This is a genomic window from Streptomyces sp. 8N706, assembly GCF_052245415.1.
Classification (GTDB): domain Bacteria; phylum Actinomycetota; class Actinomycetes; order Streptomycetales; family Streptomycetaceae; genus Streptomyces.
Genome location: NZ_JBQQBW010000034.1, coordinates 1 through 57,671, shown reverse-complemented (window position 1 = coordinate 57,671; position 57,671 = coordinate 1). Strand labels below are relative to the sequence as shown.

At 67.7% G+C, this 57,671-nt stretch carries 49 protein-coding genes, 3 pseudogenes and 1 CRISPR repeat array (1 of these 53 running past the window's edge); of the genes and pseudogenes, 14 read left to right on the top strand and 38 right to left on the bottom strand.

Going from position 1 to position 57,671, the window contains the following annotated elements:
• Nucleotides 1–2,382: the 5' portion of a CRISPR-associated helicase Cas3' gene (cas3, locus tag ACTWQE_RS15460; protein ID WP_443329509.1), read on the bottom strand. 459 nt of this gene lie to the left of the window's left edge; the window shows 2,382 of its 2,841 coding nt (coding positions 1–2,382); the start codon lies at nt 2,380–2,382; the stop codon falls past the left edge of the window.
• Between the two features lie 174 nt (nt 2,383–2,556).
• Nucleotides 2,557–3,868: direct repeats of the CRISPR family, unit length 29 nt; unit sequence GTCCTCCCCGCCGACGCGGGGGTGTTCCG.
• Nucleotides 3,869–3,917: 49 nt separating this feature from the next.
• On the opposite strand from cas3, the gene ACTWQE_RS15455 reads away from it, so the two are divergent.
• Nucleotides 3,918–4,940: a hypothetical protein gene (locus ACTWQE_RS15455; RefSeq protein WP_443329508.1), complete on the top strand. Its 1,023-nt coding sequence runs from the start codon at nt 3,918–3,920 to the stop codon at nt 4,938–4,940.
• A gap of 1,820 nt (nt 4,941–6,760) precedes the next feature.
• Here ACTWQE_RS15455 and ACTWQE_RS15450 read toward each other — a convergent pair.
• Entirely contained in the window at nt 6,761–7,780 is a 1,020-nt protein-coding gene (locus ACTWQE_RS15450) for a helix-turn-helix domain-containing protein (protein ID WP_443329507.1), read from the bottom strand.
• Nucleotides 7,774–8,178 (bottom strand): hypothetical protein, encoded by a 405-nt coding sequence (locus ACTWQE_RS15445; RefSeq protein WP_443329506.1) that lies wholly within the window; start codon nt 8,176–8,178, stop codon nt 7,774–7,776. The genes ACTWQE_RS15450 and ACTWQE_RS15445 overlap by 7 nt, the downstream gene beginning before the upstream one ends.
• A gap of 389 nt (nt 8,179–8,567) precedes the next feature.
• Between ACTWQE_RS15445 and ACTWQE_RS15440 the strand changes: the two genes are divergently transcribed.
• The 4 genes from ACTWQE_RS15440 (at nt 8,568) to ACTWQE_RS15425 (ending at nt 12,174) form a co-directional block, all read left to right on the top strand.
• The gene (locus ACTWQE_RS15440) at nt 8,568–9,083 is read left to right on the top strand and encodes a Secondary metabolite protein (protein WP_443329505.1); all 516 of its coding nucleotides are present in this window, start codon (nt 8,568–8,570) and stop codon (nt 9,081–9,083) included.
• Between the two features lie 171 nt (nt 9,084–9,254).
• The gene (locus ACTWQE_RS15435) at nt 9,255–9,782 is read left to right on the top strand and encodes a regulator component (protein ID WP_443329504.1); all 528 of its coding nucleotides are present in this window, start codon (nt 9,255–9,257) and stop codon (nt 9,780–9,782) included.
• A complete protein-coding gene (locus tag ACTWQE_RS15430; protein ID WP_443329503.1) occupies nt 9,779–11,002 on the top strand; it encodes an MAB_1171c family putative transporter in 1,224 nt (407 codons plus the stop codon). The genes ACTWQE_RS15435 and ACTWQE_RS15430 overlap by 4 nt, the downstream gene beginning before the upstream one ends.
• On the top strand, nt 10,999–12,174 hold the full coding sequence (locus ACTWQE_RS15425) for a cytochrome P450 family protein (protein ID WP_443329502.1): 1,176 nt from the start codon (nt 10,999–11,001) through the stop codon (nt 12,172–12,174). The genes ACTWQE_RS15430 and ACTWQE_RS15425 overlap by 4 nt, the downstream gene beginning before the upstream one ends.
• A gap of 686 nt (nt 12,175–12,860) precedes the next feature.
• Here the strand turns inward: ACTWQE_RS15425 and ACTWQE_RS15420 are convergent.
• Both ACTWQE_RS15420 and ACTWQE_RS15415 read right to left on the bottom strand, forming a co-directional pair.
• Nucleotides 12,861–14,225, bottom strand: a complete 1,365-nt coding sequence (locus tag ACTWQE_RS15420) for an amidase (RefSeq protein ID WP_443329501.1) — start codon at nt 14,223–14,225, stop codon at nt 12,861–12,863.
• A 12-nt stretch (nt 14,226–14,237) separates the two neighbouring features.
• Complete coding sequence (locus ACTWQE_RS15415; protein WP_443329500.1) at nt 14,238–15,677, bottom strand: MFS transporter; 1,440 nt, start codon at nt 15,675–15,677, stop codon at nt 14,238–14,240.
• An 80-nt stretch (nt 15,678–15,757) separates the two neighbouring features.
• On the opposite strand from ACTWQE_RS15415, the gene ACTWQE_RS15410 reads away from it, so the two are divergent.
• Nucleotides 15,758–16,174, top strand: coding sequence for a MarR family winged helix-turn-helix transcriptional regulator (locus ACTWQE_RS15410; RefSeq protein WP_443329499.1), 417 nt, complete (start codon nt 15,758–15,760; stop codon nt 16,172–16,174).
• Between the two features lie 95 nt (nt 16,175–16,269).
• Here ACTWQE_RS15410 and ACTWQE_RS15405 read toward each other — a convergent pair whose 3' ends face one another.
• The 5 genes from ACTWQE_RS15405 to ACTWQE_RS15385 are packed head-to-tail and all read right to left on the bottom strand — an operon-like array spanning nt 16,270 to nt 20,738.
• Nucleotides 16,270–17,316 (bottom strand): TauD/TfdA family dioxygenase, encoded by a 1,047-nt coding sequence (locus ACTWQE_RS15405; RefSeq protein ID WP_443329498.1) that lies wholly within the window; start codon nt 17,314–17,316, stop codon nt 16,270–16,272.
• Complete coding sequence (locus ACTWQE_RS15400) at nt 17,313–18,311, bottom strand: ThiF family adenylyltransferase (protein ID WP_443329497.1); 999 nt, start codon at nt 18,309–18,311, stop codon at nt 17,313–17,315. The genes ACTWQE_RS15405 and ACTWQE_RS15400 overlap by 4 nt, the downstream gene beginning before the upstream one ends.
• Nucleotides 18,308–19,180, bottom strand: coding sequence for a hypothetical protein (locus ACTWQE_RS15395; protein ID WP_443329496.1), 873 nt, complete (start codon nt 19,178–19,180; stop codon nt 18,308–18,310). The genes ACTWQE_RS15400 and ACTWQE_RS15395 overlap by 4 nt, the downstream gene beginning before the upstream one ends.
• Nucleotides 19,177–20,388, bottom strand: coding sequence for an acyl-CoA dehydrogenase family protein (locus ACTWQE_RS15390; protein WP_443329495.1), 1,212 nt, complete (start codon nt 20,386–20,388; stop codon nt 19,177–19,179). Before ACTWQE_RS15390 ends, ACTWQE_RS15395 begins: the two co-directional genes overlap by 4 nt.
• Before the next feature lie 29 nt (nt 20,389–20,417).
• The gene (locus tag ACTWQE_RS15385) at nt 20,418–20,738 is read right to left on the bottom strand and encodes a hypothetical protein (RefSeq protein ID WP_443329494.1); all 321 of its coding nucleotides are present in this window, start codon (nt 20,736–20,738) and stop codon (nt 20,418–20,420) included.
• 135 nt (nt 20,739–20,873) lie between these two features.
• Here ACTWQE_RS15385 and ACTWQE_RS15380 point away from each other — a divergent pair, with 135 nt between their 5' ends.
• The 6 genes from ACTWQE_RS15380 (at nt 20,874) to ACTWQE_RS15355 (ending at nt 25,647) form a co-directional block, all read left to right on the top strand.
• Nucleotides 20,874–21,251 (top strand): winged helix-turn-helix transcriptional regulator, encoded by a 378-nt coding sequence (locus tag ACTWQE_RS15380; RefSeq protein WP_443329493.1) that lies wholly within the window; start codon nt 20,874–20,876, stop codon nt 21,249–21,251.
• 419 nt (nt 21,252–21,670) lie between these two features.
• Nucleotides 21,671–22,093, top strand: coding sequence for a hypothetical protein (locus ACTWQE_RS15375; protein WP_443329492.1), 423 nt, complete (start codon nt 21,671–21,673; stop codon nt 22,091–22,093).
• A 359-nt stretch (nt 22,094–22,452) separates the two neighbouring features.
• The gene (locus ACTWQE_RS15370) at nt 22,453–23,046 is read left to right on the top strand and encodes an NADAR family protein (RefSeq protein ID WP_443329491.1); all 594 of its coding nucleotides are present in this window, start codon (nt 22,453–22,455) and stop codon (nt 23,044–23,046) included.
• A gap of 274 nt (nt 23,047–23,320) precedes the next feature.
• Nucleotides 23,321–23,929 carry a hypothetical protein gene (locus tag ACTWQE_RS15365; RefSeq protein ID WP_443329490.1) on the top strand — a complete coding sequence of 203 codons (609 nt, stop codon included), beginning with the start codon at nt 23,321–23,323 and terminating at the stop codon, nt 23,927–23,929.
• Between the two features lie 805 nt (nt 23,930–24,734).
• Entirely contained in the window at nt 24,735–24,935 is a 201-nt protein-coding gene (locus ACTWQE_RS15360; RefSeq protein WP_443329489.1) for a hypothetical protein, read from the top strand.
• Complete coding sequence (locus tag ACTWQE_RS15355; RefSeq protein ID WP_443329488.1) at nt 24,910–25,647, top strand: hypothetical protein; 738 nt, start codon at nt 24,910–24,912, stop codon at nt 25,645–25,647. Before ACTWQE_RS15360 ends, ACTWQE_RS15355 begins: the two co-directional genes overlap by 26 nt.
• Nucleotides 25,648–26,298: 651 nt before the next feature.
• Here the strand turns inward: ACTWQE_RS15355 and ACTWQE_RS15350 are convergent.
• The 19 genes and pseudogenes from ACTWQE_RS15350 to ACTWQE_RS15260 all read right to left on the bottom strand — a co-directional run bounded on the left by ACTWQE_RS15350 (nt 26,299) and on the right by ACTWQE_RS15260 (nt 43,554).
• Nucleotides 26,299–26,502, bottom strand: a complete 204-nt coding sequence (locus ACTWQE_RS15350) for a hypothetical protein (RefSeq protein WP_443329487.1) — start codon at nt 26,500–26,502, stop codon at nt 26,299–26,301.
• Nucleotides 26,471–26,707 carry a hypothetical protein gene (locus ACTWQE_RS15345; protein ID WP_443329486.1) on the bottom strand — a complete coding sequence of 79 codons (237 nt, stop codon included), beginning with the start codon at nt 26,705–26,707 and terminating at the stop codon, nt 26,471–26,473. The genes ACTWQE_RS15350 and ACTWQE_RS15345 overlap by 32 nt, the downstream gene beginning before the upstream one ends.
• A 234-nt stretch (nt 26,708–26,941) precedes the next feature.
• Nucleotides 26,942–27,364, bottom strand: a complete 423-nt coding sequence (locus ACTWQE_RS15340; RefSeq protein WP_443329485.1) for a hypothetical protein — start codon at nt 27,362–27,364, stop codon at nt 26,942–26,944.
• Between the two features lie 147 nt (nt 27,365–27,511).
• Nucleotides 27,512–28,126: pseudogene (locus tag ACTWQE_RS15335) on the bottom strand (serine hydrolase); the annotation flags it as partial.
• A gap of 294 nt (nt 28,127–28,420) precedes the next feature.
• Nucleotides 28,421–29,635, bottom strand: coding sequence for a glycosyltransferase (locus ACTWQE_RS15330; protein ID WP_443329484.1), 1,215 nt, complete (start codon nt 29,633–29,635; stop codon nt 28,421–28,423).
• A 684-nt stretch (nt 29,636–30,319) separates the two neighbouring features.
• Nucleotides 30,320–34,045 (bottom strand): LysM peptidoglycan-binding domain-containing protein, encoded by a 3,726-nt coding sequence (locus tag ACTWQE_RS15325; protein WP_443329483.1) that lies wholly within the window; start codon nt 34,043–34,045, stop codon nt 30,320–30,322.
• 8 nt (nt 34,046–34,053) lie between these two features.
• Nucleotides 34,054–34,443 (bottom strand): pilus assembly protein TadG-related protein, encoded by a 390-nt coding sequence (locus tag ACTWQE_RS15320; RefSeq protein ID WP_443329482.1) that lies wholly within the window; start codon nt 34,441–34,443, stop codon nt 34,054–34,056.
• Nucleotides 34,444–34,514: 71 nt separating this feature from the next.
• Nucleotides 34,515–34,973, bottom strand: coding sequence for a TadE/TadG family type IV pilus assembly protein (locus ACTWQE_RS15315; protein WP_443329481.1), 459 nt, complete (start codon nt 34,971–34,973; stop codon nt 34,515–34,517).
• On the bottom strand, nt 34,970–35,314 hold the full coding sequence (locus tag ACTWQE_RS15310; protein ID WP_443329480.1) for a TadE/TadG family type IV pilus assembly protein: 345 nt from the start codon (nt 35,312–35,314) through the stop codon (nt 34,970–34,972). Before ACTWQE_RS15310 ends, ACTWQE_RS15315 begins: the two co-directional genes overlap by 4 nt.
• A 113-nt stretch (nt 35,315–35,427) precedes the next feature.
• Entirely contained in the window at nt 35,428–35,616 is a 189-nt protein-coding gene (locus ACTWQE_RS15305) for a hypothetical protein (protein WP_443329479.1), read from the bottom strand.
• Between the two features lie 16 nt (nt 35,617–35,632).
• Nucleotides 35,633–36,529 (bottom strand): type II secretion system F family protein, encoded by an 897-nt coding sequence (locus tag ACTWQE_RS15300; protein ID WP_443329478.1) that lies wholly within the window; start codon nt 36,527–36,529, stop codon nt 35,633–35,635.
• Entirely contained in the window at nt 36,526–37,449 is a 924-nt protein-coding gene (locus ACTWQE_RS15295) for a type II secretion system F family protein (RefSeq protein ID WP_443329477.1), read from the bottom strand. Before ACTWQE_RS15295 ends, ACTWQE_RS15300 begins: the two co-directional genes overlap by 4 nt.
• On the bottom strand, nt 37,446–39,011 hold the full coding sequence (locus ACTWQE_RS15290; RefSeq protein ID WP_443329476.1) for a CpaF family protein: 1,566 nt from the start codon (nt 39,009–39,011) through the stop codon (nt 37,446–37,448). Before ACTWQE_RS15290 ends, ACTWQE_RS15295 begins: the two co-directional genes overlap by 4 nt.
• Nucleotides 39,004–39,873: a MinD/ParA family ATP-binding protein gene (locus ACTWQE_RS15285; RefSeq protein ID WP_443329475.1), complete on the bottom strand. Its 870-nt coding sequence runs from the start codon at nt 39,871–39,873 to the stop codon at nt 39,004–39,006. The genes ACTWQE_RS15290 and ACTWQE_RS15285 overlap by 8 nt, the downstream gene beginning before the upstream one ends.
• Nucleotides 39,874–39,875: 2 nt before the next feature.
• Nucleotides 39,876–40,565, bottom strand: a complete 690-nt coding sequence (locus ACTWQE_RS15280; RefSeq protein WP_443329474.1) for an SAF domain-containing protein — start codon at nt 40,563–40,565, stop codon at nt 39,876–39,878.
• Between the two features lie 36 nt (nt 40,566–40,601).
• Nucleotides 40,602–41,504, bottom strand: coding sequence for an ATP/GTP-binding protein (locus ACTWQE_RS15275; RefSeq protein WP_443329473.1), 903 nt, complete (start codon nt 41,502–41,504; stop codon nt 40,602–40,604).
• Nucleotides 41,498–42,019: a hypothetical protein gene (locus ACTWQE_RS15270; RefSeq protein ID WP_443329472.1), complete on the bottom strand. Its 522-nt coding sequence runs from the start codon at nt 42,017–42,019 to the stop codon at nt 41,498–41,500. Before ACTWQE_RS15270 ends, ACTWQE_RS15275 begins: the two co-directional genes overlap by 7 nt.
• A 630-nt stretch (nt 42,020–42,649) precedes the next feature.
• The gene (locus ACTWQE_RS15265; RefSeq protein WP_443329471.1) at nt 42,650–42,820 is read right to left on the bottom strand and encodes a hypothetical protein; all 171 of its coding nucleotides are present in this window, start codon (nt 42,818–42,820) and stop codon (nt 42,650–42,652) included.
• Between the two features lie 167 nt (nt 42,821–42,987).
• Complete coding sequence (locus ACTWQE_RS15260; protein WP_443329470.1) at nt 42,988–43,554, bottom strand: hypothetical protein; 567 nt, start codon at nt 43,552–43,554, stop codon at nt 42,988–42,990.
• 132 nt (nt 43,555–43,686) lie between these two features.
• Here ACTWQE_RS15260 and ACTWQE_RS15255 point away from each other — a divergent pair.
• Nucleotides 43,687–44,114: pseudogene (locus ACTWQE_RS15255) on the top strand (transposase); the annotation flags it as partial.
• Nucleotides 44,115–44,349: 235 nt separating this feature from the next.
• On the opposite strand, the gene ACTWQE_RS15250 reads toward ACTWQE_RS15255, so the two are convergent.
• The 6 genes from ACTWQE_RS15250 to ACTWQE_RS15225 form a co-directional block, all read right to left on the bottom strand.
• Entirely contained in the window at nt 44,350–44,874 is a 525-nt protein-coding gene (locus ACTWQE_RS15250; protein WP_443329469.1) for a hypothetical protein, read from the bottom strand.
• A 19-nt stretch (nt 44,875–44,893) separates the two neighbouring features.
• Nucleotides 44,894–46,144 carry a WXG100 family type VII secretion target gene (locus ACTWQE_RS15245; RefSeq protein WP_443329468.1) on the bottom strand — a complete coding sequence of 417 codons (1,251 nt, stop codon included), beginning with the start codon at nt 46,142–46,144 and terminating at the stop codon, nt 44,894–44,896.
• Nucleotides 46,144–46,449, bottom strand: coding sequence for a WXG100 family type VII secretion target (locus ACTWQE_RS15240; protein WP_443329467.1), 306 nt, complete (start codon nt 46,447–46,449; stop codon nt 46,144–46,146). Before ACTWQE_RS15240 ends, ACTWQE_RS15245 begins: the two co-directional genes overlap by 1 nt.
• Nucleotides 46,450–46,871: 422 nt before the next feature.
• Complete coding sequence (locus ACTWQE_RS15235; RefSeq protein WP_443329466.1) at nt 46,872–47,741, bottom strand: recombinase family protein; 870 nt, start codon at nt 47,739–47,741, stop codon at nt 46,872–46,874.
• A 715-nt stretch (nt 47,742–48,456) separates the two neighbouring features.
• Entirely contained in the window at nt 48,457–49,053 is a 597-nt protein-coding gene (locus ACTWQE_RS15230) for an RICIN domain-containing protein (RefSeq protein ID WP_443329465.1), read from the bottom strand.
• Complete coding sequence (locus ACTWQE_RS15225) at nt 49,050–49,541, bottom strand: RICIN domain-containing protein (protein ID WP_443329464.1); 492 nt, start codon at nt 49,539–49,541, stop codon at nt 49,050–49,052. The genes ACTWQE_RS15230 and ACTWQE_RS15225 overlap by 4 nt, the downstream gene beginning before the upstream one ends.
• A gap of 435 nt (nt 49,542–49,976) precedes the next feature.
• On the opposite strand from ACTWQE_RS15225, the gene ACTWQE_RS15220 reads away from it, so the two are divergent.
• Entirely contained in the window at nt 49,977–53,657 is a 3,681-nt protein-coding gene (locus ACTWQE_RS15220; RefSeq protein ID WP_443329463.1) for an nSTAND1 domain-containing NTPase, read from the top strand.
• Nucleotides 53,658–53,898: 241 nt separating this feature from the next.
• Here the strand turns inward: ACTWQE_RS15220 and ACTWQE_RS15215 are convergent, their stop codons facing one another.
• The 3 genes and pseudogenes from ACTWQE_RS15215 to ACTWQE_RS15205 all read right to left on the bottom strand — a co-directional run bounded on the left by ACTWQE_RS15215 (nt 53,899) and on the right by ACTWQE_RS15205 (nt 57,599).
• The gene (locus ACTWQE_RS15215) at nt 53,899–56,883 is read right to left on the bottom strand and encodes a Tn3 family transposase (protein WP_443329462.1); all 2,985 of its coding nucleotides are present in this window, start codon (nt 56,881–56,883) and stop codon (nt 53,899–53,901) included.
• A 363-nt stretch (nt 56,884–57,246) separates the two neighbouring features.
• Nucleotides 57,247–57,460 (bottom strand): annotated as a pseudogene (locus ACTWQE_RS15210) (ISL3 family transposase); the annotation flags it as partial.
• Nucleotides 57,461–57,476: 16 nt separating this feature from the next.
• Nucleotides 57,477–57,599 (bottom strand): hypothetical protein, encoded by a 123-nt coding sequence (locus ACTWQE_RS15205; protein ID WP_443329522.1) that lies wholly within the window; start codon nt 57,597–57,599, stop codon nt 57,477–57,479.
• Nucleotides 57,600–57,671: the final 72 nt, after the last annotated feature.

Sequence of the window (57,671 nt, the reverse complement as noted above, 5' to 3'; positions counted from 1 at the left end):
GTTACGGCCGTAGTAGCCCGTCCAGGCAGCCGACTTAGCAGGGTCATCCCAGTCGAACCGGTCCGCCCGGTCGCCATGCACCTCCTCCACCAACCCCTGCACATCAACCGGAACACCGATCGGCTTCTCCCCCTGCCGCGCCAGCACCTCCGACGTCAGCATGAGAAGGAACTCCGCGTACACCTCACCCCACTGCCCCGGCACACCACGGCCGCCGACCAATGGATCCAACACCACCAGCCGAGGCTCAGCAGCCCAGCCCGGACGACTCCGCCCGCCCGGACGGCCACGCTGTGCCCACCACTGCTCATGCCGCCAGCACCGGCCCGCCCGCTGCAGCAACAACGCCAACGGCGCCAGATCACTGATCACCACATCAGCGTCCAAATCCAGCGACTGCTCCACCACCTGCGTCGCGACCACAATCCTGCGACCCGGCCTCGGCCCCGAACGGCCCATCCCAGCAACGACGTCCCTGGTGCGCCGCTCCCGTACATCCGCCGGGAACCGAGCGTGCAGCAACTGAAGACCATCACCAGTCAACCCACGGACGCTCATCCGCTCGCGCAGCCTCAGGTACGTCTCCTGCGCCTCCCCGACCGTATTGCACACCACCAGCGCACACCCCCCGTCCTCGCCGAGGACCGGCTCCAGCAGCCGCTCAATCACCGCAAGCCGATTCCCCTCGCCACCGCCCTCCCCATGGACCACCGGCTCCACCTGCACCCTCAGATCCATGCGCCGCTCGGCCTCCTGCTCCTTGTGCCGCACCTCGGAAATCCGGCTGCACTCACCACTCTCGGCATCGACGTACAACCAACCCGGATACGGCGCACGGAACGAACGCTTCCTGAGCACACTGCGCCCGTGTCCCGCCCCCCTCAGGTACTCCTTAATCAATCGGTCACTGACCGAGGCCGGCAGCGTGGCCGACAGCAAAACCACCGGCACGCCGTACCAACCGAGCCAATTGAGCAGACGCCCCAGCAGAACCTGCATGTACGGGTCGTAGGCATGCGCCTCGTCCACGATGAACGTCTTCCCCGACAAGGCCATCAACCGCAGAGCGTTGTGCCGCACCGGCAAAACAGCCATCAACGCCTGGTCCACCGTGCCCACCGTGTACTGCGCCAAAAGCGGCCGCTTGGCGCCCCGCAGCCACCGCCGCGGACGCATATCCACCTCTCGGCGCGCCCCGCGGCCCGCGTCATCGCAGACCAACACCCGTGATCCAGCATCTAGCTCATCCTCGGCGTACGCGCTGTTGAGCCACGCCATGCTGTGCGTCAGGGTGAGTCCAGCCCCGCGCCCGGCCTGCCGGGTCAAGACCCCCGCCACCCGGCCGTACATCTGGTCGCTCGTCGCCATCGTCGGCAGCAAAAACGCGAAGCCACGCGTGCCGAACACCGCCGACAGCACCCGCTCCGCCTCCAGAGCAGCCTCACTCTTACCGTCCCCCGGCGCAGCGGTCACCAGCGCGATACCACCCCTGCCACCCTTCCCCACAGCGCCGGGCAACTCCTCGACGATCGACCGCTGCAACGGATTCGGCCGCCCATCGATGGCATACGCCTCCGCGAAGTCCTTGCGCCCCAGCTCCACCGGCAACAGACCGGCCTCACCAACCAGGCCCTCGGCGTCGGCACACGACTGTATGAAATGCCGCTCCAGGCAGACATCCAGACCGTGCTGTCGACGCTGCAGATAGCCCTCCTGGCTGACCAGCCAGTCCGCCAGGATCACCACCGCCGTGATCAGCACCGCAGCCGGCGCCTCGACATACTCGGGCGGCAACGGCGCACCCAACGCTTCAAACACCGCACCCGCGTGTACCTGCCGCTGCCGCGCCCACGCAGGACCGCCCAGCAGATCCTGGTTCTCGGGATGGAGAGGCACATATTCGTGGAACCGGCCGTGATGCCCGCCGATGATCTCCGCTACCCGGCGCACCGCCCCCTTCACCGAATCCCCGTCAGCCTCGAACCCGAGAGCCGCGAGCACCGCAGCCGCGGCGTGCATCCCCGCGACGTCGTGGCCCATCCGCTCCACCCCGATCCGCCCCGGATCACCGGTTAACGAATCGCTCAACAGCGCCCGCGCCCGCGCATCGCAGTACTGGAACCCGGAAAGCTTCCCGATGTCGTGAAGACCTGCACACAACGCCGTAAATGCCCGAGCCCGCGCCGGGACCTCCTCCCACCCCAGCCCGCGAGCTATACCGCGACGCTGGTTGTCCGAGAGGTAGCGGTCCCAGAGGAACAGAGCCACTGCCGCGGCATCCAGCAGATGCCGCACCAGCGGATACGGCGCAACCGCGGGATCCAGCCCGCGCGCCTTTCCCCACGCCGACTCATCAACCAGCTCAAACGGCATGCGCGTCATCCGGCACCCCCATCGTGCGGCCCACGTCGCAGACTGAACCACACGGCACTGACACCGGATTCCGGGCCCCAGGGGCGTATACGGTGCCCCCATGAAGTTCCTCAGCTGTGCTCGCACATCAGCAGCCATAGCAAAGAAACGGCAAAGGCTCCGCTAACCTGCAGGCCAGGAAGCGTCCTCCCCGCCGACGCGGGGGTGTTCCGTCACCGAACTCCAGGTCGCCGACGTTGACGATGTCCTCCCCGCCGACGCGGGGGTGTTCCGTCACGACGCGCTCTGTCTCGCCTGCGGACTGTGTCCTCCCCGCCGACGCGGGGGTGTTCCGAGCTGGCACAAGCCCCGGCGTCGCTACCCCGGGTCCTCCCCGCCGACGCGGGGGTGTTCCGTCCTTGTCATTGATGACGGATTGATTGATCACGTCCTCCCCGCCGACGCGGGGGTGTTCCGCGACCGGTGCGGTGATTCCGGCGATTCCCGGTGTCCTCCCCGCCGACGCGGGGGTGTTCCGTACCCCCACCTGCGGCTTCACCCGATCCTCGCGTCCTCCCCGCCGACGCGGGGGTGTTCCCTTGAGTGCGCCGCCCTCCACGTAGAGGACACCGTCCTCCCCGCCGACGCGGGGGTGTTCCGCCTCTGGTGACGAGGTGGCCGCGATCGCTGCCGTCCTCCCCGCCGACGCGGGGGTGTTCCGACAGAGAACACCCTTGCTGATGTCAGTACGGCGTCCTCCCCGCCGACGCGGGGGTGTTCCGGCCGGCGACCTCTACACCATCGAGTCCACCAGGTCCTCCCCGCCGACGCGGGGGTGTTCCGACTTCGATAGAGCGTCGGTCGCTTCATTACGTGTCCTCCCCGCCGACGCGGGGGTGTTCCGCTGCTCGGCAGGGAACCGGCTGCATGGCTGGCGTCCTCCCCGCCGACGCGGGGGTGTTCCGTTCCGTCCGGGCTCACGGAAGCTCGAGGCGCTGTCCTCCCCGCCGACGCGGGGGTGTTCCGTTCAACCGGAAGTCGACGCCCGTGTCCTCAAGGTCCTCCCCGCCGACGCGGGGGTGTTCCGATGATCCTGCGCATCGCCGAGGTACTGCGGGTGTCCTCCCCGCCGACGCGGGGGTGTTCCGGTCACATTGCAGCGGACCGATGGGCACTGGTTGTCCTCCCCGCCGACGCGGGGGTGTTCCGCGCCCTCATGGTCTTCGCAGTGTGCGAGGAGAGTCCTCCCCGCCGACGCGGGGGTGCTCCGCCTCCATGAGGGCTGTCTCAAACCAGCCGCAGGTCCTCCCCGCCGGCGCGGGGGTGCTCCGACGAAGTCGCCGGTGGTCGCTGGCGTGGTCGGGTCCTCCCCGCCTACGCGGGGGTGTTCCGATCTACGCCATCTTGACAACGACGCCCGGCCAGTCCTCCCTGCCGACGCGGGGGTGTTCCGGAAACGCGGTCTGGACGAAGGAGTACGGGGTCGCGTCCTCCCCGCCGACACGCGGATGTTCCGGTGCCCAGGCCGCGACCGATCGCAGCTTTTTCAGCCGCATGGCCAGCATGTGCTGGGCCGCGCGGTCGCGGGCAGCGTCAGCAGCCTCATCCGCGGCGGCGCGCTCGAGCGGCCCATCCTTGCCCCGCTGGTACCGGTGCTTGCGGCACTCAGCCGCGCGCGCCAGCTCCGCCTCGGCCTCGGCCTCGGGAGTGCGGGCCAGCATGGCCAGCGCGGTGCTGCCGTACTCGGCCGCGGCCTGCTCAACCGCGTACTTGGCATTGAACGCGAGAGCGGAGGCCACATGCTGCGGGTCGTCCCGCGTACCGGCCGGGTCCACCAGGTCCAGCAGCTGCTGGTGGGCGTCGGCAATGGCGCGCTCCAGCTCGGCACGGACGTGCACGGTGACCGCCGCGACATCGTCCGGGTCGTCGATATCAGCCGCCCAGGCCGCCGCGACCAGCGCCGTTTCCGTGATCAGTTCTCGGGTCTGGCGCCGGTAGCCACACGCCTCGCACAGCCCCGCCGACCGGGCCGCGCCGCAGTCCGCACACGGCTGCGCCTGCCGGGCCTCTGCGGTGGCCTGCGCAGCGGCGCGCTCGAGCTCCGCCCGGGCCTCCGCCTCCGCGCGGGCAACCTCCTGGCGCGCCTGTTCGGCCTGGGCCTGCTGACGGCGCCACACCAGGTCCTGCGCTTCCAGCGCGGCTTGCCGACGCAACCGCTCCTCGAGGACCGACCGGCGCGCAGCCTCGTCGGCGCCGGGCAGCTCCGCGTCGACCTCAGCAGCGATCCGGGCCCGCACTGCGCGGCGCAGGTGGATCACGTTGCCGCAGGTCGGACAGTCACCGCCTGTGTCGAGCCGGATCCCGTCGTCACACCGAACGTCCGAGCAAGCCCGCCGCCGCACCAGTCCGCGGCCCAGCAGCCAGCCCAGCGAATTCTTCACCCGGAGCTCGCCGCCGGTCTCCTGCAGCCGGTCCGACAGCCGCTCGGCAAGCAGCTGCGCAGCCGCCTCGGGCCGCCCCAGCAGGCCGACCAGCTGCACCAGTTCGGCCTTCGCAGCCTGCTCGACGCGCCTCTGCTGCCAGCGTGACATTTGCGACCACAGCCCCAACACCGGCGCCAACGCGATCCGCAGTTCGTCATTCGATGGCAGGAGCTCCCCCTGCCGCTGCGCCTTTCCGCCACCCACGATCGAGGGCTTAGAAGGAAGCGCAGCAACAGCGCCACGCCGTCCCCCCACCACGGCAGCGTCGGAATCTTTCGGGTTTTCCCCGCGCAGCGGGCCCGCCTCGCCACCGACTAGCGTCAGCTTGGCAACGCCGTCGTTGCCCTCGGCCTGGTCCTCGCGTCCGCACGCGCGTTCCGGGAGACGGCCCTTACCCCCACGGCCTTCGCCGGAAAAGCCACCACTACCCGCACTATCACCACCCTCCTTAGTCCCAGGAGAGTGATTAGAGTGAAGGGCTGCCGTAACGTCGGGCTCTGCCATCTCGGCCCCGTCAGCAGTCTGCACTGCGCTGACCTGAGCATCTGCGGTCGGCTCGGAGGTCTTACCTAGCCCTGCCGCAACATCGGGGTCTGTAAAAGCAGGGGCCGGGGACGCAGCACGCCGTTCCTTGGGACCGGCAGCGCGGGCGGGGCCGTGCGCTGCAGCGACCGCCGGCACCATCAGCCGGGTACGCTGCGCCAAACCGGAGGCCGTCCGCTGCCGGACCCGCTCTAAGACTTCGTAGTCCTCCAAGCGCTCCAGCACCCGCTCACCGCGCGAGACCGTGCAGCCCAGCAGCCGCGCCACAGTTGCCGCCGCGCGGCCGCGCTTCGAGTCGACCGTGCCGCCGCACATCCGCACCCGACCCGTCTCGGTCGCCTCCAGCACCAGCAGCAGCAGCACCAGACGATCCGTTGCAGCACCCCGCCCCCTACGCGCACCGAGCAGCCCAGCCGGAGTTACCGTCCCATCCCGGTGCGCCCAGCCCGGCGCCATCACCGCCTCCAGCAGCCGCAGCAGCGTCGCGAGCTCCGTTCTCCGCAGCGCCAGCGGATGGCCAAGCTGCCCCTGCGCCGCCCACATCGGCAGCACCCTGCACACCAGGCCGCGGTCCTCGCCGAACTCACCCTCTGCCGTCGAGACGTCCACCACGGCGGAGCGGCGCAGGCCCGGCACGACGGCAGAGGCGACGTAGGATCTCGACATCCCCAGCCACCGGCCCAGCTCACCGGACCGGATCTCCACCCGCCCGGTCGCCGACGGCGTCCGAGCGGCCAGCACGACCGCCGCTAGCCGCACCGCGTCCGTGGTCTTCTCCATTCCCGGATCGTCTAGCAGCGCACGCACGGCACCTCTCAGACGAGCACGGGCATCACGCCCCAAAGCCAGCGGATTCCCCGGACCTCGCACCGGCACAAGGCCCGCCTGCGTCGGCGTTATCTGTGCCGGAACCGGCCGCAGCCGCGGCTGCGGCCGCCGTTGCCCCGGAATGAACGGAGCGGCGGCTGCCACCGCCCGCATGTTCACGGACCCTCCTGGCGATGCATGTCCGTACGCGCCGTCACTGCGTCATGGCATGGCGTAGCGCAGCAAGGGCGGACTGATCGAAAGCTTGACAGGCATCTCGCCATCCGGGCATGCCTGAGCTGACAAAGGGCAACACTGTGCTGCATGATGAGCACGGCTCCGATCGCTTGACGATAGGCAGCACAAAGCCCCGCTTTTGTGGGGCTGGGTTCTGGAGAACCGAAATCGAACTGATCGCTACCGGCTGGCACCGGGACGATCAGAACCTCCGCGAGGCCCTGGCAGGCCATACGGAGAGCAGATGGGCGTTGGGCTCAGGTGACTGGCATCACCGAGGAGCCGAGCGCCCCGGGGCGGCAAGAAGACCGGCAAGCGCGGGCGCCGCCCCCGTAGGCCTACGTCATCCCAACTCCCTCCGCACCAGAGGCGCGCCTCATAGCGGGTACGGGAACAGCGGGAATAAACGCGAACACCCCGCCGACGGGCCAGCGCTCACGCATGCGTCGCTGACCCCACGGCGGGGTGCTGTGTGTATGGGGCGGGGTACGGGTACCCTGATCCACGTCGATCACCTTTCGGGTAGCAACAAAGGGTGGTCGGTAGGCCTTCGGACCCCTCCTACAAGGTCCTCCGGCCAGTGGCCCCCACTCGACTTGCCTAAGGTCGAGGTAATGGGGGCCATCGCTTTTATTGATCAATGTGGCAGACACGATACTCCCCCAGCGGGGCGCTCTGAGCCGCCAGAGGCGGCCGTGTCGCCGCTGGTTCAGCGACCGCTGACGGAACGCCAGGCCAAGCACTTTGCCGAGCATGGTGCGACTGCCTGGGATGAGCGCCTGCCAGTCGACACCGTAATCAGGGACAGGGCGGGACAGTCGAAAAGAACAGTTCTCGGTGACGCTCCTTGCGAAACCGAACGGATCTTCTGAAGCAGTGATCATGGCAGCTGTTGGAGCGGATAAGTCGGCAACCGCAGTTGCACCGATCCCCACCCCACCGCGCAGCAGCGCGCGTCGATCGAGTGCCACAAGTGCCACCGTTCCATCGTCTAGACGAGCGGGGACGAAGATCCCCTCGCTGTCCGACGCTGCCTTCTGGGACGCGGCTGTGGCCAGGTCCCTCGATTTTTGGGATACATGGGCGGCCGGATCGGATACATGACCGGGGTCGGAGACGTGCCGACCGATCTCCTGCCACAGCTCGATCAGGAGTCCGCCGGCGCCGAGCACCCTGTCGATCAGTTCTGCTTCGACTCGTTCCTTCGGAGGCCGTTCGCCGTTCTCCCATCGCTGCACTGTGGAGTGCGAAACGAAGGTCTTGGCGGCCAGGCCCCGCATGGACATACCGCGGACCCTGCGCAGCTCTCGGATCAGGTAGCCAAGTCGGTGCTGGGGCGACTTCTCTGGCGTCAGCACGTTCCGCTGCTGCCCCACTTCGAGAGCACGTAGGCGGCGCGGGCGACGTCCTGGGCGGATGCCTGCTTGCCGGTGGCCTTCGATGTCCAGGAGGTGAACTCCTTGGCCGGGCCGTAGCTGCCGGCGCTCTCGGGACCATCGAGCTCGGGATCGGCACGGTACGCCAGGCCGGTGACTCCGGGCAGGGCCTGTCCGGGCGGGCCGTACGCCCCGGTGTGAGAGCTGTCCGGCTTACTGGTGCTGTCCGCCATCAGGTAGACAGGGCCCCACTTGTCTGCTGCGTTCGCGCTCGGCGCGGACAGGATGCCCGCACCCAGTGCCACTGCCGTTGCGGCAACGATCGGACGCCGAGAGCGCTGGACGACCTGCGTGCGGGCAGGAAGTGCTGTAGAAATCACGCTGTCTCCATTGCGGGGATCAGCCGGACCCGGCCAACGGGTTTCTCAGTCCAACAGTTGGTCGGGTCCGGCGACCGCGTGTGACTTAGGGTCCCGCGGTCTGCCAGCCATAAGGGCCCCGAGAGGTCCGTACAGCCTGCATGCGATCCCCCCGTTTTGTCCCCCGTCCAACACCCCACCCGTGGATGGGGGTTGCCTACTACGAGCAGTTCGGCCACTCGCGCCCAGGTTTTTGAGCCCTAGACCTGGACAGGAACACTGCGGTGGCGCATCCGCTCAGGATCAACGTACACCCCAGTTGCGGAGTTCCGTCAACTACAGTTAGGCCTTGAACGAAAGGCGCCGCCACCACCGTTGATTTTTTTGATCATGACAAGGATGTACCGATCGTGACGGACCGTGATCCCGCCGCAGCCAGCGAAGACCCCCACGTGACGATCGCGGCTGCGACTTTTGCGGAGAAACTGGACTACCTGTTCAAGAACGTCCACCCCCCAGGTCGAGGGCCGTACACCTACGCCGAAGTGGCGGACGGGATCAGAGAGGCGAACGCCGAAGCCGCCGAAGTGACAGGCAAGCCGGCCAAAAACCTCACGGCGAGCGCGATCCAGCAATTGCGGACAGAGCCCACGAGGAACCCGACCTACCCCACCATCAAGGCTCTGGCCAACTTCTTCGGAGTCAAGGCCGGCTACTTCTTCGACGAGGACGAGGCCGAGGAGGCAAAGGCGAAAATCGCCGTTCTCGCCGCAATGAGGGACAAAAATGTCAAAAAGGTAGCTCTCCGAGCGAGAGGTCTGAGTACGGACAGCTTGGAGATGGTGTCCACCGTCATCGAGCAAGCCCGGCGCCTGGAGGGCCTAACCGGCGACGAGGCGGACGACGATCTCGACTTGGACAACTAGCCTCGGCCCTCTACGTTGTCTCAGGGGTCATGTGGCCAAAGGTCCTCTTGGCTGGCGGAAGTTGAGCGCATAGGGTTTCGACTCGTTGAGGAGCCAGCCCGCGGCCCGCAGATCGGCGCCGCAAAATTGCAGCCAATAGGCCATGACTCTCGCCACCTTCGGGAACGTGGTATGGACCATGAGCAGCTCCGCGCCCAGTGCGAAGAGCGCGTACGAGCACTTCATCTGCCACACCGTTGCAGTACCCGAGACCTGCGCGACGCCGTCGCCACCATGCGCGGGAAGCCGATCATCCTCAAGCCACTAAAAACGCTCGGCCTTATGGATGCGCCCTGCGGCATCCGGCTTGAGACGGAGGAGGCGGACCTTCTCTTCTACGAAGACGGAACGTCTCCTCTGCACAAGAACCACATCCTCGCGCACGAGATCAGCCACGTCATCTGTGACCACCCCGGCAGCCTTGAGCTGAACGAGGACGCCTTCGACGCCATCGGCTTCGATCCCACCCTCGTCCAGCGGATGTCTGGGCGGACCAGCTACACGACAGAAGACGAACGCGAGGCGGAAATGATGGCCACCGTCATCCGCCAGCACATCTACCGCGGGCGCCAGCTCCCCCCCGACGACCCCGCGAAGGGTCCCGAGCGGTGGGAAGCCCTGTTCGCCAAACCTCCGAAGAAGGTTCGCCGCAAGTCATGATCAACCTCATATTCTCGGGCGTCGCCATCGCCCTCCTCCTCGCTGCCGGCTACTGGGTCAGAGGGCGAGGCGGGCACAGGCCCTTAGGCACCTGGGCAATGGCCGCGCTACTGGCCTCGTTCGCCTTCGCGTTCGCGTCCTACGCGCCGATCGTGGAGAACACCGTCGACGGGGTCATCCCTCAGGTCGCGAGGCTGATGAGCAACTCATTCACACTGTGCGCGGCCACCGCCGTGCTGGCCTTCATGTTCCAGCTCAACCTGGAACCGGAGCAGGCCCGGCGACAGACCCGCCTCCGCGTAATCCTCCTCGTCATCGCGGTAGCCGGCATGACCGCGCTGTTCACTGCCGAGCAGATGGCCAACCGCTCCGCCACTCTCTACGCGTTCTACGTGCTGATCTACATCTCCTACCTCGGCTACACCGCCGAGGACTTCCTCCTGCAGACCTGGAAGCAGGCCAAGCGCTCACGCCGCCGCAGCCAGCGCGTCGGACTCCGCATAACAGCAGCCGGGTGTGTCTTCGCCCTGATGTACGCCGCGTACAAGGTCGTCGCGCTCGTCTCGATCGGGCTCCGCCTGAACCTCATCCCCGACGGCTCCAGGTGCTCCTCCCCCATCGCCCCGTTCCGCTGCACGTTCAGCGTGACCGCGCCGGCCCTGGCGGTTCTCCTCATCACCGTCGGCCTCACACTGCCCGCCGTGCTCTGGCCGGTCAGCCAGTTCCTGCGCCGCCGCTGGGAGACCAAGTCCTCCGCCGCGCTCGCGCACCTCTGGGAGGACCTGACTGCCGTGGCTCCAGAGGTCGTTCTCGACCACAGCATCTCCCGCGCCGGCGAGCAGTATGACGACTCCGACTACCTCCTTCACCGCCGAGTAATCGAGACGGAAGACAGCGTGCTGGCGCTCCGCCCCTACCGCTCACTGCAGGTGCAAGAGCGCGCTCAGGAGCTGGTCGCCGCCAAGGGGCTGCACGGCACCCCCGAAGGAGCAGCGATCGTCGAAGCCGCAGTGATCACGGCCGCCATCCGCGCGAAGAAGAGCGAGCACGAGCCCTGTGAGGAGCAGGCCCCGCCCGCTCCCGAGGCCCCTTCCCGGGAAGGCAGTCTGCCGGCGGAGACCGAGTGGCTCCTCCTGATCGCCGCTGCCTACGCGGACAACGAGACCGTGCGCGTCGCTGCCGCTGAGCCGACGATGACTGACGCGGTCTCAAAATCATGACCGACCCGCTGCAGGACCCTCAGTTCTTCAAGGACCCGTACGCGACGTTCGCCCGTCTGCGCAGCGCAGCCCCCGTACACAAAGTGCCCACCGGCTCGAAGGGGCGCTACAGCTACGTTGTCACCGGCTACGCCGAGGCCCGGCAAGCATTCGTCGACCCTCGGCTGTCGAAGGACACCGCGCGCTTCTTCGCCGGTCAGCCATCGGCTCGCAAACTCCACCCGGCGGTCTCCCAGAACATGTTGGCCACCGACCCTCCGCAGCACACACGGCTGCGGAGCGCCGCGGGGCCAGCCTTCACTCCTGGTCCCGTGGCGCGTATGCGCCCCTACATCGCCCAGGTGGTCGACGCCATTCTCGACGCGTGGCCACCCGGCGAACAGGTCGACCTCGTGGCCGGCCTCGCAGTGCCGCTCCCCGTCACGGTGATCTGCCAGCTGCTGGGCGTGCCGGAAGCCGACCGGACCATGGTGGCGCAGTGGTCGAACGAGCTCTTCGCGGCAGGCCAGCCTGATCGGATCGATGCTGCTTCCCATGCCATCGCCGGCTACATGGCCGACCTCGTCGGCGCGAAGCGAAGCGAGCCGGACGGCGGCCTCCTGCACGACCTCCTTGTACGCAGCGATGCGGGCGAGCTCACGGCAGACGAAGTGCTCTCACTGGCTGTGCTGCTACTCGTAGCCGGCCACGAGACGACGACCAACTTCATCGGCAACGCGATCCTCGCGCTGATCCAGCACCCCGACACCCTCGCAAGGTTGCACGACAACCCGCAGCTCATCCCCACCGTCCTGGATGAGTTGCTCCGCTTCGACGCCCCCATCGGCATCGCAACTTTCCGCTACAGCACGGAAGCCCTCACCATCGGCGCAACCGAAATCCCGGCGGGCGTCCCGGTCCTCATCGCTCCAGGAGCAGCCAACCGCGATCCATCGCAATTCCCCATGCCCGACCAGCTCGACCTCACCCGGGACTCCAAGTCGCACCTGGCCTTCGGGCACGGCATCCACCGATGCCTGGGCGCCCCCCTCGCCCGAGCCGAAGGCGAGATTGCGCTAACCGCGCTACTCACCCGCTTCCCGGGACTCGAGCTCGCCGTCCCCAGCGAGAATCTGGAGTGGCGTCAGACTCGGCTGATGCGCGGTCTCGAGTCCCTGCCGGTACTCCTGTAGCCCGGAGTCCGGAGGGCTAGGGCGCGTATCGAGTCGTGATCATTGGGTGGTCGTCCGGGTGAGGTCTTTGATCCAGATCATCGAGGTGCGCAGGTGTAGGCCCGCGAGCGGGTCTTGATGCCCCTATGGATGTCAACCGGCTGACGTTGGTGTCATGGCGTTCTGTCTGGGCGGGATGGTGGCTGCCCCCCGCGCGGGCGGGCCCAGTTGCCAGGTCAGGCCCCAAGCCCTGGGCTTCCCGGAGAACTAGAACTGGCCGCTCACGGCCCGCACGCATGATGGTGGCCCTGACCAGTTACGGGGGATCCTGGTCAGGGCCGGTCTCGGGGTGGACACGCGGCGGTGGATGCGTCTCAGAGGAAGGTACTGCAGGGCTTCAGTCGAGCGATCTTCCTCGCAGGCCATAGGTGTGAGGCCCGGGGACAGTCGAGTCCGGAACCAACCGGGAGTGCCGATATTTGTCTGTTTATCTGAATCTCTTAAGTGGCGCTCGAAATCAGGGTGCAGCCCTTAGGCGCTCGTCTGGCTCGGATCACCATCAGGGGCGAGACCGGCGCGCACGGAGCGCGTTACATCACAGCGGACCTGCCCCAGTGCCGCCGAGAGTTGCTGCACTACTTGGGCCGCCCCAGCTACGGCTTCGCGGTCTTCGTCGCTCAGGTCGTCCATCTGGCTGATGCTCATCCTCATCCTTCCCCCGATCCGGCACGCTGTTGGTGGTGATTGGTGATGCGCTGAAATGCGCTGGCAAGACTGATGACTCGCTCTTCGGCCCAGTGGGGACCCACGATCGACATGGACAGGGGAAGACCGTCCTGGGTGAAGCCGATCGGAACTACGGCTACAGGGTGACCAGTGACACTCCAGGCTGTGGTGTGCATTGAACCCAGGTACGTCGACGGGTCCAGCGGGTGCATCCGGTCGAGGGGCGGTGCGCCGAGGTGACAGGTCGGAGTGATCAGCAGGTCGACCCGCTCGAACAACGACTGGATCTCAACGGTGAGCGCGTCACGAACCCGCTGAGCACGGAGATAGTCACGAGAGCTGATCGACTCGCCTGCCGAGAACACCCAGCGGGCTCCTCGCCCATAGCCTCCCCAATCCTGTGCCAGCATGTCGTGGTGGACCTCATGGGCCTCGGCCAGCATGATCACATTCCCCACCACGTTGAGCATGGGGTAAGAGGGGACCTGAACCGTCGAGCGCCGCACTCCCAGGGAGTCCAGTTCCTTCAGCGCCTGGGTAAGGACCTCCGGCTGGGCAGGGTCCACGCCGGCGTCCGCGTGGTCCACCAGGGTGTCGACACCGATCCGCAGCCCGTCCACGTCCTCGTCCAAGGCCGAGATGTAGTCTCCGACCGGGGCGTGTGACGCCCACGGGTCGCGCGGGTCAGGCCCTGCCATGACCTGGAGCAGGCGGGCGCACAGATCGATCGAGCCGGCGATCGGTCCAACGGTGTCCAGGGATGACGCAAGCGGGTAGACGCCTGCGTTCGATACACGTCCGCGCGTGGCCTTGAGTCCGGTCGTCCCGGTGTAGGCGGCGGGGATGCGCAGGCTGCCGGTGGTGTCGGTGGCGATCGCGGCGTCGAAGCAGCCGGTCAGCACTCCACTGCCTGATCCCGAGCTGGACCCTCCAGCCCAGCGCTCGGGTGACCAGGGGTTCCGGCTGATGGGCCGGGGACCGGATCCATCCTGGACGCCCAATGCGTACTCCATGGTGGCGGTCTTGCCGACCACGACTGCTCCGGCCTGCTTCAGCCGGGTCACCACGGTGGCTTCAGGCTGTTGGTGAGGCCAGTCCGCCAGAGCCACGTTGCTCTGTGCCGTGGTCGGGGCCGAGGACTCGAAGATGATGTCCTTCACCCCGAGGGTCACCCCCATCAACGGCCCCTGACTGGGCTTGTCACGATGTGCCCTCAGAGCCTGGTCGTGAAGCGGGGTGACGAAGATCCCCAGTTCCTCCGAGACTTCGTCAGACGCGGCGCGGGAGCGCTGGATCGCTTCCTCGACCGTGTCGCGTGCGAGAGTTTCGCCGGTAGCGGTGGTCATAGTGTGAGCCCTTCAGGACTGATGTGTGGCCGACTTGGGGGTGCGGGTCAGGCTCCGCAGAGTCAGGGCGACCCCAGCGGCGAGGACGGCGCAGGCCGCCAGAGCCAGGAATCCGTGCCCGATGCCCGTGGTCGTCGCCTGCGCGGCGGACGAGCCCGAGTCCATCTGGTCTCGTACGGTGGTCGTCAAGATCGTCCCGATCACCGCGATGCCCAGAGCCGCACCGGTCTGGTTGAACGTGTTCAGCAACCCCGAGCCGACTCCCGACTCCTCCATGCGCACATGGGAGCTGCCGATGCCGTACAGGGGGGCGAAGCAGCTTGGCAGACCCGCCCCGATGACGGCCAGCGCAATGATCGTCACCGCCGTGCTGGAATCTCCGGTGGCGAGCACACCTGCGCCGAGGAGTTGGGCGACCGCACCGATCAGGTATACCCCGCCCGGCCCTACTGCACTGACGAGCTTGGGCACAATGAAGGCGACGACCAGCGACGCAAGCCCCATCGGCAGGAGCGACAGGCCGGCAGTGAAGGCACTCATCCCGTGGGCGCGCTGGAAGTAGATGCTGGCCAGGTAGGAACTACTGATCATCACCGCAGCCGCGAGCAACAGGCCGATGCTGCTGAGCCAGTAGGTCCGGATGCGCAGCAGGTGAAGCGGCAGCAGCGGATCGGACTTGCCCAGCTCCAACACGGTCAGCACCGCAAGCAGCACCACGGCCAGACCGATACTGACCCACGCCACGGTCGTGGTCATGCCGTCCTGGAGCCGGATCAGCCCGAATGACAGGCTGGCCAGTCCTGCGGTGGCCAGGGCCGCCGTCGGAAGTCTCAGGGGGCGAGTGCCGGTCGCCGACAGAGCCGGCAGAGACCGCAGGGCACCGATACCGGCGGCCAGGCTCACCGGAATGTTGATCAGAAACGCCCACCGCCAGTTGATCGCAGTCACGATGAGGCCGCCCAGCACCACACCGATGGTCGCGCCGAGCACGCCCAGACCGCTCCAGGCCGTGAGAGCGATCTTCCGCTGCTCGGGAATCTGGTATACCGCCAACACGATTGACAACGCCGCCGCAGATAGGAGTGCGGCGCCCAGCCCCTGGACCGCACGGCCCGCGACGAGTAACTCCTGGTTCCACGCCAAACCGCATAGCACCGAGGCGGCTGCGAACACAGCCAGCCCGGTTACGAATGACCGGCGCCGCCCGAGCACGTCGGCGACCCGGCCGCCGAACAGCAGCAGGCTGCCGTACACCAGGACATAGGCGCTGATCGTCCACTGGAGAGCCGATGAGTCCGCAGGGAGCTGGGCGCCGATCGACGGCAGCGCCACGTTGACCACTGTCGAATCCAGCATGACCATCAGCTGGGCCACTCCCACGACAGCCATCGGAGTCCAGGGCGCGTGGGCCTGCCCTTGTCTTGTCTCAGCGGGTGAAATCGCCTCAGTCATCGATGTCTCCTTTCGAAGGCGCAATTTACATTCATTCGCATGAATAGACAAGAGGGGTTGGCAGATCTACACTGCGAGGTGTGGTGAACACTCCTCTTGCCGACCAATGGCTGTCCCTGGTGCGCGTCTGCGCGGACATGAACCAGGCGGTCGAGCGTGCACTGTCCGCACGGCACGGCCTCTGTGTGAGTGCGTACGAGATCATGGACGTGATGGCGCGTGAGCACGCGTGGATTCGCCTCGGAGAGGTCAGTTCCCGGACCTCCCGAAGCCAGCCGCAGGTCTCACGGCTGGTCACACAGATGGTCAACGAGGGGTACGTGGCACGTAAACCGTCACCGGGCGACGGCCGCGGCTCTCAGGTGCAGCTCACACCCGCGGGGCGAAAGGTCTTCCAAGAGGCCGCGACAACGGTGGATAGCGTTCTGGGGAACGTGGCTGACGAGAACGCCGACGCACGTGGGTTGATGATCCGGCCGCTTCCTCAGGTGGGGTGATCCGCCGCCGGACAGGGAGCGGTCGCGCCGTGCAGCCCGTTGGCCTCCGGCAAGTTGCGGCGGGGCCGGGCTCGTGGGCCCGGCCCCGCCGACGTTCAGGCAACCGTCAGGGGCTCGCCCGTGAGCGGGCTCTGCCCCGTGGCCACGGGGTTGTGGCTGCGGCCCTGGCCCAGGTGGCCGTTGACCGGTCGCAGATCCGTGAGAACGAAGGATCGCCGGAGCCAGCGATCTGTTCCGTCGTATCGCGGGGTGAAGTCGGTGCGTCCGTGCACTGCGCGGCGGTTGTCAAGAATGATGAGCTCACCCGGCCGGAGTACTAGCCCTTTGAGAGAGCGCATGATGGCATGCTCGAGCTGGTCCAGTGCCGTCTGCGCCCGAGGTGTCGTAGCGATCGTCCCGTTGAAGTCCACGCGAAGGTCGGGGTACTCGCCGAAGCCGTGCAGTACCGGCATGGGATCGGTCAGCATTTCGACTGCCTCGTCCGGCACAAACGAGGTGCTGAAACGGGTCCGGAACTCCGGTCGTCGCAGCGCCGCAACCGTCTCGGCGTCCAGACTCGGCAGGACGTCGCCGATCCCTCCTGTGACGGTGGCCGCGACCCCGTCATGGTCCCCGCGGAGGCAGAGCAGGCTCAGGAAATGCGGAGGATTGGGGTGGAAGCCGTCTTCAGTGTGCAGTTCCAGCAGCACGGAGCCGCTGTTCTCCTGACGATTCTCGGCGCCCTTCTTCGGGCAGACGTCCTGCACCAGGTGTCCGCACTTCTCGTCGGTGTAGGAGATGGAACGACCCAGAACCGACATGACCATGAGCTGGCTCAGCGTCGCCACGGGAAGTTCCGACCACGGCGGCTCGTTCTCTGCCGGGTCCGGAGTGGCGGGCAACGGGCTGACCGGGAGGCCTGTCAGCAGCAGGCAGCCGCTGGCGTTCCCCACGTCCCGGAACGAAATCAGTGCCCGTCGTACAGAGGCAGGGAGCGACACCGCGGCCAGTTCCACTGCATGCAGCAGGTCTGTGTCGTGCAGTGAGCACCCTTCGTACTCTTGGGCGACCACCAGCGCTGTGCGCTCCACCAGCGCAGATTCTTCGCTCGTCAGCGGAATGCCCCCGAGTCGGGCATCCGCGTAAGTGAAATCCTTACTCATGTCGCCTTTCTCTCCTGTGCCGTCCGTGCCGTGCGTAGTGACAGTTGGCGGCTCGCCCGGTAGGCCGGTGCAGGGGCGAATCCGTTCCAGGCCTGCTCCGACGGCAGGTGGCCCAGAAAGCGAGCCCGCTCCCACTGCCGAGCGAGGTGGTCGACGATGCGGCGCCCCCGCGTCATCGAGACGTGATGAACATCGACCGCGACGGTGGGAGGCAATCTCCGGCCCGCGACCAGGACATTGACCATGTGCACGGCCAGTGCCCCGAACTGCGTCGCTGCCTCGGCCAGTTGCGGAACGCTGTAGTCCGGCTTGGTCAGTCCCCGCCGGAGTTCGCGGAACATCTCGCCGGGTATGTGTGCCCGAGGAGCGATCCGGAAGATCACCTCCCAGGTGGCCAGACGCTCCTCATCACCTGGGACCAGCTGTCCGTCGAAGATTTTCCGGATCACCCGGTAGTCGAAGCACTGGGCCGCGAGCATGCCCGCCATGTCCCAGGCCGTCACCAACGGCTTGCGCTGTCGGCAGGCCTCCTTGTGCAGGCAAATCTTCGCGGCCAGACCGGTGGGCGTGGTGACGTCCACGCCGTCGACGATGAAGTCCGCCTGTTCAACCAGGGCCTCGGCGTTGGCCTGGGTGATCCCTTCGGGCACGACCTCCGCATCGACGTGCGGATTGATCGCACGAAGGGACCGGGCACCGACGGATGCCTTGTTCTGGCCGAGGTCCTCCACGGTGGCGTTCTGGCGGTTCAGGTTGTTGAGCTCATAGGAGCCCACGTCGGCCAGTACGAACCGGGTGTATCCCATCCGTCCGAGCGGCTGCACGGTGGCTCCCCCGATGGAACCGCAGCCGGCGATCAGCAAACGTGTCCGGCGGATCCTCTCCTGCAGCTCCGCGGGGATCAGACCCTGGTTGCGCTGGGTCAAGGACGCGTAGAACCGTGCGTCGTCCAGCTCGCGCGCCTGCTGCGGTGTGCTGACGTCCGTCACGCTCATGCCCTTGCCTCCATGAACTCGGCCAGCCGGGCGCGCACCGAGCCATCTTCTCCTGAGGTGAGCACCGCCCGGAGACGCTTCAGCGTCGGCTCCAGCCCCTCTCCATACCTGAGAATGAAGGGATACGAGCGTTCCTGCTGATCCCACATAGGGGCAAACAGGTCCGAAGGGTTAGGCGGGAGGGAGGCAACATCCAGCGTCTGCGTGCTGAAGCCCAGCAGACGCAGCTGGTGGATGGCTCCATCGAACTTGCCGTCCCCCACGATCGCCGCGTGCTCGGTGCCCAGCACCCGCAGACAGGCCGACGCCCAGCCGAGGTAGACCCACCAGGGGACGGAGACTGCGGACTGCGACCGGGGCATCGCGTAGTCGCGAACCAGGCGCTTACCCTCCCACACCAGGGACGAGGGGGTTTCCCTTCCAAGGTGGTCGGCCAGCCGGATGCCGTAGTCCCGCTCGAGGACGAACGTCTGGTGGGCCGGATCGCCGAGCGCGGTCTCCTGGCGGTCGCGCGAGGAGGCCAGGGTGCCGTAACCGCGCAGACGCCCAGTGCCCCGTTCCACGACAAGGGTGTGATAGTCCCTCAGGGCCAGGTCGTCGTAGGGCTCGGTCCGCAGTCCTCGTGCTGCCACTGCCGAGGCGTTGACCCACCCGCGCTGCAGGTACTGCACCAGCCGGAACTGGTAGATCCGCTCCAGGAACAGCTCCGGTATCTGTGATCCGCGGACGGTCAGCGTCAGCAGTCCTTCAGGGCTGGCCTCGCGAAAGACGGGATCGCCGGCCAGCGACGCCTCCAGATCCGGCAGCCTCAGATCGATGCCGGCCCGCAGGAGTTCCTCCGCGTAGCGGTCGGCTGTCACAGCCGTCATCGCGTCTCCGACCGGCCGAACAGATCACCTGTGATCACAAGTGCCAGCGCTTCCGGGGAGCCTTCATAGATACGGGGCGCGTAGGCGTCGCGCAGAACACGGTCCATGCCGTCGCCGCGCTGGAAGGCCTGGGCACCGATCAGAGCCATCGCGGCGTCAGCGTTGTCGATAGCAGCGCGGTCCGCGATCAGCTTGGCGACCGCCGGCTCGTAGGCCGGGGTCGGGATGACGTTGTCGGCCTTGACTGCGGCGTCGAGGTACAGCGCCCTGGATGCGGAGACCCGAGCAGCCATGTCGGCGAGCTTGCGCGCGGACATCTGGTGCTCGTACAGCAAGCGCCCGCCCTGCCTACGCTGCCCACTCCACGCGATCGCGCGCTCCAGGCTGTGCCGGGCAATGCCCGTGGCAACCGACGCACTCGTCACCCGGGTGAGGTTGCCGACCGCGACATTGAGGTCCCACCCGCCGTATTCCTCACCGATGATGTTCTCCTCGGGAACCCGGGCATCGGTGAACACCAGCTCACCAGCCGGCGCGGTGCGGTAGCCGACCTTGTCGTGGATCTCCCCACGGGCGACCCCGTCCTGTTCGAGGTCGACGACGAAGCAGGTTAGACCGGTCGACCCGGGCGAACCCTCGAAGTTCGCCATGACCGTGGCGTATGTTGCTGCCGGGGCGTTGGTGATGTACCGCTTGGTGCCGTTCAGGAGGTACTCGCTGCCCGAGCGCTTCGCGCTGGTCATGTCCTGCGCGAAGGGAGCGTTGTCCGGCAGTACGAGATCTGTGCCGTTGCGCTCCTCGGCCACTGCGTTGCACGCCAGGACGGGCTCACTGCCCAGGAACGGCGCCAAGTACCGCTCCTGCAGGCGAGAGTCACCACTGATCAGTATGGGCGTCTGAAAGAGACCTGTTGCGCCGAAGACCAAGGCCATCCCCGGGTCGGCGGCGGCCAGCTCCTCGACGAGGAGCGCGACGGCGAGGTTGCTCAGCCCAAGGCCCCCCATGTCCCTGGGTATCGCCATCCGCAGCAGACCCAGGGCATGACCCTCGCGGACCGTGTCCCAGTCCACCTGTCCCTTCTCGGTGCTGTCGCGCTCGGCGGCACCAGGGGCGATCACATCGCGGGAGAAGGAGACCACGGTCCGCAGGACGTCGGCTTCGAAGCTGTCGAGAAGCGGGTGGTCGGCAGGGGAGTGCGTGAAAGTCATGGATTCTCCTCGTCTGGGGCGTTCAGCGCTCAAGCGCCAAGCTCGAAGGACGACAGGGCCTGCCCGAAGGCGAAGGTCTGCATCACCGGGCCGTGCGCGGTCAGGCGCCGGCCGGTGACTGACCTCAGGAAGCTGCGCCGTCCCGCCGCGATGTCCTGCAAGTCGGACCAGCTGATCCGCAACACGTGAGTCGGCGGGGCGTCGGTCACCTTGCCCTGCGGGTCCAGAACCACGTCAGCTTCCGGATCGCTGATGACGAAGCGGACGGTGACACCCGCGGCGGCCCAGGCTTCAGCAGTCTGGGCGGCTGTGGTGAGGACCTCTGTGACCTGTTCAGATGAAGTTGTCATGCGGATCCCTTCGCAGTGGAGTTCGACGAGATCCCCAGTTATAGATCGAAAGTGTGTTCCACTTCACCGTGACAGGGTCACGTACAAGATCTATACTTACCCGCAAGTAACGCATACGCCGACGGGGGAAATCAGGTGGCTAATGCGTCATGCCCGGCACGCCACGTGCTGGCTCGTATAGGCGAACGCTGGACCATGCACGTATGCAACGAGATCGCCACTGGGGCAACGAGATTCTCTGATCTCAAAGCAGCTATCGGCTGCGTCTCACCCAAGGTCTTATCCGAGACACTGGTACGGCTAGAGCAGGATGGCCTGATCGAGCGGCGGGTTTTCGATAGCCGACCGCCAAGGGTGACTTACGAGCTGACACCCCTGGGGGAAAGTCTTCTCCAACTCGTGCGCGGCATCGTCAACTGGTCAAGGCAACACGGGCCGCTCATCGAAGCAGCTCGTCGTGCCTACGACACGCACGATTCACGCGAACTTCAAGCACCGAAGGTCGCCCTGTGAGCTATCACCGCAGACGGCCCAAGCCCGAGCGCTACGGCGTCTGATCCTTCCCTGCGGGGCCGCGGCTGGCCGACCCCATCTCCCGGGGTGGTTCACCGGTGGAGTGGACCCTGGGTGGGGACGAACCCTGTTTTCACACGCGGTGCGGAGACCGGCCCGCAGTGGACCGGCTCTACCCCGGCCGTCAGGCGATCAGGCCCGGGCGCCTGCTCGTCCCGGTTGGCACCGCCAGCGGCCTGCTCATCTGCTTCCGTCACTAGGGCCAGCGCCGCGGGCGGCGATGACGATGGGACGGCCCATGCTCCCCGCTCGGGACTACGGTCGGAGTTGGGCAGTAAGAATGAGCTGTGCAGCGACAAGCGACAGGCGTTGAGAGCCTCCCGGCCCCTCAGACCGAGAACGAGGCCAGACTGCTGCATGTGGTCTGGCTCGAGGCTTTCGGTGATACCGGGTGGCCGACCTTCCACGCCATCGACCAGCGGCTCGATCAGTACGGCATTGACGCCGTCGAGACACTGCGGCTGCTTCCGGCGCATCTTCTGGTGGGCTGGCCTGAGCCCACCCGACGGGTGCCAGCTGCCGACGCGCCTTTGCAGTTAACGATCGCCGGTGCTGCCCACTGCCCGGGAGCTGCAGACGTGGTGGATACGTTCATCACGCTCGTGCGGACGCTGGCCGACATGGAGAAGCACTGGCCCGTCCGAAGCCCCGGCATCCCTGGGCTGCGCAGTGGGAACGCACTTGATGCGCTCCTGGATCTGCCCTACGCCAACGGACTGGCCAAGCTCGGTCGGCTAATCGGCTTGGACAGCGTTGAGCGGGACGATGATGTCTGGTGGTAGGTACGGTCCGGGAGAGCTGCTATGACTGCGCCTTCGTGCTATCGCGGTACGAACCCTGGTGCATCCTCGCCGACTCGGGTCCCGAAGGAGTGTCCTCCCCGCCGACGCGGGAGTGTTCCGTCGGTTCCGGGAACCTGCGGGTTCGGGATCATGTCCTCCCGCCGACGCGGGGGCGTTCCCGGACCTGACTGGAGGCCCATATGCGCGCCAACGTCCTCCCCGCCGACGCGGGGTCCGGCAATGAACGCGGTGGCGATAGGTCGGAGGGACCCTTGTCCGACACAGGAGGCCGCTCCGTGCCGGTTGCGTGGTGGAAATCCGTACGTCTGTTGTGGGTGGTGGCTGGGAGGATCCCTGTCATGGAGACGATCGAGACGAAGAGCCCGGTCCATGCCCGCTCCCGAGAAGAGCTCAGGGCGGCCATTGCTGCCGGAGCGCGACCGAAGTGGCTGATGTTCTGGGGGCATCAGCCACAGGGGGACGGTTCGATCGGGCCGGGTGCGCTCAGCCAGTGGTGGCCTTCCCCGTTCACCGTGGATGGCGTGAAGTACGCAAGCGCCGAGCATTGGATGATGGCAGGTAAGGCCCGCCTGTTCGGTGACGACGCGTCGCTGCCGGCGATTCTCGAGGCGCGCACACCCGCCGAGGCCAAGAACCTCGGGCGACTGGTCCGCGCATTCGACGAGGTGCGCTGGGCCGCTGCCCGGTTCGAACTGGTCCTCGCGGGCAACGTCGCCAAGTTCGGGCAGGACCCTGCCCTGCGCGCGTACCTGCTCGGTACGGGTAACCGGGTGCTGGTCGAGGCCAGCCCGCGCGACCGGGTGTGGGGAATCGGGCTCGGCGCCTCCGACGACCGTGCCACCGAGCCGTCCCAGTGGCGTGGTCAGAACCTGCTCGGCTTCGCTCTAATGGAGGCACGGGCCCGTCTGGCTACTGCTAGCGATGGGTTCTGATCATCTTGCGGAACACCTCCTCGTCGGGGAGCCCGCCCCTCGGATGGCGAAACCATCGTCGTCGTCCTCCCCACCGATGCGGGGGGGTGTTCCGCAAGGAGAAGGGGGCGAACTCTGTGCCTGGCCGTCCTCCCCGCAGACGCGCGGGTGCTCCGCAGGCTTTGAGCAGGGAGAATCCCAGCGTGCTTGGCTGGGCGAGGATGCCCTGGGCCTGGTGGATAGGATCAAGGTGCTGTTCAACACCGTCTCTTGAGCGTGAAACTGGGGGATGGGGATGAGACGCGCAGTTACGGCGGTCGCGGTGGCGGCCGTGGTGTTCGTCATCGCCGGATGCTCGTCGAACGCCGAGGGGAAGAAGAACCCCGGTGCGGGCGGCAACGGGGTGAAGACCCAAGCATCTGCCAAGGAATTCGCCCGCACGTACCAGGAAGCGCTCAACGACCAGGACTGGCGGCGGGCGTGCCAGATGCGCACTGAGCGGTACCGCCACGGCACCGTCCACACGTGCGTGAACGACAACACGGAGGCAACACCCACCGCCTCCCCGTCACCGAGCGAGAGCAGCGGCCCGCCCCTGCGGCGTGCGGACGGCTCGATCATCCCGCCGAGGAAGACGCCGTCTGCAAGCGGCCCGGACCGGGCCAAAACTAGCCGTGCCAAAGCCGGCGGAGCGGTAACGGTGCCAGCCATCGGAGACCGCCCGGCCGGGACCGGCGTGCGGGTCGAGTACACGCTCATCTGGCCCAACAGCACCACCACCACGAAGAAAGCCCTCCGCCTGGTCAAGCAGGGCAGTGGGTGGCTGGTCGACCAGGCTGAAGAGATCTTCACATCGGATGAGGCACACGGCAATCCGGTCCGCGACGCCCTGATGAGGGAATGAGTTCATCACTTGCCACGACGGACATTTTGTCACCCCACCAGTCACATTTCATCGCTTCCCCGTCTCCCCGGGCGAGCCGGGGGTGAGCCGAAATGGCAAGCCGCCTCGCACCATTGGCGACAATCACGCGCGGGGATGGTCCTGCCACCCGGCAGAGGCGCAGGGGGGCGCGGCCCTGCTTACCGCACGCGCGGGGGATGGTCCCGGGACACCGGAGCCGACGGTCGCGGAGACGGCCTGCTCCCCGCACGCGCGGGGATGGTCCCCACACGAGCTTTCCCATATCGGGCTTGAGAATCTGCTCCCCGCCTGCGCGGGGATGGTCCCTGGCCGATGGGAGTCTCCGACATCTCCCGTCACTGCTCCCCGCGCAGGCGGGGATGGCCCCATTGACCGGGAGTGCCGGTAAATAGGGTGTGACTGTTCCTCGCACGCGCGGGGATGGCCCGATGCCCGGCACCACGTGGGCGGCGCAGTCCTCCCCGCCGACGCGAGGGTGAGCCGCCGCGTCCTGCCGCGTGGTGGGCCCCACTCATCTTCCCCGCGCGAGCGGGGGGTGAGCCGGGACGACGTGGGGGTGTGGTCTCGGCGAGTCTTCCCGCGCGGGCGGGGGGTGAGCCGCCGCATATGGACATCGTCGATGTCCATCTGGACGCTTCCACGCGCCCCCACAAGCAAGCTCAGAGCCCTTGTGCCAGGGGTACATACAGGATGTGACCCGCTCGGGTGACAACCTTTAAGGGTTCCAGCATCGTTGTCAGTGGACCCTGCTTCACTTATGGGGCATCGATCTGGGGAGTGTGCGATGTCGACGATGATTCGTAAGACACGGGACCAGCTTCGTGAGCAGCGTGAGCGCCTCCTGGAGGAGGTGCACATGAGCTACGAGGAACTGGCCGAGCGAGCCTCGACGTACAACCTCAGCCTCGAGCATCTGGACGTTTGGCACACCATCGAGGGCATCGACTACCTTCTCGCAGGTGACGACTGCAGCGGCCAAACTTGAGGCTTTGGCGACGGAGTTCGCCGACGAGCTCACTTGTCTGACGCGGGGTGTGCTCGGTGCGGGCATCCCGCCATTTCGTGCCCTCAACACGGGCTCGCGTATCCGCGTCTCACCCATAGACGACAATGAGAAGATCCTTCGAATTCCGATCAGCGTCAACGGCGAGCAGTGCCTGAGCCTGATGGCCCGCTACTTCTGCTGCAGTGACCGGTCAAACACCTTCCTGGCGACGCACCAGGCGGACATCCGCCTCTTTTATGTAGGGGTTCCCGACCCTCTGCTGCGTTTCGAGTATGAACGGGACAGCAAGGAGCCACCAGGGGCTCATGTGCAGGTGCACGCGCATAGGGATGAGATCGCGTTTCTCTTGCGCCTGGCGGAAGCGGGCAGACCGCGGGATGGGATGCAGAGCCGAAAACTTCCCCGGTTGGCAGAGATGCATCTGCCGGTTGGCGGTCACCGGATGCGGCCGGCGCTTGAGGATGTGCTCCTGTTCTTGAAGCGGGAGTTCGCGATCGACACGGTCGAGGGCTGGCGTGCCGTGGTTGAGAAGAGCTTGCGGGAGTGGCGGGTGACACAGGTGAAGTCAGCGGTTCGGGATGTGCCGGAGGCTGCGGTGGAGGTGCTGCGGAAGTTGGGCTACACGGTAGAGCCGCCGAAGGTGGTGGCGCAGCGGCCGGCGCCGGAGTCGGTGAAGCTGTTCTGGCCGTAGCTCGCGAGCGACGACTGACGAACTGCTCCCTGCACGCGCGGGGATGGTCCCGCGGAGCAGTGCCGGCAGCTGGCCGACGGCGCCTGCTCCCCGCACGCGCCCGGATGGCCCCAACCTCGACAACAAGCCCGCCGCCCTGAGCGCCTGCTCCCCGCACCCGCGGGGGTGGTCCCGGTGCGGATGCCATCATGGTGATCACAGGGCCCCTGCTCCTCGCGCACGCGGGGATGGCCCCATGACGCCCTTCGAGATGCTGGACTGGATCGGCTGCTCCCCGCATGCGCGGGGATGGCCCCGAGGTCGGTGCTTTCATTCCGCCCGGCGTCATCTGCTCCCCGCACGCGCGGGGATGGCCCCATAGGCCTGCTGGGCGGTGGCGTGTGCGAGAAGCTGCTCCCCGCACGTGCGGGGATGGTCCCGTCATCGTCGAGGCTCCGGATGAGACCGGCGCCTGCTCCCCGCACGCGCGGGGATGGTCCCGAGCCGGACCCTGCGGAGGGCCCGGCTCGTTTCTGCTCCCCGCACGCGCGGGGATGGCCCCATGACGCCCTTCGAGATGCTGGGCCGGATCGGCTGTTCCCCACATGCGCGGGGATGGCCCCGGTCCCGCAGGGTCGTCGAGGTCAACAATGGGTGCCGGTAAGAACGCTGTCACCGATCCTGCTGGCCAATTGATCGAGGTGTAGCCCGCCTGGGTCGTCCTGCCAGTACGGACAGCATCCCGAACATCGCCCGGCCCTCCATGGTGGCGGTGCCGGCGATGGAGCCGGCGGCGAGGACGAGGGTGAAGCGCAGGTTGGCCCGCAGGACGGTGAAGCTGCCGTCACGGCTGTAGCGGGCGAAGGCGACCAGCATGGTCGGCAGGGACACCACTGGCCGACCCCGGGAACCGGGCCTCCACCTCGAAGAACTTCAGCAACAGCGAGAAGCCGAGCCGGGTGGCCCCGGACTTGTTCCGGACCCGCTTCATGTCGTCTTCGAGCAGCGTCCAGACCTCGATCAGGTCCTCCGGCTCCCAATCCTGCCGCACCCCGTACCCCTCCACCCCGACCGAGATCACTCGTACAGCTCAACGAGGCGCCCAGCCAGGGGGAACGAGGACCAGGGCAATCACACAGCGCTACATGTCCGTTCGCCGTAGCGATACGAGAACAGGGCCGTGACCGAGCTCGAGCTACCGGCTGGCCGGTGCTCCAGTTCGCCAGTTCGCCGCCCTGCCGGCCGCGTAGAGATGCGGGTTACCGGGTTGTGCCGCTGTGGGTGCCGGCAGATGCGGCGGATGCTTGCCGGCGTGTCAGGTGAAGTGGATGACCCAGAAGTCGGTGATGACTGGGAGGGGCTCGCCCCAGGCAATGTTGAGGCGGAACCGGACCTGGCCGTTCTCGGGGACGATGTTGTGGACGGTGAAGACGGCGTCTCCGAGGTGTCCGCCAGCGGTGCCGTCGCCGAGGACTAGCGCTTGCGTCGCGGCGATCCACACCTTGGAGTCCGGGCGCATCTCGGGCCAGCCGCCCAATCTGAAGATCCGCACGCCGTTCGTTCGATTGGGCCAAGCATGGCGGTATGACTCGGTCGTGGAGCGGACGGATTGCCCGCCGATGGTGTAGTCAGCGGTTGTCCGCAAGATCTTGGACTGGTCGACCTCTTCTTCCAGGACTTCCATGTCGGTGTACGTCATGGTGAGCTCCTTGGTGTTGGAGACCCCCCCAGCCGTCACACGTCCACCGTAACGTCGGGCTTCGCGGCGCGCACTCCGGACATTTTCAATGTCCTGAACTCTCAGCGCCATGACGTGAATCCTGGAACTGTCGACGGTTCAACGTTGTTTGCCGAGCGAAGCGAAGGGGCCCAGGTGGATGGCCCCTCACGGCCGGGCAGCCCGAGCCAGGCGCGTGGCGGCCGCGGCTCGTGGGGCGTTGTTCGCGGGGCGGCGGCGGGGGTGGATCGTGTTGGCCAGCAGGATCAGGAAGGTGTCCGTGGCGCGGTCGAGGATCAGGCTCGTGCCCGTGAAACCGGTGTGGCCCGCCGCCCCGTGGCCCGCCAGCTCGCCCATGAACCACGGCTGGTCGACCCCGAAGCCGAGCCCCGGCGGGTCCACCAGCGCGTCCACCGACTCCGGAGTCAGGATCCGCGCCGCGCCGTACGTGCCGCCGCCCAGCAGCGTCCGGCACAGCACCGCCAGGTCACCGGCCGTGGAGAACAGCCCCGCGTGGCCCGCGACGCCCCCGAGCGCGTACGCGTTCTCGTCGTGAACCTCGCCGCACAGCATGCCGCGGTCGAGCTTCGCCCAGGGCCTGCGCTGGTCCTCGGTGGCGGCCACCACCCCCGCGCCGGCCACACCCACCGCACCCACCGCACCCACCGCACCGACCGGGCCGAAGCCCGTGGCCGCCATGCCCAGAGGGCCGGTGATGCCCACCCGTACGAGCTCCTCCAGCGGCCGCTCCGACACCCTCTCCAGCACCGCCTGAAGGGCGATCAAACTCCATCCATGCCCCGCCCCGCCGGGCCTTCTAGCGCACTGTTACGTTCACGACTTTGGGCGGCGTTTGCTCACGACTTCGGGAGGTGGCTGGGGTGCGGCGGCGTTCGAATTGTCGCGAGTTTCGGCAGCACCGGATGCGTTACTGAGATTTCGGGCGTGATGTCGCGCGGCTGCTTGGGCCTTGAACTGCGGTTCTTTCTGATAGCTCGGCGACACCACGCAGAGATCATCAGTAAAGGGTCTCGAAGAGCCTGGCACAGCAGCACGGCGATGGAGCATTCCTCGGGTTCACTCGGCGCCTCCTGAGCCGATGTGGGCGAGCACAGTAGCGGCGCCGTCCTCTGCGGCGATGCGGTGGGCGAGTGCGGCCGCGCAGTGGCGGTAGGCCGGCTCGGACAGGCAGGCCGTGATTGCGGCACCGAGGGCTTCGGCGGTGAGGTCCTGGAACGGCAGAGGCCGGGGGGCAACTCCTAGCTGGCATAGCCGAGACGCCCAGAAAGGCTGGTCGGCCATGACGGGGACTGGCAGGGCGGGTACTCCGGCCCGCAGTCCGGCTGCGGTGGTGCCTGCCCCGGCGTGATGGACGACGGCGGCGGTGCGAGGGAACAGCCAGTCGTGCGGGAGGTCGCCGACGGCCAGGACGTCGGCGCCGCACCCGCTCAGTCCGGCCCACCCCGCCTGCACCACCGCGCGCACGCCCGCCCGCTTCACCGCCGCGGCCACCCGCTCACTGAGCTGTTCCCCTTGCCCCGGCGCCATGCTGCCGAACCCGATGAACACCGGAGGCGGACCCGTCTGGAGGAAATCGACAAGCTCGGCCGGTGGCTGCCAGCGGTACGGCCGCGCGGGCCACCAGTAGCCCGCCACTTCGACCCGGGACGGCCAGTCTTCAGGGCGGGGCACCACCAGCGGGCTGAAGCCGTGGAAGACCGGCCCGGTGTCCTCCGGTGCCGACGGCGCGTCGGCGGGCAGCCCGAGGCGTGCGCGCAGCCGGGTCACGGCGCCCGCGAAGAGCCCTTCCGCCCGCCTCTCCACTGCACGGCCCGCGGCGAGGTTGCCCTCCGGCCCCAGGCCGTCGGCGTCCCGCGCGCCGGGCAGCGGGAACTGTCTGGTGGCGAACGCTGGTACGAGGTAGGTGCCGATGACGGGGATGCCGAACGCTTCGCCGGCCGTTCGGCTGAGCGGTGCCGGGCCGAAGGCGGTCAGCACCAGGTCGGTTCCGCCCGCCACGGCCTCCACCACCCCGTCGGCGAGCCCATCCGCATACGCCCTTGTCAGCGCCCGGGACTCCTCCCGCGACGCTGCCCGGGACCAGGCCCGGAGCAGCCCCTGCGGGTCTCCCGGCACAGGCCGGTACTCGAGACCGCACCCGCCGACGAGTGCGGCGAAGGACGAGTGAGCGGCCACGGCGACCTGATGGCCCGCGTCCAGCAGGCGCCGCCCCAGGCCTGTGAAGGGCGCAACATCACCCCGTGAACCCGCGGTGATGATCAGAATCCGCATGCAGCGATCCCCCTCGCGAATGCCACCCGGTCATCGGCGCTGGCCAACGGGAACCCCTCAGCGCACCTATCTGCTGCAACCCCGGGCGTATGTGCTGTCGTTACTCATGAACATCGAACACCGCCACATCGGCGTGCTGCTCAAGGCCTCGTACATCCGCTGCCAAAACTCGTGAACAAAGCCAGGCGCACCTTGTAGCAGCGAGGGCACACGCCCGCCCGGCCCACTCCGCACCACGTCGCGCAGTCGTCGCATGACGCCAGGCGTCTGAAGCCCACTCCCACATCGGCGGCGCAGTTCAGTTCGGAGGCAGAGAGCGCCGCTATCCGCCGCTCCCAGGCTTCGGCACCGGTGCAGAGCCGCTGTCCCCAACGGCCCGCTGCTGCTCGCCCTCCTGCTGTCCTTCCGCGGCGGCGACCGGTTCGGCTTCCATCAGGTCAGCCACGGTGCAGTGCGCGTGCGTTCCGGCACCGCAGCAGCAGCCGCGCCCTGACGATTCCTGGGCTGCGCCCAAAGCAGACCAGGCCACGTGAGCGTCCCGCTGTCACGTCACGGACACATGTGTCCCGGGGCCGAATTCCCTACCGTGCGAGGGTGCCAGCCTCGGCCTCCAGTACGTGGCGGGCGCGCCAGCGGCCCGTCGTGCAGCTCGGTCGTCGGAGTGGGCACGCTGGAACCCTTCCCTCAGCGGGCGCGGGTCACGGGGCGGGGCAGCAGGTTGCGCAGGAGCTCGGCGGTCTCGGCTTCCATGTCGACGCCGCCAAGGAGCTGTTCGTTGATGCGGGCGAGACGGGCGGCAGCCTCGCGCAGGGCGTCGATGTCGCCGGCGGCATGGTGGGCGAGGAAGATCTGGCGGTGCAGCATCTCGCTCTCCTCGGCGGCGAGCAGGCCGCGCTTGGCCGCCCACAGGGCGCCGGGGATGTCGTCGGCTTCCCGGCAGCGGGTGGACAGCTCGTAAGCAACGTCTACGACTGCCGAAACCATCTCCTGGATGACCGGCTCGGCCCAGGCGTAGCGCTGGGGGGCGATGCCGGTGAAGGGGCGGCCGCGGACCAAGGCGAGCGCGCGCCGAAGGGCGAGGTCGCCGTCTTCATCGTGGCGGGCCAGGCCGGTGCGGGCGAAGAGCTGGAAGCATGTCCAGTCGCAGGTAACGGCGGGGCCGAGGCGGTACCGGCTGTCGCCGGTGTCCTGGACGCGCGGCAGGTGGGCGTTGCCGTCGGTGTCCTTGCCCAGCCAGGAGCGAGTACGGGAGATGACGGCGTTGCGCATCTGCTTGTTGACCAGGCGGCCGGGCCAGAGGGCGTCGTCGATGGCGTGGTGGTCGACGCCGGGGTTGAGCGCGAGGTAGGCGACCAGCTCGGTGCCGATGCTGAGGCGGTTGGAGTCGATGCGGCCGGTGGCGCCTTCGACGCTGATGGGTCCGAGGAGCAGCACGGCCGGGGCGGCGTCCTCGGTCTCGGGTTCGGTGGGCAGGCTGATCGCTTCGGAGTCGGCCTGCGTTGCAATTGGCGGCTCGGGGAGGTCGGCTGGTTCGGATTCGGCGGCTGGCGCGGGTCCGGGGATGGTGGCGTGGGCGACTGGTGGGGCGGGTGCTGCGCAGGGCGTGGCGAGGGGGATCGAGACGTCTGCCGGGCCGGCTGGCGGTGCTTCCTGAGCGCCACTGGTGGCATGCTGCGGCTCGGGCTCGGGGGCCTCGTCTTCGTCGGCGAGCACGTCGGCGAGCGAGGGGCCGGCGACGCGCTCGTCTTCCGTCTCCGCTTGGTCTTCGTCTTCCTTGTCGTCCGTCTTGACCAGGTCGACCGGAGCGGCGGCTTCGTCGTCCTCGTCCGCGGGGTTCTTGGCCGGTGCGGCTCCGGACGTGGTCACGTCTTCGTCGGCGAGGGCGTCCAGCTCGAGATCGGCGTACTCCGCCGGTAGACCGTCCTGGCTCGGAGCGGGGTCGACGAGGGGCTGGTGCCCGGCTTCTGTGTCCGGTCCGTCGGCGGGTTGTTCCTCCTCCTGCCCCGCTTCCGCTTCTTGCTCGGCCAGGTCGTCCGGGGCGATGCGGGTCCAGTCGGGGGCGGGGACGTCGGTGTCGCTCGCGGCGAGGGTGAGCAGCTCGATGGCGTCGGCGAAGTGCTCGTCGCTCAGGCCCTGCAGCTTGACGGGCAGGTTGGCGCCGGGCAGGACGATGGTCTCGTCCGGCCCCGTGCATTCCAGCGTCCAGGCCTCGGCGGGTGCCTGGGTGCTGGTGCTGGAGGTGATGACTGCGCCGGCCGCGCGGGGTTGCTCGGTGAGGGTGTTGAAGAGCGCTGTGACGGCCGTGTCTTTAGGCAGGTCTTGGGCGAGCAGGACGTGCGGTGACCAGGCGCCGCCGGCGTCGTCCGTCAGTCGGGCGGCGCGCAGGCTGCTCGCCCCCACGGCGGCCAGGGCGCGGCGCTGGTCTTCGGTGTGGCTTGCCAGTTCGGTGGTGGCGTCGGCGAGGTTGTCGATGCGGACGACGCGCTCGGGGGCTGCCTCGTCCAGGCCCGGTGCCGTCTCGGCGAGGGCGGTCACTTCAAGATGTCCGGGCAGGGGGGTGCTGGCAAGCTCCACGGCGATGGCCTGTAGGACGTGGCGGGCAAAGTCGGCGTCGCCGGCCAGGTGGAGGATGCCGACGTGTTCGAGGTCGACCAGGACCAGGTGACCGGAGGTGTCCCAGCCAATGGAGACCAGGGCTGGGTACGGGGCGTCGGCGTTCTTCAGCGCTTCTTCGTCGGCCAGGTCTGTACTGGAGGCGGGGCAGATCCACAGGTCCTTGCGGCCGGCCGCTGCGGTGAACGGCTTCATTGGCGCGGTGTCCTCGGCCAGGTGCAGCTCGACCTTGGCTTCGTGCAGCACGACCGCCTCGAGGACAGGCAGCTCCCGGCCGGCGGCGGCGAGGTTGAGGGCGAGGGAGCGCAGCGCGGTGCCCAGCAGGTCGAAGCCGGTGGGGTGCTGGGCGGCGCGCAGGCCCTGCTCGGTCGCGGCGGCGCGGCCCTGCGGCATGGGGATGCGCCGGCCGGGACGGCGGCGGCGCTGCTGAAGGATGCGGCGGGTGGCCAGGGTGGTGACCAGGGCGGCCGCAAGGGCTCCGGCGCCCATCCATACGGCGGCCGGGGCAAGGGCCGTGTCGCCGTCATCGCTGTGCTGCGCGGCGGGCGCCTGGTCGCGGCTGGTGTCCTGGGTGCTGGGCGTGGGGGCGGCGTTGCTGGGGGCCGGTTCTGCCGTACGGGAGGGCGAGGGGGTTCCGGCTGGCGGTGCCTGCTTCTCGGCCTCGGAGTCTTTGTCGGCTTCCTTGTCCGGCGTCTTCTCGGGCGTCGGCGTCTTGTCGGCCTCCTGGTTCTCCGGGGCCTTGTCGGGTGTCTGCGGGTCGTCCGTGTCCGTGTCGGCGGCGGGCTTGTCCGGCTCGTCGGCCTGGGGAAGGTCCAGTTCCTGGCCCGGGATGATGAGGTTCGGGTTGTCGAAGGTGCCGCCGCCTGGGGTCGTCTCGCCCTTGTTGGCTTCGTAGATGGCCGGCCAGTCGGCCGGTTCACCGTGCGCGTCGGCGATTGACCAGAGGCTTTCGCCCTCTCTGACCGTGACGGTGCCGGGCCGGTCCGCGTCTGCCTTGCCTGCGGAGTTGCCGGTGTCGCCTGCGGCCTGGTCCTGGTCGCCGTTCTGCTTGTTGTTGGTCTGCTGCTGTTCGGGTGCCTTCGTGGTGTCGGCGCTCTTACTCGCCGCCGGCGTGGGACTGGTAGCCGGTGCGACGGGCCGGGCGTCGGCGGGCAGCTTGATGACCGCGCCCTTGGGCAGGAACTGGTCGCCGGCGGCGAGTTGCGGGATGTCGGGGTTGAGGGCGGCGATGTCCTTCCACCGCTTGCCGTCGCCCAGGTACTCCTCTGCCAGGTCCCACGGCAGTTCGGTGGTGGAGGCCACGGTGTGTTTGGGCCAGTTGGCATCGTCGGCCGACGCTGCGGGCTTGGCGCTTGGGGTCGCGCTGGTGCTGCTCTCCCCCACGGTGTGCACGGTGGTGGCCGCGACGGCCGACCCGGTCGTGGCGGCCGATGCTGCTGTGGGTGCGAGCAGGACGATGCCGCCGATGAGGAATGACGCGAGAGACTGCAGGCTGCCCAGGCCCTTGATCCTGGGGGCGGAGCGTCGGCGCAGCACGGCGATGATCTCCACCAGGACCGAGAATGTGAAGGCTGCCCACCCCACCCAGCCGATGCAGGTCAGGGCGACCAGGAAGAGGCTGCCATCGTCCTGCTGCATCAGCAGGTCGAAGCCGCCGGACAGCTCGGTCGGCTGATGGCCCACCGTCAGCAGCAGGTACGGCACTCCGCCGACCAGGGCCACCAGGAGGGCCAGGCCGAGGAGGGCCCGCAGCAGAGCGCCGAGGGCGCGCAGCGGGGCGGGGGTGTGGTGGGCCATGGTTCGGCTCAGCCTCCAGCGGCTTGGGTCTGCAGTTGTGCTTTCGCGGTGCCGGTCACGCTGATCGTCCCGGCACCGACGAACTGCGCGAAGTAGGTGTCGTAGCTGTCGTTCACGGTGACGGTGAGGCTCTGCCCGCCGTCGGTGATCTGCACGCTGCCCTGGACGTTAGCGGCGGCGAGGTAGTCCTGGGCAGCCCCCACGGCGGCGTCAGGGTCGATCGTGATGGCGGTGCCTTCGATCGCCTGGGCGGGGTCGAGTTGCTGGCCGGCGGTGCGGGCCGCCTCCTGCGCGATGGAGGTGGCCCGGTTGGCCGCGTTCAGTGCGCCGCCACCGTCGACGAGCAGGCCCATCACCATCAGGATCGCGAGCGCGGACAGCGCGAAGAACAGGGACATGGAACCGCGGTCGCGGCGGCGTCCGGACAGTGCCGCAGGTCGCCGCGCCGTGAAACGGTGAACTCGGCTGTTCACTGGCGCCCCCGGTAGGTGTCGATGGGGCTGGTCCACGATGCGGTGAGCGTCTTGGATCCGGGCAGGCCCGGCAGCCCGATGTCGGAGAGATTGGCCGTGCAGGCGATCGTGGCCGTCACGTTCGCCTCCACTCCGATGTCGAGTGCGTAGCCGGAGGTGTCGACCACCACGCTGGAGGTCTGGCATGTGACGCCTTCCCCTTGCAGGCTGCGGCCGGCGGCAGTCTGTGCCTCGGCCTGGGCGCTGTCGGCGTCGCGCTCGAGCGAGGCGGCACGGGCCGCCGCACGGGCCGCGGAATCCACGGCACCGTCGGCGTCCGTCACTCGTCCAAAGGCGATCATCAGCAGGAGCAGGCCGATCATCACCGGTGCGAGGACCGCCGTCTCCAACGCGTAGGAGCCCCGGTCGCGGCGCAGCCCCCGCGCCGGCCGCTGCCGGTGGGTAGGGGCCCTCACGGGGTGGTCCAGCGTTCGATCGGAGCGTCGGCGTGCTGGACGACATCCAGCGTCAGGCCGGGGACCAGGGTGGCTACGCTGCCGCGCACGGTGATGCGGATCTCCTCTGCACTGCTGCCGGCCGACGACACGCTCGCCCCCTGCACGCTGCCGCCGAAGCGGTTTAGGAAGGTCTGCGCCTGGGCGACGCCGTCACCTTCGCTGGAGCCGAACTGCCGCCCGGCCTCCACGCCCTGGCGTGCGGCGGACTGGGCAACCTTGCGGGCGTGGTAGTACAGGCCGACCTGGATGGCGGTGAAAATCAGCGCGAGCACGACCACGGCCAGGACCGCGAACTCCACGCTGCCGAAACCGCGGTCGCCCCGCAGCTGGCGACGACGTAGAAACGCGCTCAAGCGGCTGCGTACTCGTGATCTCACGCCTTGTCCTCCCCACGTGTTCGTTCGTAGCGCGATCAGCCGCCGTTGATGATGCCGATCTTCTCCATGAGCTTGGTGCGGATCGCCAGCACCAGCAGACCGGCGCCCACCAGCAGCGCACCGGCGATCAGGGCCAGCTCGGTGGAAGTCTGCCCGGCGTCCTTGGCGGACTTGAGCGCTTCGTAGCGACCGCGGATCCACACGGTCAGGGTCTGGATGTCCATGACTCCCTTTTTCTCCTTAACTGCCGAGGATGGTGATCGTGATGGGGATCATCACGAAGACGAGCATGAGGATGACGCCGAAGGTGACCGGCAGGATCATCGCGGCGCTCGCCGCGTTGGCCTGGGCCTTCGCATCGCTGAGGAGAGCGATGCGCAGTTGGCGGGCTTGGGCCTGGAGGGTGGTGTAGACGGCCGCGCCGTCGCCGGCGAGGGCGAGGGTGTCGGCCGGGCGGGTCAGCTCGGGGATGTCGAGCTCGTCACCGAGCTGCTTGAGGGCGTCCCAGACGGTGACGCCGGCGAGGTCGGCCTGGTGGAAGACCTGTCGCATCCGGACGAAGATGAAGCCATCGCCGACTTCTGCGGTCTGGGTCAGGGCCTGTGCGGCACCCGAGTTGGCGATACGGGCCAGCGCGACGCGCTCCAAGTACGAGGCGGCGGCGTGGCGCACAACCAGGCGGGCGGCGGCCGCATCCCGGGCGACTTCCTTGCCGGGCCAGAACCAGAACAGTCCGGCCAGGGTGAGGGAGAACAGTGCGGGGACCGCGTACGGGAACGGGGCGCCGGCCAGGGCGAGCAGGGCCTGGAGCAGCTGCGGCAGCAACAGCCCGTACAGCGCGAACAAAAACCTTTTGCCGAGGTGTTCGGCCGGACTGATGCTCAGCAGGCTCAGGTCCTTGTTCGGCAGGGTGATGCGGCCGCCGAGCTCGCCGAGCAGCCGCGTGCCGACCCGCTCCTGCACGGTTCCGCTCGTCTTGGCTACGGCCGATGGCAGCAGCGGCCCGCTGCTCCTGCTGACGTCCAGGCGGTCCAGCACGGAAGCCAGGTCCCGCCGTGCGGGCATGGCAGCCCGGATGGCCAGGCCGATCAGGGCACCGGCTGCGGCCGCGGGCAGGACAGCCTCCATGGGGATCACCGGACGCCTCCCGTGACGGTGGTGAGCTGCGCGTGGGTGGGCAGCGGGTCGATCAGCCGCGGGTCGGACTTGGTCCGCGCGATACGGCGCAGCCAGGACAGTGTCCAGGCGAAAGCACCGCCGAGGACGGCGAGGACGATCTGCCCGACCGGGGACTGATACCAGCCGGACCAGGCGTCATTGAGCATGCAGCCGACCACGACCAGGCAGATGACAATGCTGACCATGCGGGAGGACTTGCGGACCTTGGCGCGGTCTGCCTCGATGTCCCGGGCGTCGGCGGCCTGCTGATGGATCGTGACAGCCAGGGCCTCGAGCGCGTCCGAGAGGCCCGGTCCCTTGTAGACGGCATGGCTTTGGAACAGGAGCACGACGTGGTCGCTCACGCCGTCGGCGAGTTCGTCGGCGAACAGGGCGAAGGCGTCCTGCGCTTCCATACCGGAGCGCAGCCGGTCGGCCAGGGCCCGCACGTTCGGCGCGATCGGTGCGGGGGCGGCCTTGGCCGAGGCACGGATGGTCTGCGTCAGGGAGATGCCGGCCTGGTGGACACCGGCCAGGTGGTTGAGCCATTGTCCCAGCGCCTCGAGGCGCTCGATGCGCTGGGTCGCGGCGGTGCCGGGGTTGAGGACGTAGGGCAGCCCGAGGACTGCGGCGCCGGCCAGGATGCCGTGGACGGGCCAGCCGGTCCAGGCCCACACCACCAGCGTGACGATGCCGGCGGTGGTGACCAGGTGCCGCCAGCGGTGCTGCCACTTCTCCGGCAGCTCAGCCTTGGCGTGCTGGATGCGGCTGGCCATGCGGGACTTTGGCTTGGCCGGGTCGGGAACGCGGCCGCGGATTTCCCGTACGGCGGCGACGACCGCGAGCACGGCGAGCACGGCGCAGCACGCCGCGGCCAGGGTGAGCTGAGAGGTGTTCATCGGCGCCCCACCGTCTGCAGCGGCCCGCCCCAGGCTCCAAAGGGGCGGTCGGGGAGCCACTCGCGGCGCAGCAGGCCGGTGCGTTCGAGGTCGTCGATGAAGGTGGGCATGTTCTTGTAGACGGCGCGGATCTCGCCTGCCTGGGGCGCGAACAGCTCGGTGGTGACGGGTCGGCCGCCTTCGCCGACGACGTCGTGGACCTCGTAGACGTTCGAGACGAACCGGTGCTTGCGGCCGCCGACCGCGGTCTCGTCCAGGTAGGTGAGGTAGACGACGACGTCGATGGAGGAGGCGATGAGGTGGTGGGCGGCCTCGGTCTGCATGCCGGCCTCGGTACACAACTGCACCAGGCGGCTGATGATGGCGTGCGGCCGGCGGACGTGCAGGGTACACATCGACCCCGAACCACCCGCGCTCATGGCCTGCAGCATCGGCACAATCTCGGTGGAGCGGACCTCACCGACGATGACGCGAGTGGCGTTGTAGCGCAGTGCCGTGGCGAACATGTCGGAGATGGTGACCTCCCCAGCGCGGTCACCGCCGCGGACCTCGCCGTTGGACTGCCGCGCCTCGAAGGCGTATGTCACCGGACCGGGCTTGGGGCCGGGCTCGTCCAGGTAGAGCTCGCGGTCCGACTCCAGCGTGACCAGCCGCTCCGATGGCGGGATTTCCCGGCCGAGTGCGCGCAGCAGGCTGGTCTTGCCGGCGCCCATGTCACCGACGACCAGGATGTTCATCTTGGCGTGGACGCAGGCGGTCAGGAACCGCTCGAGCATGGGGTTGATGGAGCCCCACTGGACGAGCTCGGCGATGCCGTGCTGGCGGATGCGGTGCCGACGGATGACGACGGACGGCCGGGTGGTCAGTAGCGAGGCGGTGACGCGGGACCCGTCGGGCATGCGGAAGCCGACCATGGGGGTGGCCTGGGTCAGGGCGCGCTCACCGTGGCCCGACAGTCGGGCCATGCGGTTGACCCAGGTGATCAGCTCTTCGTGGCTGTCGGCGACCCGGTCGATCGTGCGGCGCGGCTTGTCGTGGTATTCCACGTGGGCGCGCAGGCCGTCGACCATGACGTCCTCGACTCCCGGCTCATCGAGCAGGGACTGCAGGCGGCCGCCGCGGTACATGCTGTCGAAGACGGCGGTGCCGATCGCCGTCTCCTGCTCCGCGGTCAGCGGAGTGTTGCCCTGCGCATATTTGGTGGCCCAGTCCGCGACCGCGTTGCGCACCAGCGACTTCGCGAGCGCCCGGCGGTCGGCCTCTTCGAGCAGTTTGTCGGGGTCGTTGGCACTGAGCTGCTTGGACACCAGCGCCTGAAGGTCCTCAATGACGTCCCAGCCGACCGGGATCTCCCCCGGCAGGCCGGCCAACCGCGGTACGGCCGCCGCAGTCGCCGCAGCTGCAGCTGGTGCTGGTGCGGCCGCATTCTCGGTGGCGGCAGTGGGTGCCGGGTCGGCCGGGCGGCGCTGGCCGATCCGTCCGGCGAGCAGGCCGGCGATGTCCTCCCGGCCCATCGGCGCGGGATGTCCGTTGATGCCAGGGCGCTGCTGGGTGTCAGCCACGCGGTCCTCCCTTCTCGCTCAGTCGCTGCAGGACGCCGGCCAGCTGCGGGTTGGCGGGCCTGGGCGGGTACTGCTGCTGGAGCTGACGGCGTGATGCGGTCGCTTCGAAGTGCTCGGTGGCGGTGCGGGCGTGCCGCAGCAGGGGGCTGCGCCCGTAGCCGCGGGGTGGGTGCCCGCCGGCGGTGAAGTATCCGGCCGCGGCGGGGTCGAAGGGCAGGCCGGCCAGGACGGGAGTCTTGAGGGCTTCGGCCACCTGGTGGGCGCGGTACGGGCCGTCTTCGATGAGCAGCAGCCCGAGCGCGTCGGATCCGCTGCCGCGTTCGGCCAGCTCGGTGCGCAGCGGGTCGATCAGGTGCCGGGCCAGAGTCAGGGACTGCTCGGTGCCGCGGACGACGAGCAGGACCAGGTCGGCCTGGTGCAGCAGCGGAGCCGGGGTCAGCGTCGTGTGGAGGCGTCCGGACTCGAGCGCGAGGCGGCCGGCGTCGATGAAGATGTCGTAGCCTGCCTCTTCCGCCAGGACGTGCATGACCTCCGACAGGGCCGGCCAGGTCCGGCCGAGAGCGGCCGCCTGGGCCGGGTCGGTCAGGCCCGGCAGGAGTTTGCGGTGCCCGGCCACGTCCATACCCCACAGGTGATTGGCAAAGGCCTGGGCGAGCGCGTCCGGTCCGGTGCGTTCGGCAGCGGCCAGGTGGTAGAGGCCGAACCCGGCACCGACCTCGCCCTGGAGGAAACCGGCCCTGATTGTGCCGCCGGCCGGGTCGCACTCGGCGAGCAGCGAGGGCCGCTTCGAGGCGAGCGTGAGGGCGAGCGCGGAGGTGGTGACGCCGCAGGACTTCGCGGAGACGAGTGCGGTGACGGGCATGGTCACTGGCCTCGCGGTTCGCGCACGATGGCGATGCGGCCCTGTGCGGCGCGGGTGGCCAGCAGCGGGCCGTCCGTAGTGGCGACAGCGAGGTTGACCACGACGTTGCCGGAGGCGTCCGGGCGGGAGACGGTGACAACGACGGCGGTGATGGTCGACGGCGGCGCCTCGGCTTCCTTGCTGGTCTGCTGCTCGCCTTGGGCGGGGGTGGTCACGGCGAGGACCTTGTCGCCCGGGGCGAGGGTGCCGGCCGGGGCCTGGCCGCGCTTGACCTGGACGCCTACCTGCTGCTTGTCGTCGCCCAGGCCGGTGCCCTTGGCCAACTGGGAGGTGGTGAGCAGTCCTCCCTTGCGCAGATCGACGGCAGAGCGCTTGCCCACCATGGACGCTTTCTGCGAGGCGGGCACGGGGGTGACGGCGGCGTCGGCGGAGACTTCGGCGACGGTCAGATCCGCGGCGGTCAGAGCCTGGCCGGCGGGGACGTCGCGGGCGATGGCCAGGACCTTGGTGCGATCACTGGCGGAAGTGACGGCCGCGGCCGCGCCCAGGCCTGCGAGGACGGCCAGGACAATGCACAGCGCGGCAACCGACCAGCGGCGCTCCCGCTTCACTGGTGCGGTGGTGGTGATGGGGACCTCGGGGCGGGGCGGAGCAGCCGGGCGCGGCACTGGCGGCGCAGCGGGGGTTTCCATGCGGTGATGTGCCTCTCGAAGTGCTGAGCGGACGAGCTAGTTGAGGACCTGGACCTCGGCGACGTTGATATCCACGGCGCTTTCCCGGATCTCGGTGAGCTGACCGGTCTGGCCGCCTCCGGTCACCTGCCAGTCGATCGTCCAGGTGGACGTCGCGGTCACATGGAACTTCCCGGACGGCGTCGTCGACGAGGGAACGGCGTAGCGGTGGCCGCAGTCCGGGGAGGGCTTCTTGCCGTACTCGGCCTTGTAGGGGGTGCCGGCCGTAGTGCAGGTCACCGTCTTCCCGTCACCCATCTGCCACACGATCTTCGACACCTTGGCGGTGGCCGTAACCGTGATGCCACCAGCAGAAGCGCTGGTGGTGTTCGGGCCGTACGTCTCCGGGCCCTTCTTGGTCCACATGTAGACCGGCATGCCGACCACGCCCTTTCCGCCCGGCTTGGGCGTGATGCCGATCTCCGGGCTGCGGAGCAGCATCTCGTCCACGGCTTGCTGGGCCAGGACGGCCGGGTCGACGCCTGCCCCCTCGGGCGGTTCGGCAGCCCACACCATCCGGGCGACGGTGAAGTTGTCATCGCCTTCGTAGACGCAGTTCTCTTCGTACACGGCACCGTCGCCCGGCTTATGGCCATCCCAGTCCAGGCTTCCGGCCGGTGGTTGTGGCTCGGCGAGCTCGTAGGTGCAGGTCGGGCGGTTGGCGTCGTCCCCATCGCCGCCACCGTTCCCACCGCCACCGTTATTCCCGCCGCCGCGGCGGACCTGTCCTCCGCCGCCGGACTCGCCGGGGACGTCTACCTCGACCCGGCACGTGAACAGTCCACACTCCGTCCCTCCCTTACCGGGCGAGGGATTGTCAACTGCGCGGGCCTGGGCCGGGAGGGTCAGCACAGCGAGGGCGAGAGTCGCCGTGGCCGCGGTACGCCGTTGGGTCAGCATGACTTGTCCTGCGGCTCGTCCCGAATGACGCGCCACCCTTCGGGCCAGCGCTCGACCGTGGTGACGATGACGTACTTCGTCAGCCGATTGGACGGCAGGGTCACCGGCTTCTTGGTGGTGGTGTCGACGACCTGCCAGCGGGAGATGTCGAGGCAGCTGGAGACAGTGACGTTGGGAACCTCGCGGCTCATGTCGAGCTTGGTCACAGTGGGATTCCCAACGGTGACCCCACCGATGTGGACCCTATTCCTGTCGTGTGTCCGCTTGGCATCCGCCTCTGCGTTCTTGAGCGCTGTAGACGCGGCGTACTGCTTGAGTTCGGCCTTCTTGCCAGTGCTGTCGGCGTAGAGCTTCTCCATCTCCTGCCAGTAGGCCTGGTAGGCGGCGATGGCGTCCTTCTTGGCGGTCTCAGCGGGGTCCGCCGGCTTGGTCGGCTGGGTGGCCGAGGGCGTGGGTGAGGGCTTCGAGTCGTTGGCCTTCGAGTCGTTGGAGCTGCAGGCCGAAACGGCGGTCACGGCGCAGGCCGTCAACAGCAGGGCTGCGGACCGCGTCCAGTTCCGTTCGCGAAATAGGGCTCGACCTGATCGTGCCGACAGTTCCACTGCGCCTCCCCGTGTGTTGTCATTTGTCGTTGTCTGTCGACCTGCGGCTTGCTGCCCGCGGTAACGCCCCCGTCTCGACCTCAACCACAACAAGTGGCCAGTCTGTTCACATACGTTACGCAAGGATCCTCCAACAGCCCAGCCTGTTTGCGCAGTTCAGAACCGAACGACGGTGCAAGGCCTCAGAATTTCACATGGCGGGAACAGTGGAATCGAATCCAGCCAGCACTTCTCGGCCGGTGGAACGCGTTCAGGGAATTCGCGAGCGGTAACAATGTCGACACATCGGCAGTGCGGTACGCCCGCCCACAGTTCGGTTGGCGTCTCCAAGCCTCCGTCGACTGGTCCCCAGGGAGCGGTCATGGAAGAGCCGGGCCCCGCTCAGGCACAGGTCCAGCCCTGGATCTGGTCGAATCGGAGCCGCTCGAGGTCGGGCTGGTTCGGGCCCCGAAGGCCGAGGGGATATCGACGTACGGTTCGCAGGGCTTCGGCGGGTCGTCTGCGTCCTCGGCCACGCGTAAAGCCCGGCCGACGGCCATCAGGTCAGATCGAGGCAGCCAGCGCGATGGCAGTAGGAGCGCACAGCAGCCGGTACAGCTCTGCGGCCGCGCGTCGCCCTGGGGTGAAGCCCGCCTCGCCGTCCTTCATCCCAGGCAGCTGGTCGCCGCGTACGTCGGCCAGCTCATCAACTGGGCTGACGACCGGCTCTGGCAACCTGCGAATCGTCTCCTGACCCCGCGGCGCGAAGGGCTTCGTCGTGCTGCCGCGGCTCTGCAAGGTTGACCGGACACTGGACCGGATCACCGTGATGACCAAGCGTCTGAACCGCAAAGGCCCGCCGCCGCCTGGTCGAAGCAGCACAAGCCCTCCGGCTGAGCCGTTCACGCCTCGGGGCCCGCCTGGTCAATCTGGGTGCCAGCGTCGAGGGCTAGTTCCTCGATCCGCTCGATGATCTTTGCGTTGAGGGTCGCCCGGCGCTCGATCACACGCTGAAGCACATCATCCAGGTGGTCAAGCATGAGGTCTTCCTCAATGGCCCTACCAGTGATTTTGCGCCGCAACTGCCAGGACAGATAGCTGATGTCATCGAAGATCTCTGCAGCCAGTAGATCTACAGAGGGGTCAGGGATCTTCACACGGTAGCCTTCCTGGGCTGCCGCTCCGCCTGCCTCTTTGACTTCCTGATCGAACTTCTCGAGATCGACAGCCACCCCGGCCTCGAGGCTCTGCTTCGCTCGAAGCACGACGTCCAGCCATGCCCGTCCGGCAAAACGCATCGATGTCAGCCGGACAATCTCCTCTTGCGCTTGCAATCTGCCTCGTTCTTTGTCCCGTTCCGCTATCTCACGACGGAACTGACGCGTCGAGACGTGGACCGTAGCTCCGGCCCCTATTGCTGCGCCGCCCAGTCCGCTGATTAGGGCGTAGATCGCTGATGCATCGGCCACCGGGAGACTATGGCACGACAGGACGCGCCACCCCACCCCACCAAGCGCTCTCAGGGGTGCCCGTATCAAAGGTTCGAAAGTAGCTGAGTGAGCGGAGCAGCGGGCCCCGGGCGGGTCACGGCCCCGGGGGCTGCGTTCAGTCGCTCCCGGGGCGCCCTGACTGCAAGATCCATCTCATCGGTGAGGGCGGGCGCCGTCCGCTGGCCCTGCTGGTCACCCCGGGCCAGTGGGGCGATGCCCCGGAGCTCATCCCGGTCATGGAACGCATCCGCGTCGGCTGGCCGGGCGGCGGACACCCGCGCACCCGGCCCGACCACCTCGGCGGCGATAAGGCGTACTAGTCCCGCCGCAACCGTCGCTACCTGCGACGACGCCAGATCAAGCACACCATCCCCGAGCCGAAAAATCAGCGGGCCAACCGGCAAGCCCGTGGCAGCAAGGGCGGCCGACCCGTCGGCTTCGACAAGAGGATCCACAAGCGCCGGAACGAAGTGGAGCGGAGAATCAACGCCCTGAAGAACTCCCGGGCTGTGGCCACGAGGTTCGACAAACGCGCCTAGATCTTCCACGGCACCGTCCTCGTCGCCTCGATCCGACTCTGGCTCCGCTCGTGATCCGCGACTGGCTAGCTAGGACCACGACGTGCGCCTGGTACTCGCGGATTTCCCTGGCCGTGCCCCTCCTCGGCGGCGGTGGCGAGGTGCCGTAGCACCAGCTCGTCGGCCGCGGACGGTGGGAACTGCCAGTCCGTCGTCGAAGACCAGCTCAACAGTGCGGTCTCCCATGCTCGGCAAGCTACCCGAACGGGATGGGCGGCTGGCTGCGCGAGCCGCGGCCGATCGACGCGTAGTGCCCGAACTCGGGAACTGATTCCCAGAGTTCATCCAAGTTCTTGCTTGGCTTCAGGTGAAGCTCTTCGGAGAACGACTCGCCCGTCCTCTCATCCCGAACCGTGTGAAGACCTGTTCCGTCTTCCCGGAATTCGTCCTCCTCAATGCGCTCACACTGCGACATTCCGAGATATTCGGTGGAGTCCCCGTAGTCGTAGGTCGTGATGCTTCTCAAGAACAGCAGTTCTTTTGTCGGGCCGAAAGTGTAGGTCATCTCGACGCGGTTGTACTCATCGAAGAAGTACACGCGCACATGCCCGCTCCGAAGGGCAAGTTCGACGACACGGTTCACACGGCCCACGGCATCGTTGAAGGAGACGACTGCATAGGGCTCGCCTGCATCGTGAAGGCGCTCTGCCTCTTTGACCGTCAGCGGCTTGATCGGCTTGGCCAACCGTTTGTTCCAACGCTGGCAATACACCAAGGACATAGCTGACAAGCACCTTTCGCTACGTGTAGACGCGCCCCGCCACATCCCGGATGACGATGTCCAATTCTTGCGCGTGCTCGATTATCTCATCAGGGATGGGACGGTGTTGCACAGGGACCTCGAGGATCATGTCGCCTTGGAGCGGTTTTCCGTCGAGATCAGGATACTTGTTGCTACGGATGATGGTGTCGGGCTCATACTTATTGATGATTTCATCCAAGTAGCTGCGAGCTGTCTTGGGGTCGACGCCAGCCATCTGCGTATGCTTTCGGGAAACAATTTCCTTACCCGGTACATACGAATCGAGGCGCTTCCCATTAGAGAGGTGCACTTCGTTGGCCGGATAGCGTGCGTAATTCTCATTGTTGAACTTGTTGCCTCGGAAGAAATTGTCCCTGACCTCCTGCGGGAGGTCCTTCCAGGCGAACAGCCAGTGACTGTCGAGCCTTCCAGAACCGTTCGGGTTCATCAGGCGTTGCCCCGTCGGACCAACAGGTATCACGCCATTAGGTGTTGCCAGGCTCGGGCCTGACAAGTTGAGGCGTATGCCCTGAAAGGAATTCTTGAAGCCGCCTGCGTCTTTGATGTTCTTGTACGTGCCAGCGCCAGCTCCGAAGGCACCACCTACCAGGGCGCCATAAGTACCGGCTTCCCGAGCATGGTCAATGCTGTAGCCGTTCTGGAGTCCTGCGGCGTTCTTCAGCGGCTGGGCGACGGCAAGGTCGACGGTGACGGATTCGACGCCGCCGAAGGCAACGCCCACCATGGTGGTTGCGGCGAGTCGGGCGACACCTGTGGAGACGGAGACTCCGAGGGTGGCAGCCATGTCGACGATGGTGGTAGCCGCGGCGGCGGAGGCGCCACTGGCGAGTCCGGCCGTGAGCAGGGACAGGCCGATGCCGGCCACGATCACTGCAGCGGTGATCTCGAGCTGCGTGTCGATCTGGCTCTTGGCTCCGCTGATGTCGTCGGCGAAGTCATCCAGCGCCTTGGCCATCGACCGGGAGGCGTCCTCGAGATCCTTCAGCCAGCCCTTGTTGCCGTGGTGATAGCGACGCCAGAACTCATCAAAGGCTTCGACCGAGTCACCCTTGTTCTGGGTGATGATGTCCTGCGCCTTGCTATTCGTGGCGCCTCGTACACCATGGACCTCATCGGCGAAGGTACGCCAGGCGTCGGCCGCTTCCCTGAGCTTCCCCTCATCGGCGTCGGGCCACCACATGCCGAGCGCCTCGACGAGGTACTCCTTGGCCTCCTCGAACGCCCCCATCAGTGACCGGCCTTGCGGTCCACCCCGGTGAAGAGACTCTTGACGAGCTCGTCGTTCTCGATATGCCCGTCAGCCATATCCTTCATGGCATCGTGGATGCTGGCCAAGCCCTCCACCAGGATGCCAACGGCCTTCTCGATCGAGGCGCGGTTCGGCACATAGGCGTCCCGGAACTGATTGCCCTGCTCATCCCCGCCCCACGGCGACCCGAGGCTGTCCAACTTCGTCTGCAAGGTCTTCGCCGCAATGCGCAGCGTCTCACTCTGGCGATAGAAGACGGGCGCGGCGTCCTTCAGGTCGGACATCGATATGTCCATGACCTTACTCTTGCCCACTACATTCCTCCCCGTCACTGTCCGCACTGGACAAGTGACGGTACATCATCAACCCCCCCAACACACAAGGAAGTTCAGACCGACGGCCAGGGCGTGATCGGAGATGGCCGAAAAGCCTCCGCCCGACTCCCTGGCCTCGCAAGGTGGATCGCCATGGTCGGTATCAGGAGGAATCAGCAGGCTGCCGCATAGCCAAGGACGATCGAGGCCGCTGGGCATCCCATTCAAGGATCACCGCGGCGCCCCGGGCAGACGGGGCGCGCCGTCTGCGCCGCGTCCGTGGATGAGGAAGGCGCTGTACGGCATGGATGCGCAGCGTCATGCCATCCTCGGCACACGTTCGTAGGCCCAGGAGTCCTAGCTCAGACACCAGCCGCAAAGTAGCCGGATGGTCACGTCCTCGCCGCTGTGGCGGCCTGTTCGCCGTGCTCCCGCAGCATCCGCATGACGGTGGCGGGCGAGGGGTGCTGGCCCTTCTTCGTGCCGGTGGTGATGACGAGGCGCTTGGCGATGTCGCGCAGGCTCATCTCCTGGTCGCGCAGGTGGAGGGCCATGGACAGCATGTCGTCGTCGGTGACCCCGGCGCCGCCGATGGTCTTGCCGCGCTTCCGCGCGCTCTCGTGGCCTTCGAGGGTGCGGTCGCGGATGTACTCGCGTTCCATGCCGGACATGGCGGCGAGGACGGTGAAGACGATGCCGGACGGGTCGTGGGAGCCCTTCAGTTCTCCGGTGAGGAATTCCAGGCCGACGTCGCTCGCCTTCAGTTCCTCGGCGAGCATGGCGAGTTCGATGCCGCGGCCGAGCCGCTTGTGCTCGTGGACGACGAGGGTGACGGCGACGCCGGAGGAGCGGATCTCCCCGGCGAGCTTCACGGCGGCCTCCAGCTCGGGGCGCCGGGTGGCGCGGGTGGAGATCTTCTCCGAGAAGACCCGGGTGACCCCGGCCTCGGTGAGGGAGTCGAGTTGTGCGTCGAGGGACTGCCGGGCGGTCGAGGCGCGGGCGTAGCCGAGGCGGACGTGGCCGACCGGTTCGGCGCCGGCGCGCACGGGCCGGGGCAGTTCGGTCCATGCCGAGCCCGGTTTGCGTACGGCGGGGGTTAGCACGCTGAGGGCCTTGGCGAGTTGTGGCACGAGGCGGAAGCGGGCGGTGTGGTACTGGATGGCCACCTTGTTCTTGCCTGTGCGGCATGGGGAGCCTGCGGGGGCGGCGCAGGTGGACATCGGGCAGTCGTGCGATTCCACGCGCTTGAAGTCGTCGCTCACGACCCCGGACTGTTTCATGAGGGTGTTTCAGGCGTCCAGTCGTTTGCAACGACTCATGAAACATGATCGCCACAGGTGGACGACCTCGCGGCCGGGTGTTTCATGAGCGGCCACCTATGAAACACCGGCCGCCGTCTCGTCGGTGCTCTACCTGAGCCGCTGCCCGTTCTCGTCGACGCACAGTTCGTCGAGTAGCGCGTCTGCCTGTTCGTGCGGGTATCCGGCGCAGTGCACGGCGACGCAGAACTGATATCGCGTCACGCCCTGCACGATCCACTCGGGCTGGGTTGGCAGGAATCCCTTGGCGGCGTCAGCGCTCGTACGGATGCACGCCGCGTTCAGCCGATGCAGCGCCGTCAGCACCGGCAGCTCGGGCGAGCCGCCGGGCGGGACGGTGGCGCGGAAGCTGTAGCGGCCCAGGCAGTTGAGGTTGGCGTGCTTGAGCGGGGAGAGGCGGGCGACGTCCTCGTCCCGGACGTCGTGCTCGCGCTCGTCGGCGGGCAGGGCCCGCAGGGGCGGGGCGCTGGGGAATCACCTGGCTGCCGCCCGCTAACCGGTGCCCGGCACGATCTGGTGCGGGCTGGTGTGGGAGAGGCGATGAAACGCCTGTCGGCCAGGTACGCGTAACCGGGGGGCCGGAGACTTTGGTAGTGGCTCCGGCCCCCCGTCGGGACTGTATTCGTTCCGTCGCTCCCGTGACCGGTGCGTTACACCGTCAGGGGCGACGGGTCAGGTCCCACTGTTGGTTCTTCCCTCCTTTGCACTTCCACTGGATGACGGGGGCGTTGTCGGCTTTGCTGGCGCCCTGCACGTCGACGCACTTGTTACCGGACAGCGGCTGGGTGAACAGGGGAGTCGTTCGCATGCGCGCCGGCTTGAAGGTGAATGTCTGGTTGCGGGCGCCGACGCAGGTGTACTGGTCGAGCTTGGCGCCATTGGCTGTGCTGGCTCCGTGGACGGTCAGGCACTTGCCGCTGTTGATGTTCCGCAGGACGACACTGGCGTAGGACCCGTCTCCGCCGGACATCTCCATGCGCCACTGCTGGTTCTTGGCGCCGCTGACGCACCGGTACTGGTTGACGGTTGCGTTGTTGGCGTGGCTGGCGCCCTGCACGGTCAGGCACTTACCGCTGTGCCTGCTGATCACCTTCCGGACGTTCTGGTCGAGCTGTGCCGAGGCCGCAGCGTTGCTGCGGGGGGATTCGGACACGTTGGCCGCAGCACTCGGCGCGCCGCTGGCCAATGTACCCAGGACTGCGGCTGCCGCCACCCAGAGCGGTACGGCTGCGGAGTTCTTGAATCGCGTGGTCATCCGACGCCCACCCACTTCTGGTTGTTCTTCTTGTTGCATGACCATGCGATGACCGGTGCGTTGTCCGCCTTGCTGGCGCCCTGCACGTCCAGGCACTTGTTCCCCTGGGTACGGCTGGGGGTAATCGGGCTCTCGCGGTGCGGAGCCAGGGTGAACCAGGTCTGGTCCGGTTCACCGTCGCAGGTCCGCTGGACCGCGGGGGTGCCCTTGGCAGTGCTTCCCCCTCGCAGGGAAAGGCACTTTTGGCTGCTGAAGTTGACGAACCGGCGGCTGATGCCTCCCATGAAGTATTCGATCCACCACTGGTTCTTGGCGCCGCTGACGCACCGGTACTGGTTGACGGTTGCGTTGTTGGCGTGGCTGGCGCCCCGCACGGTGAGGCACTTACCGCTGTGCTTCACCTTGAGGTAGTAGATGTTGTCCCGCCCTGCGACAGGGCGCAGTGTGGTGCCCTCTCCGAGACCGGCCGTCTCTCCCGACACCGACACGCCCCGAGACGCTGTCGTGCTCGCCGACGCGCCACTGTCGGCATGAGGCAGGGCTGTGGCCGAGCCGGGAAACGCCACGGCAGCAGCCGTTCCCGCCACTGCCAATGCAGTGAGCAATGTGCGCATGTGCTCGTACTCCTCTTGTTGAAACATGTCCCACCTGTCGGCGGGGGTGGCCGCGGTTCACGGCGCTGACGCCCCCCACCCGCGGTCCGCGCAGTGCCTGTTGCTTCGAGCGCTGGCGGACGGCGAGGGCTGTTGCGCGCTCGCCAGGCATAGAGTCTTTGCCGCTCGTGGGTGTTCAGCAGCCCGTCATCGTGGGCGTGAACAAAAGCGCGGTCGGCGTGGGCGGTACGGGAGTTGACTCGGGGACGGCTGTTGTGGCACCGCGAAGCCGTGGTCGGATAGACGGTGGGGGCTGACAGGGAGAATGGCATGGGGCGTCGTGAGAAACAGGTGGATCCGGCGGCGGGCCCGGTACAGCGGTTCGCGTTCGAGTTGCGCACGCTGCGGCAGGAGGCAGGTGCGCCGACGTACCGCGTGATGGCGCAGCGTGCGGGGTATTCGGCGGCCGCGCTGGCGACGGCTGCGGGAGGCAAAAGGCTGCCGACCCTGGCGGTAACGCTGGGATATGTGAATGCCTGCGGCGGAGATGCGGAAGAGTGGGAGCGCCGCTGGCATGCCGCGGCACAAGACGAGGCCGCACTCCCGGCGGACGAGGATGAGGCGGAGCCGCCCTACCGTGGCTTGGCTCGCTTCGAGGCTGACGACCAAGACCGCTTCTTCGGCCGCGACCAGCTCACCGACGCACTCCTGCAGCTGGTGCGTAAGCACCGGCTGGTCGCCGTCTTCGGCCCCTCGGGCAGCGGCAAGTCCTCCCTGCTGCGTGCCGGTCTCATCCCACGATTACAGAACGCGACGGACCCGGCCCTGCGCCCAGCAACAATCCGGATCCTCACTCCTGGATCCCGGCCGCTACACACCTGCGAGCAGATATTCGAGTCGGCCGACGGGGAGGGGGAGACCTGGCTGGTGGTCGATCAGTTCGAGGAAGTCTTCACTCTCTACCACGACCCCGATGAGCGGAACCTGTTCATCAACCGGCTGCTGGCTGCCCGTGCCCCCGCCCGCAGGCTGCGGGTGGTCCTGGGGGTACGGGCGGACTTCTACAGCCGCTGTCTGCAGCACCGCCAGCTGGCCGAAGCGGTGCGTGACGCCAGCATGCCAGTGGTGCCGATGAGCCCTGCCGAGCTGCGCGAAGCCATCGTCAAACCAGCCGCAGCTCACGGGCTGATCGTGGAGCGCTCCCTGACCGCCCGGCTGGTCGAGGAGACAGCCGACGAGCCCGGCGGTCTGCCGCTGATGTCCCACGCCCTGCTGGAGACCTGGCGTCGCCGCCGCGCCCGTACCCTGACGATGGACGCCTACGAGGCATCCGGCGAAGTGACCGGCGCGCTCGCGCGCACCGCAGAGGACCTGTACACCCAACTGCCCGACGAGCACGCCTGCCTGGCGCGACGCATCCTGCTCCGCCTGATCACCCCCGGCGACGGTGTCCCCGACACCCGCCGCCCCATCCAGCGCGCGGAGCTCGATACGGGCGATACGGCCGGTACCGCCCACGTGCTGGACCGGCTGGCCCGCGCCCGTCTGATCACCCTCTACCACGACACCGTCGATCTGGCCCACGAGGCTGTGATCATCGGCTGGCCCCGCCTGCATGCATGGATCGAGGATGACCGCGAACGCCTGCGCTGTCACCGCCGGCTCACCGAGGCCGCCCAGACATGGCAGGAACTCGACCGCGACCCCGGCGCCCTATACCGCGGCACCCGTCTTGCCACCGCCGAGGAACACTTCCCTCACGCCCACGACCACCATGACCTCACCAACCTGGAACGTGCCTTCCTCACCGCCAGCGTCACCGCCCGCGTCCAGGAACAGCAAGCAGCCGCCCGCGTTACCAGGCGGCTGCGCCGGTTCACCGTGGCCCTCTCCGTCCTGCTCGTGCTTGCCCTGATCGCAGGTTTGACCGCCTGGCAGCAAAGCCGTACCAGCAGCCGAGAACGCGACCGTGCGCTGACCGCGCAGCGCGTGGCCCTGTCCCGGCAACTAGCCGCGCAGTCCACCGGCCTACTGGACAGCGAACCCGACCTGGCCTCTCTTCTGGCTGTCCAGGCATATCGGACCGCTCCCACCCCAGAGGCCACCACCAGCCTTTACTCCGCCGCCGATCTCCCCATCCAAGACCGTCTCACCGGCCACACCCAGCTTGTACGTGCGGTGGCGTTCAGTCCGGACGGGCGGACGCTGGCCACCGGTAGTAAAGACCAGACGGTGCGGCTGTGGAACGTGGCTACCGGCAAGCTACGGACCAGATTCACCGGTCACACCAAATCAGTCGCCGCGGTGGCGTTCAGTCCGGACGGGCGGACACTGGCCACCGGCAGCGGCGACAAGACGGTGCGGCTGTGGAACATGGCTACCGGCAAGCTACAAGCCAGATTTACCGGCCACACCGGAGAGGTCACGGCGGTGGCGTTCAGTCCGAACGGGCGGACACTGGCCACCGGCAGCGACGACAAGACGGTGCGGCTGTGGAACATGGCTACCGGCAAGCTACAAGCCACCCTCACCGGCCACACCAATGACATCAACGCGGTGGCGTTCAGTGCGAACGGGCGGACCCTGGCCACCGGCAGCGACGACAAGACGGTGCGGCTGTGGGACGTCGGCGCCCGCAAGACGCGCACCACCCTCTCCGGCCACACCAGAGAGGTCACGGCGGTGGCATTCAACCCGGACGGGCAGACCCTGGCCACCAGCAGTCAAGACAAGACGGTGCGGCTGTGGAACGTGGCCACTGGAAAGCTACGGGTCAAATTCACCGGCCACACCGATGACATCTACGCGGTGGCATTCAGCCCCGACGGGCGGACCCTGGCCATCGCTAACTACTCGGCGGTGCGGTTGCGGAACGTGGCTACTGGCAAGACGCGGGCCACCCTCACCGGCCACACTGGCCCGATCTATGCCATGGCGTTCAGCCCGGACGGGCAGACTCTGGCCACCGGCAGTCACGACAACACGGTGCGGTTGTGGGACTTCGATGCCCGTAAGGCGCGCACCACCCTCACTGGCCACACCGATGTTGTCTCAGCGGTGGCGTTCAGCCGCGATGGGCGCACTCTGGCCACCGGCAGCTGGGATAAGACGGTGCGGTTGTGGGACGTCGGTGCCCGCAAGACGCGCACCACCCTCACCGGCCACACTGGCCCGATCTATGCCATGGCGTTCAGCCCGGACGGGCAGACTCTGGCCACCGGCAGCGCCGACAAGACGGTGCGGCTGTGGAATGGGGCTACCGGCAAGCTACAAGCCACCCTCACCGGCCACACCAATGACATCTTCGTCATGGCGTTTAGCCCGGACGGGCGGACGCTGGCCACCGGCAGCGCCGACAAGACGGTGCGGCTGTGGAATGGGGCTACCGGCAAGCTACAAGCCACCCTCACCGGCCACACCGGAGAGGTCACGGCGGTGGCGTTCAGTCCGGACGGGCGGACGCTGGCCACCGGCAGCGACGACAAGACGGTGCGGTTGTGGGACGTCGGTGCCCGCAAGACGCGCACCACCCTCACCGGCCACACCGATGTTGTCTCAGCGGTGGCGTTCAGCCGCGATGGGCGCACTCTGGTCACCGGCAGCTGGGATAAGACGGTGCGGTTGTGGGACGTCGGTGCCCGCAAGACGCGCACCACCCTCACCGGCCACACCAGCGAAGTCTCTTCTGTGGCGTTCAGTCCGGACGGGCGGACCCTGGCCACCGGCAGCGACGACAGAACGGTGCAGTTGTGGGACACCAGAACCCGACACCCCCGCACCGCCCTCACCGGCTATGCCAATACCGTTGCCGCAGTGGAGTTCAGTCCGGACGGGCGGACCCTGGCCACCGCCAACTACGACAAGACGGTGTGGCTGTGGAAGCTGGACCTACCTACCCCGGACGAATCCATCCGCAAGATCTGTCACGCCATCCACCGAAACCTCACACCGCTGGAGCGCTCCACATACCTGCCGGCCCACCCGCCCCGCCCCATATGCGCCCCTCGATAATGCTGGCGGGGTGTGGGTTGAGGTGTGGGAGTAGGGGTGGGCTGGGGTGTTGCAGGTCGAGTGAGGAATCTCGACGGAACGTCGAACTCTCCATGCGATCGAGTGAATCCCCGCTCATCAGTGCCGCAGGTCAGAAGATGATGGCCTATGCAGAAAGAACTCACGGGAGTCCCGACAGCGGGCGACCGTAGGTACCCCTGACCGCCCACCTATGAAACGGCCGGACAGTGCGGGGCGCGCGTCATCGTGTCTCCGTGGTTGATCGGTCGGCGGCGTCCGCCGGGGTGCAGGGGCGGGGCACCGTGAGCCCCAGGTCGAGGCGCTTGTCCATGTCCAGCCGGAACGTGCCGTACGGGTTGACGTTCGACCAGAACAGCGCGGTCAGGCCGCGCCTGTCCTCATCGCCCAGCTTCTTCGCCCACGCCGGTTTGGCCAGGACCTGCTGCATCAGCAGCGTGTTGACGTGCACGAGCGCGGACTGGAGCAGGTGCAGGGCGAGCATCGACGTCTCGGCGTGCTCCTTGTCCGGGCCGGTCAGGGCGCCGTCCTTGCCGTAGTGCAGCACGGTGTTCGCACTGTTCCAGTTCTCCACGACCTGGAGCCCACCGTGGATCTCCCGGCGCAGGCCGGGGCTGGCCAGGTAGTCGCAGGCGAAAACCGTACGCACGGCGCGGCCGAGTTCTTCGAGAGCCTGGTAGGTGGGGTGCTTGGGGCCGCCGCGGGTGAAGCGCCGCAGCACCTGCTCCGCCTCAGCGGTGCCGAGCCGGAGCGCGGTCGCGTACTTCACCATCTGGTCGTACTGCTGCTCGATCAGCTCCCAGCGGATCGGCCGCGTCAGCGAAGCGCCGAGCGCCGGCCAGCCGGGCGGGGTGTCGTCCGGGCGGTACAGGCGGATGCTGCCGATGTTCTTCAGCCGCGGCAGCAGACGGAAGTTGAGCAGTTCGGTGAAGGCGAACCCGACCACGCTCGCGCCGTGCGTGTCGACGTAGTTCGACTCGATCTCGGCGTCCGTGCAGTGCCGCAGCAGGCCCTCGATCATCGCAGCGACCTCGGACGACGAACAGCTCTTGAGCTGGGAGTAGATGCAGACGTTCTTCCGCTCGACGTGCCAGTAGATCATCACGCCGTTGCCGCCGTAGCGGGCGTGGTACTCGGTCATGAAGTTCGACGACCAGGACCCGAACTTCTTCGAGTCCGACGCGCACGCGGTGCCCTGGCCCCACCAGGCGGCATCACGGGCGGCGAAGGTGCCGTTCACCAGCTTGGTCACGGCGGCACGGAGGTTGTCGACGGTGATGAAGTGCCGACGCACGTGCCGCAGCGCGGCCTCGCTCTCGCCGTGCTCGCCAGTCGCCACGATCGCCCGGATGCCCATGTTCGTGCCCAGGGCGAAGAGGGCCAGCAGCAGGCGGCGCTGGAGCACGTCGCGGTCGATGCGCTCGTACGCGGCGACCGAGGAGAACTCCTCGGTGAAGCCGGTGAGGAAGTCGGAGTTCTTCAGCACGTCCAGGAGGTCCAGGACGCCCCACCGTCGTACGACCTCGTCCTTGAGGGCCTGGAGGCCGGTGGGCTCGGCCAGCGGTTCCAGCTTCGGCACGGTGATCCACGGCTCGCCCTTGCGGGTGGTGACCTTCACCCCGCCCGCACTGCCGTCCGCGAGCGCGCCGGACAACTGATCCAGGCCCGCGGTCATGCGCTTCTTCAGGTCCGCGATGAACGCCCGCGGGTTCAGCGGCTGCCGGATCGCGGCGTAGTGCACGGCGCAGGTGGCCTCGAAGTCGCCGGGCAGATCGTCCTCCGGATTGCGCCAGCGCGCGGCGCCCTCGACGTAGATCTCCCGGCGCCGCACGGCGTCCCGCAGCGCGACCAGGACGCACAGCTCGTACGGGATGCGCTCGACCTTGCCCTTGTCGTCGACGACCGCCTCGCGCCAGTCCTTGCGCACCACGCCGTCCATCGGCACGTCGTCGCCGGCGTCGTAGAAGCGGGTCTTGCCATCGACGTCGGCGTACTTCTTCAGCAGCTCCATCGCGTCCATCACCGGCCGATACGCGGTGTTGTTGCACTTGAAGCCCAGAGTGTTCAGCAGCGGCGGCAGCATCTGCCGGTAGTACGAGCTGTACGACGACCGCAGCGTGGTACGAACCTTGGCCTTGAACACCTTCTCGTTCGCCTTCGCCTCCGCGACCAGGTCGCGCAGCGTCTTCTCCCCGACCACCGGATACAGCGCCGTACGCACAATCTCATCGGGCCGCCCAAGCGCCGCGTCCGCGAGCTTGAAGAGGATGCCTTCCTTGCCGCGGACCTTCTTCAGCTCGGCGGTGAGCTGCTTCTCCACCCACCGCTCGGCACGTGCGTTGATCTTGTGGACCAGGGCGACCAGCAGATCGACCAGGGCGTCGGTGATCTCCGCCTGACGAGACGAGCACAGCGCCGCGAGCAGGGTGATCCGTACATCCCCCGCTGTGTCACGGAAGTCCGAGGGGTACATCTTGATCGCCCTCGCCCGCCACGCGGCCAGCAGCTTCTCCGAGCAGTCCGTGAACAGCCCTTCGGGCAGCCCGAGCTTGCGCACGTCGTTGAGCTTGGTGATCTCCGTCAGCAGGGAGTCCAGGCCGACCGCGCCCGGGTCGCGCTTGAGCGCGGCCAGCAGCGCGGTACCCGCCTCGTTGTCCTCAACCACCAAGGACAGCAGCCGAGCCGTGCCCGCCTCACCGAGGCGGCCGATCGTGCGGGCGCAGAACGTCTTCTCCCACTTGCCGCGCGCGGCGACGAGGACCTTATCGACCCGGGTACGGCCCGGCGGCTCGATCTTCCGGGCCCGGCACTCGACCAGCAGAGCCTCGCGCTGCCGGTCCTCCACCAGCTCGACCGGGCAGACCTCCACGGCCAGCCACTCGGCCAGCGCCTTCTCGTCCGCGACCGTCGACGGCCGGAATCCCAGGGCCTCGCGGATCTGCTTGCGGTGGTACTCGGCGGTCCGGCCGACCAGCGTGTACTTCGTGAAGTCGGTGGCCGGGACCTTCACCAGATCGGCGACGTACTCCACTGCGGCCGGCGGGACCTCTTCCAGCACATCGGGGAACCGGCCTTCCAGCTCGAAGAACTTCAGCAAGAGGCTGAAGCCAAGCCGGGTCGTCCCGCTCTTGTTCGCCACCAGGTCCCAGTCGCCGTCTACCAGCGTCCAGTTCGCCAACAGCTCCTCTGGCGACCACTCTTGCCGCACGCCCGCCCCTTTTGCCTCGATCACTCGATCAGACCAACGACGACGCCCAGGATGGGGAAACGGGGCTCGTCCGGCTACCCGCGACCTACTTTGCGGCTGGTGTCTGAGCTAGGACTCCAGGGCCTCGTACCACCGCGACGTTCACCTCGAGGGATCGAGTCCCGGTTCACCCGACACGTGCTCGATGACGATGCTCCCGCGGGCGCGGTCGATCGGCAGTACCCCGCCGGATACCGCGACCTACAGGACCGTGGCATTTCCCGTCTGCGGGGACTCCCCAACGTCCGCCCCTGCGCCCTACAGCACTGTCTGCCGCCGGACGGCTGTCAGTGGCCGTCGCCCATCATGACGGTGGAAGTGGTCGGATGCTCCTGGCCCCGCCAACTCCTCCACCACAGACTTGACCCGGCTGGTCATGCGTGTGATGCACCGTTGATCACGCTCGAGTACCCCGGGCACCTGCTCGCGGAAGGTGTGACAGCAGCCGTGCGTGGCAGACCAAGCGCCGCACCCGCACGCGGACCACCACGCGCCGACCGTCCACCGGCACATCGGCCACCGTCCGCTTCCGCCGCCCTGAAAGGGGCAGTCGCTCAGGTCCTCTGCTGCGCGCCCCTGAGTGCGCCCGTTGCCCGCAGCGACGCCGGTATCGCCGTCGGCGTCGCACCACCTGCCGGCTCCTCGACGGACTCGTGCTCGATCGTCGTCTCGCTCACTTGGCGTCTCCCCTTGATCAGCAGATCCGCCGTTGATTAGCGCCTCTGTGTGTCAAGCAGCTTCTGCAAGTT

Coding starts and splice junctions, on each gene's coding strand:
- ACTWQE_RS15435 (WP_443329504.1), top strand. CDS start 9,255: ATGGACCATGAGCAGCTCCGCGCCCAGTGCGAAGAGCGCGTACGAGCA.
- ACTWQE_RS15430 (WP_443329503.1), top strand. CDS start 9,779: ATGATCAACCTCATATTCTCGGGCGTCGCCATCGCCCTCCTCCTCGCT.
- ACTWQE_RS15425 (WP_443329502.1), top strand. CDS start 10,999: ATGACCGACCCGCTGCAGGACCCTCAGTTCTTCAAGGACCCGTACGCG.
- ACTWQE_RS15420 (WP_443329501.1), bottom strand. CDS start 14,225: ATGACCACCGCTACCGGCGAAACTCTCGCACGCGACACGGTCGAGGAA.
- ACTWQE_RS15415 (WP_443329500.1), bottom strand. CDS start 15,677: ATGACTGAGGCGATTTCACCCGCTGAGACAAGACAAGGGCAGGCCCAC.
- ACTWQE_RS15405 (WP_443329498.1), bottom strand. CDS start 17,316: ATGAGTAAGGATTTCACTTACGCGGATGCCCGACTCGGGGGCATTCCG.
- ACTWQE_RS15400 (WP_443329497.1), bottom strand. CDS start 18,311: ATGAGCGTGACGGACGTCAGCACACCGCAGCAGGCGCGCGAGCTGGAC.
- ACTWQE_RS15395 (WP_443329496.1), bottom strand. CDS start 19,180: ATGACGGCTGTGACAGCCGACCGCTACGCGGAGGAACTCCTGCGGGCC.
- ACTWQE_RS15390 (WP_443329495.1), bottom strand. CDS start 20,388: ATGACTTTCACGCACTCCCCTGCCGACCACCCGCTTCTCGACAGCTTC.
- ACTWQE_RS15385 (WP_443329494.1), bottom strand. CDS start 20,738: ATGACAACTTCATCTGAACAGGTCACAGAGGTCCTCACCACAGCCGCC.
- ACTWQE_RS15370 (WP_443329491.1), top strand. CDS start 22,453: ATGGAGACGATCGAGACGAAGAGCCCGGTCCATGCCCGCTCCCGAGAA.
- ACTWQE_RS15365 (WP_443329490.1), top strand. CDS start 23,321: ATGAGACGCGCAGTTACGGCGGTCGCGGTGGCGGCCGTGGTGTTCGTC.
- ACTWQE_RS15360 (WP_443329489.1), top strand. CDS start 24,735: ATGTCGACGATGATTCGTAAGACACGGGACCAGCTTCGTGAGCAGCGT.
- ACTWQE_RS15350 (WP_443329487.1), bottom strand. CDS start 26,502: ATGCTGGTCGCCTTCGCCCGCTACAGCCGTGACGGCAGCTTCACCGTC.
- ACTWQE_RS15330 (WP_443329484.1), bottom strand. CDS start 29,635: ATGCGGATTCTGATCATCACCGCGGGTTCACGGGGTGATGTTGCGCCC.
- ACTWQE_RS15325 (WP_443329483.1), bottom strand. CDS start 34,045: ATGGCCCACCACACCCCCGCCCCGCTGCGCGCCCTCGGCGCTCTGCTG.
- ACTWQE_RS15320 (WP_443329482.1), bottom strand. CDS start 34,443: ATGTCCCTGTTCTTCGCGCTGTCCGCGCTCGCGATCCTGATGGTGATG.
- ACTWQE_RS15305 (WP_443329479.1), bottom strand. CDS start 35,616: ATGGACATCCAGACCCTGACCGTGTGGATCCGCGGTCGCTACGAAGCG.
- ACTWQE_RS15295 (WP_443329477.1), bottom strand. CDS start 37,449: ATGAACACCTCTCAGCTCACCCTGGCCGCGGCGTGCTGCGCCGTGCTC.
- ACTWQE_RS15285 (WP_443329475.1), bottom strand. CDS start 39,873: ATGCCCGTCACCGCACTCGTCTCCGCGAAGTCCTGCGGCGTCACCACC.
- ACTWQE_RS15280 (WP_443329474.1), bottom strand. CDS start 40,565: ATGGAAACCCCCGCTGCGCCGCCAGTGCCGCGCCCGGCTGCTCCGCCC.
- ACTWQE_RS15275 (WP_443329473.1), bottom strand. CDS start 41,504: ATGCTGACCCAACGGCGTACCGCGGCCACGGCGACTCTCGCCCTCGCT.
- ACTWQE_RS15250 (WP_443329469.1), bottom strand. CDS start 44,874: ATGTCCTTGGTGTATTGCCAGCGTTGGAACAAACGGTTGGCCAAGCCG.
- ACTWQE_RS15245 (WP_443329468.1), bottom strand. CDS start 46,144: ATGGGGGCGTTCGAGGAGGCCAAGGAGTACCTCGTCGAGGCGCTCGGC.
- ACTWQE_RS15240 (WP_443329467.1), bottom strand. CDS start 46,449: ATGTCCGACCTGAAGGACGCCGCGCCCGTCTTCTATCGCCAGAGTGAG.
- ACTWQE_RS15230 (WP_443329465.1), bottom strand. CDS start 49,053: ATGACCACGCGATTCAAGAACTCCGCAGCCGTACCGCTCTGGGTGGCG.
- ACTWQE_RS15220 (WP_443329463.1), top strand. CDS start 49,977: ATGGGGCGTCGTGAGAAACAGGTGGATCCGGCGGCGGGCCCGGTACAG.